Origin of the sequence: Burkholderia sp. Ac-20344, assembly GCF_017104975.1 — a bacterium.
GTDB lineage: Bacteria > Pseudomonadota > Gammaproteobacteria > Burkholderiales > Burkholderiaceae > Burkholderia.
The window spans coordinates 1-56632 of sequence record NZ_JAAGPP010000026.1; the positions used below are offsets into that span (position 1 = coordinate 1).

The following is a 56632-nucleotide window of genomic DNA, read 5'->3' on the forward strand; positions in this document are numbered from 1 at the left end:
ACTGGTGTTAGATTGTATGTGACGGTGGTCTTGTGTTTTCTTTTTTTTAATGATCCGGCCACCACCGGACTCTACACCATTGTTGACACTCTTTCCTACCCGACGCTCTTCCGATCTGCCGGGCGGCAGCCGTGACGGCGGCCCGCGTCGCGACGGCCAACGCAGCGGTGGCCCGCGTCGCGGCAACTCCGCGTCGTAAGCACGCACGGGCGGCCATCGGCCGCCCCACGGAGGGCAGACCCGCGGATGACCGCCCTGCCCATCCAGCCAACCGGCGCATATGCGCCGGTTTTTTTTCGCCCCGCCCCACATTTCACGATGCGGAAAATTTTTTTGTGTCGTAAAAAATCATGCTGCGTGGCACAACCGCAGCGATTGCGGGATGGAAAAAGGCATTTCTTATCTCGAAATTACAGTTCCAAGATATTGATTAAAAACAACTAAAAATTTACCCCACCGCTCAACAAGCCCCCTGTCCCGCTCCGGTCGATTTGCCTAGACTCTTATACAAGACCTCGCGAACCGGAACGCATCGCTCCCGGCTTCGAGAACAGCCTCGCCACCGTCAGATTCAACCCATCAGGCATCGCACCGCATCAAGGAGCTCATCATGTCTCGTCAGCAACAGGCACAGGAACTGCAAAAGCAATGGGAAACCGATCCGCGCTGGAAGGGTATCAAGCGCAGCTACTCGGCTGAAGACGTGGTCCGCCTGCGTGGCTCGATCCCGATCGAGCATACGCTGGCCAAGCGCGGCGCGGAAAAGCTGTGGAGCCTCATCAACCACGAGCCGTTCGTCAACGCCCTCGGCGCACTGACCGGCAACCAGGCGATGCAGCAGGTGAAGGCAGGCCTGAAGGCCATCTACCTGTCCGGCTGGCAAGTGGCCGGCGACGCGAACGTCGCGGGCGAAATGTACCCGGACCAGTCGCTGTACCCGGCAAACTCGGTGCCGCTCGTCGTGAAGCGCATCAACAACACGCTGACGCGCGCCGACCAGATCCAGTGGTCGGAAGGCAAGAACCCGGGCGACGAAGGCTATGTCGACTTCTTCGCACCGATCGTCGCTGACGCGGAAGCCGGTTTCGGCGGCGTGCTGAACGCGTTCGAGCTGATGAAGGCGATGATCGAAGCCGGCGCCTCGGGCGTCCACTTCGAAGACCAGCTCGCGTCGGTGAAGAAGTGCGGCCACATGGGCGGCAAGGTGCTGGTGCCGACGCGTGAAGCCGTCGCGAAACTGTCGGCTGCGCGTCTCGCGGCGGACGTGATGGGCACGCCGACCGTGCTGGTCGCCCGCACCGACGCGGAAGCGGCCGACCTGATCACGTCCGACGTCGACGACAACGACAAGCCGTTCCTGATGGGCGAGCGCACGGTGGAAGGCTTCTTCCGCACGAAGCCGGGCATCGAGCAGGCGATCTCGCGCGGTCTCGCGTACGCGCCGTACGCCGACCTGGTCTGGTGCGAGACGGGCAAGCCGGATCTCGAGTACGCGAAGAAGTTCGCGGAAGCGATTCACAAGCAGTTCCCGGGCAAGATGCTGTCGTACAACTGCTCGCCGTCGTTCAACTGGAAGAAGAACCTCGACGACGCGACGATCGCGAAGTTCCAGAAGGAACTCGGCGCGATGGGCTACAAGTTCCAGTTCATCACGCTGGCCGGCTTCCATGCGCTCAACTACTCGATGTTCAACCTCGCGCACGGCTATGCCCGCACGCAGATGAGCGCGTTCGTCGAACTGCAGCAAGCCGAGTTCGCGGCAGCGGACAAGGGCTTCACGGCCGTCAAGCACCAGCGCGAAGTCGGTACCGGCTACTTCGACGCAGTGACGCAGACGGTCGAGCGCGAAGCGTCGACGACCGCGCTGCACGGCTCGACCGAAGACGAGCAGTTCTTCGACGGCAAGAAGGTCGCATAACGCGCGACACGCGTCATGCCGATGCCCGCCCCGTCTCGCGACGGCGCGGCATCGGCCACCGAACAACAATCAGGGAGGAGACGGCAGGCGCGCGATACCGATCGCGCGACCCGCCGCGCGGCCTGCGGGCCGCCAGCAACGACGCGCGCCGGCTCCGTCCGGCGCGCCCTTTTTCCAGGGCGCCGCCCTACCGATAAACGATCACCGGAATTTTCGTATGGGTCAGCACGCGCTGCGTCTCGCTGCCGATCAGCAAGCTGCCGAGCCCGCGGCGTCCGTGGGACGCCATGAAGATCACGTCGCAGCCGCCGCGTTCGGCCGCCTCGATGATGCCGAGATACGGCGACGGATGCACGCTCGTCCAGGTGTCGCAATCGACGCCGGCCGCCTTCGCGGCCGATTCGACCTCGTCGAGGTGCGCGCGCGCCTCGCGCTCGCTGCGCGCCCGGAAATCGGCGGGCGGCTCGATGATCACTTCGGAAAACGGCGAGTACGGATACTGCGGCAGGCACGCATAGGCCGTGACGCGCGCACCGACCGCCCGAGCCAGGTCGATCGCGCCGTCGATTGCCTTCTGCGACAGTTCGGAACCGTCGGTTGGAACGAGGATGTGCCGGAACATCGCGCCCTCCTTCGTCAATCGCACTCCGCACGCCGCGATCCCATCCGAGCCGGCCGCGACGTGTCGGACATGCCTCCTTCGAGTGTAGTGCGCGAAACCGCCCAACCGGCGCCGGCAGCGGGTTCGCCCTCATATCGGAAACACGCGGGCATGCACGGCCTACTCTCCCCAATATCCGGGCCGCTCGTAGGTGTGCTTCAGGTAATCGAGAAACAGCCGCACGCGCAGCGGCAGGTGCCGGCGTTGCGGAAACACCGCGTGGATGCCGATCGGCGGGGCGGCGAACGCGTCGAGCACGCTGACGAGCCGGCCGGCCGCGATGTCCTCGCCGACCTCCCACCACGAGCGCCACGCCAGGCCGTGGCCGGCGAGGCACCACTCGTGCAGCACCGCACCATCCGAGCATTCCATCGTGCCGTTCACGCGGATCGACACGACCTTGTCGTTCTCCTGGAACGACCAGCCGCGTTGCTGGTTCGCGTTTGCCGCGAGCGCGAGGCAGTTGTGCCGCGCCAGCTCCGCGAGCGTGGCCGGCGTGCCGCGCCGTACGAGATACGCGGGAGCAGCGACGCACACGCGGCGATTCTCGCCGAGCTTCAGCGACACGAGCGACGAGTCGGGCAGCTCGCCGAGCCGCACCGCGCAATCGAATCCCTCGTTGACGAGGTCGACCATCCGGTCGGACAGGTCGAGCGTGACCGATACATCCGGATGCCCGACGCTGAATTCGGGCACGAGCGGCGCGACGTGCCGCCGGCCGAAGCCGGCCGGCGCGGAAATGCGCAGATGGCCGCTCGCCTTCACGCCGCCGGCGGACACGCTCGCCTCCGCGTTCTGCATGTCGTTGATGACGCGCTGGCAATCCTCGAGGAACGCCGAACCCTCGAATGTCAGCGTGAGCTTGCGCGTCGTGCGCACCAGCAGCTTCACGCCGAGCCGCTCCTCAAGCGCGTCGAGGCGGCGGCCGATGATCGCCGGTGCGACGCCTTCCGCGTGCGCGGCCGCCGACAGGCTGCCCTTCGCCGCGACCGCAACGAACGTTTCGATCTGCTTGAACCGGTCCATGACTCGCGGGGGCGGTACTGCCGCCCTTCAAATAGCTTAAACCGCTCAAGATTAGGTATATGAAAGTAAAAGATCAAGTGATGATTAGCGTCTTTTTTAGCGCATACGATCACGAATAGAATTTACCCGACCTCTGAAACTGGAGCGCAAGGCTATGTCGGCCACAACGACACTCTCCTCTCCCGACGCAATCCTCTTCGACGCATTCGGCACGTTGTTCGACGTGCGTGCGGTCCTGGCCGCGGCAGAGCAGATGTTTCCCGGTCACGGGGAACGGTTGTCGCAGCTGTGGCGACGCAAGCAAATCGAATACTCGCAGTTGCGCACGCTCGCCGATCCGGCCGGCGCCCGCTATCGCCCGTTCCGGGACATCACGCTCGATGCACTGCGGTTCGCCGCGCGCCGGCTCGGGCTCGCGCTGAACAGCGCGGCCGAGAAGCGGTTGATGGACGAATACGCGTGCCTGTCGACCTATCCCGATACGGTGCCCGCGCTGCGCAAGCTGCGCGCGCGCGACCCGCGCCCGCCGCTCGCGATCCTGTCGAACGGCACGCCGCAGATGCTCGACATTGCAATCAAGAGCGCCGGCATGTCCGGGCTGTTCGATCGCGTGCTGTCGGCCGACACCGTGCGCGCGTACAAGCCGAGCCCGGCCGCCTATGCGCTCGGCACCGACGCGTTCGGACCGAACCGGCGCGGCATCGTGTTCGTGTCGTCGAACGCATGGGACGTCGCCGGCGCCGTCTGGTTCGGCTACACGACGTTCTGGCTCAACCGCACGGGTGCGCCCGCCGAGGAACTCGGCGCGCCGCCCGACGGCACGGGCACCGGCATGGCCGACCTGCTCGCATTCCTCGCCACCCCGGCTCCGTCCGGCAGACCCGCGAACCGCACGCGCCCCGGCCCGGGTGCATGACGTTCGCAGCGCTGCCGCCTTCCCCATTCACCGAAACCGCAACTGACCGACCAAGGAGATGAGACTCATGAGCACCCCGATCACGCTGCCGCAAGGCATGGCGATCACCGGCGAAATCAAGCCGGGTTACGAAGCAATCCTGACGCCCGAAGCGCTCGCACTCGTCGCGGCGCTGCACCGCACGTTCGAGCCGCGCCGCCAGGCGCTGCTGCAGGCGCGCGTCGAGCGCACGAAACGCCTCGATGCGGGCGAGCGCCCCGACTTCCTGGTCGAGACGAAGGCGATCCGCGAAGGCGATTGGAAGGTTGCGCCGCTGCCGGCCGACCTGCAATGCCGCCGCGTCGAGATCACGGGCCCCGTCGAGCGCAAGATGATCATCAACGCGCTGAACTCGGGTGCCGATTCGTACATGACGGACTTCGAGGATTCGAACGCGCCGAGCTGGACGAACCAGATCGACGGCCAGATCAACCTGAAGGACGCGGTGCGCCGCACGATCTCGCTCGAGCAGAACGGCAAGTCGTACCAGCTGAACGACAAGGTCGCGACGCTGATCGTGCGTCCGCGCGGCTGGCACCTCGACGAAAAGCACGTGACGGTCGACGGCCAGCGCGTGTCCGGCGGCATCTTCGATTTCGCGCTGTTCCTGTTCCATAACGCGAAGGAACTGCTCGCGCGCGGCTCGGGCCCGTACTTCTACCTGCCGAAGATGGAAAGCCATCTCGAGGCGCGCCTGTGGAACGACATCTTCGTCGCCGCGCAGGAAGGCGTCGGCGTGCCGCGCGGCACGATCCGCGCGACGGTGCTGATCGAGACGATCCTCGCCGCGTTCGAGATGGACGAGATCCTGTACGAACTGCGCGAACACAGCTCGGGCCTGAACGCCGGCCGCTGGGACTACATCTTCTCGGCCATCAAGAAGTTCAAGAACGACCGCGACTTCTGCCTCGCCGAGCGTTCGAAGATCACGATGACGGTGCCGTTCATGCGCGCGTACGCGCTGCTGCTGCTGAAGACCTGCCACAAGCGCAACGCGCCGGCGATCGGCGGGATGAGCGCGCTGATCCCGATCAAGAACGATCCGGAGGCGAACGACAAGGCAATGGGCGGCGTGCGCTCGGACAAGCAGCGCGACGCGACCGACGGCTACGACGGCGGCTGGGTGGCCCACCCGGGCCTCGTGCCGATCGCGATGGAAGAGTTCGTCAAGGTGCTCGGCGACCAGCCGAACCAGATCGCGAAGCAGCGCGACGACGTGCAGGTCGAAGGCAGGAACCTGCTCGACTTCCAGCCCGAAGCGCCGATCACCGAAGCCGGCCTGCGCAACAACATCAACGTCGGCATCCACTACCTCGGCGCATGGCTCGACGGCAACGGCTGCGTGCCGATCCACAACCTGATGGAAGATGCGGCCACGGCCGAGATCTCCCGTTCGCAGGTGTGGCAATGGATCCGCTCGCCGAAAGGCGTGCTCGACGACGGCCGCAAGGTCACGGCCGAACTCGTGCGCGAATTCGCGAAGGCCGAGCTCGACAACGTGAAGCGGTCGGTCGGCGGCAACACGCAGCCGTACGAGCGCGCCGCGGCGATCTTCGAGCAGATGTCGACGTCGGAAGGCTTCACCGAGTTCCTGACGCTGCCGCTGTACGAGGAAATCTGACGACGCTGCCCGCCTCGGTCGGGGCCGGTCCTGCGTCGGCGCCGGTCGCATGCGATGACGGCATCAAAAAAGCGCCCCTCGGGGCGCTTTTTCTGTTGCGGCAGGACCGGCCGCCGCGCAACCGGTCAGACGGCTTCCCGCTCGCGCCGGTGCTGAACCCAGTCTCCCGACGCAATGCGCGGACGCCCGGCTGTCGCGTGTGCGGCGACCGGATAGTAAAGGCAGGCGTACTGCCGGCCGCCGAGCTCGACGGTCACGTCCTCCGGCTTGAACAGCGCGTCGACGCCAGGATACACGCGCTCGATCTCGTCGAGCACCGGAACGAGCCGGTCGTCGACCTCGTACACGTCGCCCCAGACCAGCGACTTGCCGGCCGCTCCGGCGATCATCCCCGGATACGGGCCGAAATCGTACAGTTCGCCCGGCAGCGCGGCGGCGCCGAGCAGCGTCGGCGCGGCAATCCCGTGCCTGGCGGCTGCATGGCCGATGTCGTTGGCCTCCCCGTTTCTCAAGGTGCCGTAGACGAATACGTAACGCATCGTGGTTCTCCTCTTTGATTCGTGTGTTGCCGTGCTCGCGTGCGATTCGTGCGAAATCGCCCGCGCATCGATAGACCACGATACCGGTCCGATGGTTCGAACCCGCACGCGCGCCCGGCCCCGGGCAGTCCCGAAATCGCCGGGGGCCCCACACAAAGTTCATTTGAACGCGGCATGATCGTCCGACAAACCGTCGCATGCGCTTTTGCGGCGCCTTCTACAATAACGGCATCGCCGCCGCGCTGCCCGAATCGTCCATGAATCCGCCCGTCCAAGCCGACGTATCGAACCCGTACGTCATCGACATTCCGCCCGAATTCGCACCGACCGCCGTCCATCCGATGCGCGTGCGCGCACGGCGGGTCGACGCCGGACACCGCATCCCGTTGCATACGCATGCGTGGGCGCAGCTCGCGTACGCGTCGCGCGGCGTGCTGCGCGTCGCGACGACCGGCACGACATGGATGGTGCCGCCATCCCGCGCGATCTGGGTACCGCCGCGTGTGACGCACGAGGTCGTGATCGTCGAAGAGGCGTATTTGCGCACGCTGTATATCGACGAGTCGATCGTGCCGGACGGGCTCGATGCGTGCCGCGTCGTCGAAGTGACGGGGCTCCTGCGCGAACTGATCGTCGCACTCGACGCACGCGACCTGAGCACCGCGCGCGAGCGCCTGCTGTGCGGGCTCGTGCTCGACGAGCTGAGCCGCGCCGAACCGCTGCCGCTCGCGGTGCCGATGCCCGACGAAAAACGGCTGCGCATGCTGTGCGAATCGGTACTCGCGCACCCGGCGCATGCGGAGTCGCTTGAACATTGGGCAAGCGAGGTCGGCGCGAGCACGCGCACGATTTCGCGGCTCTTCAAGCAGGAACTGGGCGTGAGCTTTTCGCAGTGGCGTCAGCAGGCACTGCTGGCACGGGCCATTCCGCTGCTGAACCAGGGGCGCCCGCTGTCGCACATCGCGCGCGAACTCGGCTACCAGAGCCAGAGCGCCTTTTCGGCGATGTTCCGCCGTGCATTCGGCGAAAGCCCGCGCGCATTCATGCTGCGCGGCTACGAGCACCGCGGCCTGGAAGGCAGCCTCGCGGACGACGAAACGCCGAACGACGACGCGATCGGCGCCGTCCGCTGAGCGCCTCGCTCCAGGGCGTCAGATCTTCAGACTGGCCGCACCATGTGGCGGATCGAGCCAAGTTGCGCGAGCCGCGACCCGGCAACCTGATAGCCCATGCGCAAGTAGAGACGCGCGGCAGGATTGTCGACGAACACGCGCAGTTGCAGTTCGTGCAGCCCGCGCGCACGCGCCCAGCGATGCGACATGTCGAGCATGTAGGTGCCGGCGCCCTGCCCGCGATGGCCGGCTGCAATCTGCACATCGCGGATGTGCAGCGAGTCGCCCTCCTCGGTCACGCGCAGTACGCCGATGCGCTCACCGTCAGCCTCAAGGATGAAGTTCTCGGATTCGCGCCAGCTCGCATAAAACAGGTCGCTGCGCCACACGAGCCCGTGGCGCTTGTAATAGCCGCCCATGTTTCCGTGCGTCAGCGCTTCGGCAAACGGAAAATCGCCGGCCTCCGCAGGCCGGAGCTGATACAGAAGTCGCAGGTCGGTCGGATCGAGCATCGCGCAGGGGTCAAGAACGCATCCCGCCACGATAGCGCAGTCGCGTAGGGATGCAATCGCGAATTTCTCGTAGCGGCCCGACGCCGGATGACCGGAGGTTACGCCGCTGGCGGGCGCAACCGGAAACGCAAATGAAAAAGCCCGCACAAGGCGGGCTTCTTCATTTTCTGGCGGAGCGGACGGGACTCGAACCCGCGACCCCCGGCGTGACAGGCCGGTATTCTAACCGACTGAACTACCGCTCCAGTCTTGCTGCTTGCCTGGCAGGCGTCGGTTGCTTCCTGCCGGCGCGTCGTTTGTTCGAACGACGCCGAAATCTGGCGTCCCCTAGGGGATTCGAACCCCTGTACTCACCGTGAAAGGGTGATGTCCTAGGCCTCTAGACGAAGGGGACAACGTACTGCTTACATCCTTAATGCAAAAGCCCGTTCAAAAAACGTTCTTTGAACGGGCTTCGTTCTGGCGGAGCGGACGGGGCTCGAACCCGCGACCCCCGGCGTGACAGGCCGGTATTCTAACCAACTGAACTACCGCTCCAGCTTTCCTACCCTCACCTGCAGGACATCGTCACGTTCCTGCAAGTGCTGCGGCACTTCTACGAAACGCCGCTGAATCTGGCGTCCCCTAGGGGATTCGAACCCCTGTACTCACCGTGAAAGGGTGATGTCCTAGGCCTCTAGACGAAGGGGACAACGTACTGCTTACATCTTTAATACAAAAGCCCGCTCAAAAACGTCTTGAACGGGCTTCGTTCTGGCGGAGCGGACGGGACTCGAACCCGCGACCCCCGGCGTGACAGGCCGGTATTCTAACCGACTGAACTACCGCTCCAGCTTTCCTACCCTCACCCGCAGGACGTCGGTTACGTTCCTGCAAGCGTTGCGACACTTCTATGAAACGCCGCTGAATCTGGCGTCCCCTAGGGGATTCGAACCCCTGTACTCACCGTGAAAGGGTGATGTCCTAGGCCTCTAGACGAAGGGGACAAAATCTTTTCAGATCTGTCTGACTTTCGCTATTCACTTTTCAATCAACAGCGAAGGCCGAAATTCTAACTGCTTTGAATCATTCTGTGAAGCATTTATTACTACCACCGCTGCTTCGCAAATCAATCCAGCTTGTTCTGATGGTGGAGGTAAGCGGGATCGAACCGCTGACCTCTTGCATGCCATGCAAGCGCTCTCCCAGCTGAGCTATACCCCCTTGCAGAACAGAAATGAGATTATATGGAGCTACTTTGAACTTGTAAATACCCTTTTTGCGATTCGAGCGAAATTTTTTGCGAAGCTGCCGCGATGTCACGCACGGGCAGCTTCACACGCACCCGAACCTCAGACCAGCGCGGCCTCGATGCGCGACACCACGACATCGCGACCGAACAGCACGAGCACCGCATCGATCGACGGCGTGTGCGTCGTACCCGCCACCAGCAGACGCACCGGCATCGCGAGTTGCGGCATCTTCAGCTTGTGCGTGCCAAGCGTTGCCTTCAGCGCGGCGGACACGGCTTCCTTCGTCCAGTCGGCCGCCTTCAATGCAGCGACGAGATCGGCCAGCGCCGGGCGCACCGCATCGGTCACGTGCTGCGCAAGCGCATCGGCTTCCGGTGCCGGCACACGGTAGAACATCGTGGCACCTTCCGCGATCTCCTTGACCGTCGTCGCGCGATCCTTCATCAGCCCGACCACCGCTTCGAGCGCAGGGCCCGTCGCGATCGCCGCATCGTCGATGCCGAGTGCGGAGAGGAACGGCTTGGCCAGCTCGGCGAGGCGCGCGTTGTCAGCTTCCTTGATGTAATGCGCGTTCAGCCAGCTCAGCTTGCCGTGGTCGTACTGCGCCGGCGACTTGCCGAGATGTTCGAGATCGAACCATTCGACGAACTGCTCGCGCGAGAAGATCTCGGCGTCGCCGTGCGACCAGCCGAGGCGCGCAAGATAGTTGACGACGGCTTCAGGCAGGAAGCCGGCGTCGCGATACGCCATCACGCTCATCGCGCCATGCCGCTTGCTCATCTTCTCGCCCTGCTCGTTCAGCACGGTCGGCAGGTGCGCATAGACGGGCGGCTCGCCGCCGAGCGCATTCAGGATGTTGATCTGGCGCGGCGTGTTGTTCACGTGGTCGTCGCCACGGATCACGTGCGTGATGCCCATGTCCATGTCGTCCACCACCACGCAGAAGTTGTAGATCGGCGTGCCGTCCGGGCGCGCGATCACGAGGTCGTCGAGTTCCTCGTTCGAGATCTCGACACGCCCCTTCACGGCGTCGTCCCACACGACCGTGCCCGTCAGCGGATTGCGGAAGCGCAGCACCGGCTTCACGCCAGCCGGCGGCTCCGGCAGCACCTTGCCGGGCTCCGGACGCCACGTGCCGTCGTAGCGCGGCTTCAGGCCGGCCTCGCGCTGGCGTTCGCGCAGCGCATCGAGCTCCTCGGCCGACATGTAGCACGGGTACGCCAGCCCCTTCTCCAGCATCTGCGCGAGCACCTCGCGATAGCGGTCCATCCGCTGCATCTGGTAGATCGGGCCTTCGTCGAAATCCAGGCCGAGCCATTGCATCCCTTCGAGGATCGCGTCGACCGCTTCCTGTGACGAGCGCTCGACGTCGGTATCCTCGATGCGCAGCACGAACATGCCCTTCATCTTGCGGGCGAACGCCCACGGATAGAGCGCGGAGCGGATGTTGCCGAGGTGGATGAAGCCGGTGGGACTCGGCGCGAAGCGGGTACGGACAGGACGGGTCATAAACGGTAACTCGAACGCCTGGGGCGCATGAATGATTCGACGCGGGATCGACGGCGGTAGCCCGGACAGCAACGGGGCCGGCGACGCCCGGAACGGGAAAGAAGCCGGAATTATACTCGCGCCGGACATCGCGCCAAGCGCGCCGCTTGCTTTATGATGTGCGCGCCGCGGCCGCCAGCCGGCGCGGCACCGGCCGCACGGAACCTGCTGCGCGGCCGCTCGGAACCTATCGCCGCCGCGGGCCGTGTAACCCGCCGCCAAGCCGCCGGAGAACCATTCGATGTCGTCCCCTCGCCTGTCGCGCCGCCACTTCACGATCGCCGCCGCGTCCGCCAGCCTCGCCGCCTGCACGTCGTTCGGCGACAAATCCCGCCCCGGCAACACACAGTCGCAAGAAAAGCCCGTGAAGATCGGCATCGCGCTCGGTGGCGGCGCCGCGCGCGGCTTCTCGCACATCGGCGTGCTGAAGGCGCTCGAGGCGCGTGGCATCCCGGTCGAAATCGTCGCAGGCACGAGCGCGGGCTCGGTGGTCGGCGCACTCTATGCATCGGGCATGAGCGCGCTGCAGATCAACAAGATCGCGCTCGACATGGACCAGGCAGCGATCAGCGACTGGGCGCTGCCGTTCCGCTCACGCGGGCTGCTGCAAGGCGTGGCACTGCAGAACTTCCTGAACAAGACGCTCAACAACCGGCCGATCGAGAAGATGGCGAAGCCGCTCGGCATCGTCGCGACCGATCTGCAGAGCGGCCAGCCGATCCTGTTCCAGCAGGGCAACACGGGGCTCGCGGTGCGCGCGTCGTGCAGCGTGCCGTCGGTGTTCGAACCGGTGAAGATCGGCAACCGCGAATATGTCGACGGCGGCCTCGTGAGCCCCGTGCCAGCATCGTACGCGCGCAAGATGGGCGCGAGCTTCGTGATCGCGGTCGACATCTCGGCCCGGCCGGACGGCGCGGCAACCAACAACCCGATCGAGATGCTGCTGCAGACCTTCACGATCATGGGCCAGACGATCAAGACCTACGAGCTCGACAAGTACGCGGACGTCGTGATCCGCCCAAACCTCGCGGCCATGGGCGGCAGCGATTTCAACCAGCGCAACGCGGCGATCCTCGCGGGCGAGGAAGCCGTCGCGCGCATCATGCCGGAACTGCAGCGCAAGCTCACGGCGGCGCGCGGCGTAGCTGCCGCGTAAGCACGCGATGCGCAGGCCGGTGCGCGCCGCCGGCCTGCCAACGGCGGAACGGCTTTCAGCTCACCGTTTGCACCGCCCCAAAACAAAAAACCCTGCCGCCTTTCGGTGACAGGGTTTTTTCGATCCGGCCGGACTGGCCGTCGAACGTCAGTTGTTGCCGCTCGCCGAATCGTCGCCGATCGTCGCGCGCACGCGCTGACGCAGGTCTTCCGGCTTCATCGGGAACTCCGATTCAAGCCGGCGCGCGCCGGTGAAACGCTTTTCCCAGTAGCCGCTATCGAGATCGTCGACGCGGATGGTGCTGCCGGTCGACGGCGAGTGCACGAACTTGTTGTCGCCGATATAGATGCCGACGTGCGAGAACGTGCGGCGCATCGTGTTGAAGAACACGAGGTCACCCGGCTTGAGGTTGCTCATGCTGACCTTCTCGCCGACGCGGCTCATCTCTTCCGCACGGCGCGGCAGCGACATGCCGAGCGTGTCCTGGAACACATAGCGCACGAAGCCGCTGCAATCGAGGCCCGAATCCGGCGAGTTGCCGCCCCAGCGATAGCGCACGCCGATCATGTTCAGCGCGCCGACGACCACGTCGCCTGCCTTGCCGGCCATGCCGGCGAGGAACGACTTCGCGCCACCGCTCGACGGCTGCGCGCTGGCCTGCTGGAGGGAAGAATTCGACGCGTTCTGCGTCGAATTCGTGACATTTTGGTTAAAACTGCTGACTTCGTCGGCGAACGCGCCGGGAGCTGCTGCAAACAGGGCGCCGATGAATAGCCCGGCGATGGTGCGCGCGCATGCCTGGGTCAGGGATCGATGCTGCATTGGTCGATGGAATTTGCTTAAAAATCAGCTGATTGGCGGAAAATTTCGGTCGATACTAGCCAGCGCGTAATCGTTTGTCAAAACAAATTAATAAATACAATCGAGATGATCAGACCATTGGCGGCCTATCACGCTTTCCAGACCGCTTTCAACAGCTTTTGTGTGTAAGGATGTGACGGTCGGGTGAAGATATCGGCCACCTCTCCCGACTCGACGACGGCCCCGTCCTGCATCACCGCGACGCGGTGCGCCATCGCCCCGATCACCTCCAGGTCGTGGCTGATGAATACATAGCCGAGGTTGTATTTCTGTTGCAAATTCGCGAGCAGTTTCAGCACCTGCTGCTGGATCGACACGTCGAGCGCGGAGGTCGGCTCGTCGAGGATCAGGATGCGCGGCTCCAGCACCAGCGCGCGCGCGATGGCGATCCGCTGGCGCTGCCCGCCCGAGAATTCATGCGGATAACGGTGCAGCACCGTGCGGTCGAGGCCGACTTCGCGCAGTACCGCGAGCGACTTCGCGCGGCGCGCATCGGGCGTCATGTCCGGGCGATGCAGCTCGAGCCCCTCGCCGACGATCCGCTCGATCGTGTGACGCGGCGAAAGCGAACTGAACGGATCCTGAAAGACCACCTGCATGTTCGAGCGCAGCGCGGTCTGCTCACGGCCGCGATAGGTCGACAGCGCGCGCCCCTGGAATTCGATCGTGCCGCCGGCCGTCTTCTGCAGCCCGAGCAGCGCCATCGCGAGCGTCGACTTCCCGGATCCCGATTCGCCGACGATGCCGAGCGTCTCGCCCTGCCGCACCGACACCGATACGTCCGCGACGGCCGTCACGGGCACCGAGCCGAACCAGCCCGCGATGCCCGGCCGCTTGCGCGCGAACTGCACGCTCACGTGGTGCGCATCGAGCACGACGGGCGCGATCGGCATCACCGGCGCAACCGCGCGTTGCGGCCGGCTGTTCAGCAGCCGCTGCGTATACGGATGCTCGGGTTCCGCGAAGATCCGCTCGACGGGCCCGCTCTCGACGAGCCGGCCGTGCTCCATCACCGCGACGCGATCCGCGAAGTGCCGCACGAGATTCAGGTCGTGCGTGATCAGCAGGATCGCCATCCCGCGCTTTTTCGCTTCCTCGCGCTGCAGTTCCAGCAGCAGGTCGACGATCTGCGCGCGGATCGTCACGTCGAGCGCGGTGGTCGGCTCGTCGGCCAGCAACAGGCGCGGCCGGCAGGCGAGCGCCATCGCGATCATCGCGCGCTGGCGCTGGCCGCCCGACAACTGGTGCGGATAGCTGTCGACCCGCTTCTCCGGCTCCGCGATGCCCGTGCGCGCGAGCAGCGCGATCGCACGCTTGCGCGCCTCGACAGCCGATACACCGTCGTGCAGCACGATCGTCTCGCCGATCTGCACGCCGATCGTATACAGCGGGTTGAGCGCGGTCATCGGCTCCTGGAAGATCATCGCGATGTCCGAGCCGCGCAGCCCGCGCATTTCGCGCTCGCTTTTGGCCGCTAGGTCCTGCCCCGCGAAGCGGATCGCACCACTGACTTCGGCGTCGCGCAGCAGCCGCAGGATCGACAGCGCGGTCACGCTCTTGCCCGACCCCGACTCGCCGACCAGCGCAACGCGCTCACCACGGCCGATCGCGAGCGTCACGTCGTCCACCGCGACCGTGTCGCCGAAGCGCACATGCAGATGCTCGAGCGCCAGCAGGGGTTCATGCTGCGTCGATACGACCGGTTCGCTCATCGCTGACCTCCCGCCGCGCGCACCGAATCGGCGATCCGCGTGTCCAGTGCGTTGCGCAGCGCATCGCCCATGAAGGTCAGCAGCAGCAACGTCGCGACCAGCACGCCGAACGTCGACAGCGAGATCCACCAGGCGTCGAGGTTGCCCTTGCCCTGCGCGAGCAGCTCCCCGAGGCTCGGGGTCGGCGGCGGCACGCCGAGCCCGAGGAAATCGAGGCTCGTGAGCGCGAGGATCGAGCCGCTCATCCGGAACGGCAGGAACGTGATCACCGGCGTGAGACTGTTCGGCAGCACGTGACGCCAGATGATCTGCCAGTTCGTGAGCCCCATCGCGCGCGCCGCGCGCACATAGTCCTGCGTGCGGTTGCGCAGGAATTCCGCGCGCACGTAGTCGGCGAGCCCGATCCAGCCGAACAGCGAGAGCAGCACGATCAGCAGCAGGAAGCTCGGCTCGAAGATCGACGCGAAGATGATCAGCAGGTACAGCTCGGGCAGCGAACTCCAGATCTCGATCAGCCGCTGCCCGACGATGTCGATGCGCCCGCCGAAGAAGCCCTGCACGGCGCCCGCGGCGATCCCGAGCAGCGTGCCGATCACGGTCAGGATCAGCCCGAACTCGACCGACACGCGGAACCCGTACACAAGCCGCGCGAGCAGATCGCGCCCCTGCGCGTCGGTGCCGAGCCAGTTCTCGCGCGACGGCGGCGCCGGGTTCGGCACGTTCGAGAAGTAGTTCAGCGTGTCGTAGTAGTAACGGTTCGGCGGGTAGACGACGAAGTTGCCGGGCGCCTCGAGCCGCTTGCGCACGTACGGATCGAGATAGTCGGCCGGCGTCGGGAAATCGCCGCCGAAGGTCGTCTCCGGGTACGCATGGAACATGGGGAAATAGGTCTGGCCGTCATAGCGCACGACGAGCGGCTTGTCGTTCGACCACAGCGGCGCCGCCACGCTCGCGGCGAACGCGACGACGAAGATCACGAAGCTCCAGTAGCCGAGGCGCTGCTGCCTGAAACGCTGCCACACGCGACGCGCGGGCGACGGCGACACGCGGGCGCGCGCCGCGTCGATGCGGGACGACACGACTGCCCGGTTCATCGCACACCTCGCCCGGTGACGCCGGGCATGCAGACGGACGGTTTCATGTCAGCGCTCCAGGGTATCGAATTGAATGCGCGGATCGACCCACACATAACAGAGATCGGAGATCAGCTTGGTCGCGAGCCCGATCAGCGTGAACAGGTACAGCGTGCCGAGCACGACCGGATAGTCGCGTCGCACGACCGATTCGTACGACAGCAGCCCGAGGCCGTCGAGCGAGAACAGCGTCTCGATCAGCAGGCTGCCCGTGAAGAACGCGCCGATGAACGCAGCCGGGAAGCCGACGATCAGCGGCAGCATCGCGTTGCGGAACACGTGCTTCCACAGCACGCTGCGCTCGGAGAGCCCCTTCGCGCGCGCGGTCAGCACGTATTGCCGGCGGATCTGGTCGAGGAACGCATTCTTCGTGAGCATCGTGACGACCGCGAAGCTGCCGACGACCGACGCCGTGATCGGCAGCGCGATATGCCACAGGTAGTCGAGCACCTTGCCGACGAGCGACAGCTGCGCGAAGTTGTCCGACGTGAGCCCGCGCAGCGGGAACAGCTGCCAGAACGAGCCGCCGCCGAACAGCACGAGCAGCAGCACGCCGAGCACGAAGCCCGGAATCGCATAGCCGACAAGCACGACGAGGCTCGTCGCGACGTCGAACGGCGAACCGTTGCGCACGGCCTTCGCGATGCCGAGCGGCACCGATATGAGGTACGTGAGGAAGAACGTCCACAGCCCGATGCTGATCGACACGGGCAGCTTCTGCGCGACCAGCGACCACACGCTCTGGTGGCGGAAGTAGCTGTCGCCGAGATCGAAGCGCGCGAAGCGCTTGAGCATCAGCCAGTAGCGTTCGAGCGGGGGTTTGTCGAAACCGTACAGCGCCTTCAGTTGCGCGAGCTGCTGCGCGTCGACGCCGGTGTGCGCACGCATCCCGAACGGCACCGCGCCCTGCTCCGTCGCGCCCTTGCGCAATTCCTGCACGGCCTGCTCGACCGGGCCGCCCGGCACGAACTGGATCACCGCGAACGTGAGGGTCAGCACGCCGATGAGCGTCGGGATCATCAGCAGCAGGCGTTTGAGGATGTAGCTCCACATAGGGCGTCGACTCGCGATCGGTAGGCGGGGTTGGGCGTAGGGGCGGCGTGGCTCAGTGATCGGGCTTCGCCCACCAGGTCGACACGACCCAGCCCTCGGCCGAATAGTACAGCGGCAGCGTCTGCGGATAGGCAAGCGTGCGCTTGTACGCGATCCGGTGCGTCGTGCTGTACCACTGCGGGACCGCGTAGTAGCCGTGCATCAGCACGCGGTCAAGCGCGTGCGTCGCGTCGAGCAGGTCTTCGCGGGTCTGCGCGGTGCCGAGTGCGTGCAGCAGCGCGTCGACGGCCGGCGACTTGAGCCCGATGAAGTTGTCGGAGCCCGGCTCATCGGCGAATTTGCTGCCGTAACGCGAGAACTGCTCGGCGCCCGGCACCTGCACGCCCGGCAAGCGGATCGTCGTCATGTCGTAGTCGAACGCGTCGAGGCGCTTTTGCAGCAGCGCGTAATCAGCCGTGCGAAAACGTGCGTCGATGCCGAGCTTCGCCAGATTGCGCTGGTACGCCGTCACGATCCCTTCCATCGCCGCGCCCGAATCGTCGAGGATCTCGAACGTGAACGGCTCGCCCTTCGCGTTGCGCAGCGCGCCATCGCGATAGGTCCAGCCGGCCTGCGCGAGCAACGCGCGCGCCTTCAGCAGGTTCGCGCGCAGCGAGCCCGGCGGGTTCGTGTCCGGCTGCGTGACCATCGGGCCGAACACGGCCGGGTCGAGCTGCGCGCGCAGCGGCTCCAGCAGCTTCAGCTCACCGGGGCCGGGCGTGCCGGTCGCCTGCAGGTCGGTGTCGGCGAAGTAGCTGTTCAGACGCGTGTAGGCGCTATAGAACAACTGGCGGTTCAGCCATTCGAAGTCGAACGCGAGGTCGAGCGCCTGACGCACGCGCACGTCGCGAAACAGCGGCCGGCGCAGGTTCATGAAGAAGCCCTGCATGCCCGCGCCGTTATGCTGGCGGAATTCGCGCTTGACGAGCTCGCCGCTGTCGAAACGCTTGCCGACGTCGCGCCGCGTCCAGTTGCGCGCGATGTACTCGACGAGCACATCGTATTCGCCGGCCTTGAACGCCTCGAGCCGCGCGACGCCGTCGCCATACAGCTTGTAGACGATTCGCTCGAAGTTGTGGGTGCCGACCCGCACCGGCAGGTCGGCACCCCAGTACGCCGGGTTGCGCCGGTAAGTGATCGTCCGGCCGTTGTCGTAGTGCTCGATCAGGTACGGGCCGCTGCCGATCGGCTGCTCGAACGCAAACTGGTCGAACGGGATGCGCGAACCGTCCGCACGCAATCCCCACTTGCGCGAGAACACCGGCATGCCGCCGGCGATCAGCGGCAGTTCGCGGTTCGCGCTGCGGAACTCGAAGCGCACGGTGGCCAGATCGACGACCACGGCCTTCGCAATCTCCGCGAAATACGCGCCGAACTGCGGAGCAGCCTGCTTGCTCTTCAGCGTGTCGAACGAGAACTTGACGTCGTCGGCCGTGACGCGATCGCCGTTCGAGAAGCGCGCGCGCGGATTCAGGTGAAACGTGACCGAGCGGCGATCCGGCGCGATGTCGATGTCGTCGGCGAGCAGCCCGTACGCGGACGCCGGTTCGTCCGAGCTGCCGGTCGCGAGGCTCTCGAACAGCATGTCGATGCCCGGCGCGGAATTGCCGCGCATCGTGAACGGGTTGAACTTGTCGAACGACGTCAGCCGGTTCGGGTTCGCGAGCACGAGCGTGCCGCCCTTCGGCGCGTCGGGGTTGACGTAGTCGAAATGCTTGAAGCCGGGCGGATATTTCGGCTCGCCGTACTGCGCAATGGCGTAGGCCGCGTGCGCGGCGGTCGCGGCCAGCGCCGCCTGCAGCGCGAACACCGCGGCCGTGCGGCCGGCTGCCCGTACGGCTCGGCGGACCCGCGCGGCCGCGGCCCGGGGCAAACCCTTCGTCATAGAGGCCCTGTCGATCGAATAAGGGTAGTAACGAGTGACGATTCTACCCATTCAAGCCTGCAAGCCAAAAGAAAACCGCCACGCGGGCGGTTTCTTCACAAGCGGATCGCGGGCGCGCACCAGGCGGGCGCGCCCTGCCGATCAGCGCCAGCCGTTGTGGCGGCCATTGTCCCAGTGGCCACGATCGCCGCGCCAGCCGCGGCCGTGATGGCGGTACCACTCGTCACGGCCCCAGTAGCGACGGCCGTCCCAGTAGCGGTCACCATGCCAGCCGATCACGATGGCCGGCGCCGGGGCGTAGACGGGTGCCGGCGCATAGACCGGCGCAGGCTGATAGACGACCGGCGGCGGCGGCGCATACACGGGCGCGGGCGCGACGTAGACCGGCGCCGGAACGCCGACATTGATCCCGACATTGACGCCCGCCATTGCTGCGCCCGACACGAGCAAGGCCGTCATACCGGTCAGGAGCGAGGCAACACGCAAGGTCTTCATGGATTCCTCTTCTGGTTGTGTCATGTGTGATTCGACTATAACGGCAAGCGCAGTCTCCGCATATTTCAAGTTTGTAAGAACTGATGCGCTGCATCGCAGCGGGAAGCCCGCGCTAACGTCTTGTAACAATCGATGCCCACCCCGCCGGTCGCGCCCCTTTCCTAAAACATCTTTCGTCCTGCCCCGCGCCCCGCGTCAAGCGGCGCTCCGCGCCGGCCGAGACCTCGCCGATGCTGAAACCCGTCCGACTCGCGCTCGCGCGCCCCTGCACGTTCATCGTCCTCGCGCTGCTGATCCTGATCGCGGGGCCGCTCGCGGCACTGCGCGCGCCGACAGACATCTATCACGACGTGGTCACCGCTCAGACGACCGAACGCGATCCGCAGATCGCGTCGCTCGACGTCGACGCACGACGCCTGCAGGCATCCGTCGGGCTCGTGCGCGCGCTCGGCGGCTGGCACGACGCGCGTTCGTGAACGTTTCGTCATCGGCGCGCCGGACGCCCGCATGACCACACCCGATAACGTGTTTCGGGCAGCATCGCACCCGCGACACCGGTCGCCGACCTTCGACAAGAATCACGCCATGACGACATTGCTGCTCGCCACCGCCCTCCCCGCCCTCTGTGTCGCGCTGCCCGGCCGGGCCAGCACAACGCAGCACGACGCCGCGACTGCGCAGCGGACGTTCACCACGACCGCGCCCGCGCCGTTGTCGTCACAACAGGCATGGAATGCGCAGCCGGCAACGCTGCTGACACGCGCGCAGGTATTTCGCCAGCAAGTCCGTGCCGAACGTGACGGCCAGCTCGCGCAGCTCAACCGCGAACGCTATTCGCACTGACCGCACGCAACCGAACATCCCGCGCGACGCGCGGCATGCGTACCATCCGCAAACGCGACGCGATTCCGCATCGTCACCCGTTCGCGTCGAACCTGAACCCGAATCGCGCGACCGTCTCGATGCGCGCGGAAAACGCGTGTGCAGCCAGCTTGCGCCGCAACCGCGCGACCAGCGCATTGACCGTCTCAGGTTCGACGTCGGCATCGCCCCATGCATAGCGCAGCACGGCATCGCGCCCGACCGGTCGCCCCGATTCGCGCAGCAGGCATTCGACGAGACGAAACTCCCGTGTGCTGAGCGCCAGCCTCCGGCCACGCTCCTCGAGTGCGCGCGTGGCCGTGTCGAGCCGGACCGACTCGCGCATCGCGATGGCGCCCGTGCGGCACCACAGCGCGCGCAACCGCTCGTGCAGTTCCAAGAACGAACATGGATGGGCAAGACACACGTCGCAACCGGCCTGCAGCATCTGTGCGCGCTGCGCGGGTGTCGCACCGGCAACGATCGCGGCAATTGTCGCACCGCCGGCCGATGCGGCGAATTGCGGCAGCGCATCGAGGATCACCGGGCCGGCAGCCGGGTCCGGCGCAACGATCACGATCGCATCGAACCGCTCCTGGGCCGCCACGAAGCAGCCGTCGCGCCATCCGTCGACACGCTCGACGCCATGCGTGCACTCGCGAAATGCCTTGTCGAGCCGGGCCGCCTCCGGGCTCGGCGGGGAAATCAGCAGAATGCGCATCGACCGTTCTCCGACGCCGTCATGCGAGCGAGCGCGGCCAGCACTCGACCGTGATCGCCGTACCGGCCAGTGGCGCATCGCCGATCCGCAGCGTGAAGCCGTGCACGCGCATCACCGCCGAGACGATGCTCAGCCCAAGCCCCGAGCCGCTCACATGGCGCGTACGCTCGCCACGATAGAAGCGCTCGAGCACCGCGTCGCGTTCGCCGGGCGGGATGCCGGGCCCGGTGTCTTCGAACCGCACGAGCGGCCCGCTCGGTGTCGCATGGAGCGCGACGCGCACGCGGCCGCCCGGCGGCGTGAACTTGATTGCGTTGTCCGCGAGATTGCTGAACGCCTCGAACAGCAACGCGCGATCGCCATGAATGCGGTCGACCGGTGTCGCGTCGAGTTCGAACGACACGTCGACGGCTTCAGCCAGCGGTTCGTAGAGCTCGCAAACGTCGCGCAGCAATCCCGCGACGTCGACCGCGGCAAAGCCGCCGCGCCGGCTCAGCGTGCCGATCGCCGAGATGCGCAGCATCGCGCGAAAGCGCTCGAGCAGCCGGTCGGTCTCGTCGCGCGCCGACGCGAGCAGGGCCGACGCCGCGGGATCGTCCGCGCAAAACGGTTGCTCCGCGAGCCGGGCGAGTATCGTGTGCACGCGTGCGAGCGGCGTGCGCAGATCGTGCGCGATACCGTCGCAGGTATGCCGCACCTCGCCCATCAGCCGCTCGACTTCGTCGAGCATGTGGTTCACGAGATGCGCGAGCAGGTCGAGTTCGTCGTAGCGTCCAACCGGCAGCCGCTTGCCGAGATCGCCCTCGGCAATCTGCCGCGTGACGCGCCGGATCGCAGCGACACGGCGCATCTGCCGCATGCCGAGCATGCTGCCCCCCGCGATGCCGGCAATCAGGATCATCACGCCGCCGATCACGAGCCCGCGGATCGCGACATCGCGGATCTGGATGAAATGGGACAGGTCGCGCGCGACGACCAACGTCATCCCGTTGTCTCGGTGCACGGCCATCGCCTGCGTGATCGGCGCAGGCTGGCCGTCGAGCGGCACAAGCGTGCGATTCAGCGTGCGTCCGTGGCGATCCGTTCGCAGCGCGGGCGGCGGCGTTGCAATGTCGCCAGCCACGCGGCGCCCGTTCGCGTCGAACAGCCCGTAGAAATTCGTATGCATGTGCTCGTGCTCGAGCCGCCGGTGGATCGCGAGCGGCAGTTCGGCATCGGGAATCGAATCGAAATAGATCAGTTGCCACGCGAGCACCTCGTCGGTGTCGCGTGTCATCGTGTGCGTCGCGGCCACGCTGATCACGCCCGCGAGCAGCAGCAGCGAAACCGCGAAGATCGCCGCATACGCGCACAGCCAGCGAAACGTCGTCGTGTGCCAGCGGCGCGTGAAGTTTGCCGCCCGAGATGCATCCATGCCTGCCTCCATCACGCGAGCATGTAGCCCGAGCCGCGCACCGTCTGGATCATCGGGGGCACGCCGGGCGGATCGATCTTCTTGCGCAGCCGGCCCATATGGACATCGATCAGGTTGGTGCCGGGATCGAAGTGATAGCCCCACACGGTTTCAAACAGCATCGTGCGCGTGATCGTCTGGCCCGCATTGCGCATCATGAATTCGAGCACGCGGAACTCGGTCGGCAACAGCGGAATCTCGTCGCCGCCGCGGCGTGCGCAGCGCGAAATGAGATCGAGCTCGAGCGCACCGACCTTCAACAGCGTCTGCTGCGACACGCCCGACGCCTGCCGGCGACGCAGCAGCACCTCGATGCGGGCGCTCAGCTCGCCGGAATCGAACGGCTTCGTCAGGTAATCGTCGCCGCCCGCGCGCAGCCCGCGGATGCGCTCGTCGACATCGCCAAGTGCGCTCAGCATCAGCACCGGTGTATCGATGCCGACCGTACGCATCGCGGTCAGGATTGCGAGACCGTCCGCGCCCGGCAGCATCCGGTCGAGCGTGATCGCGTCGTACGATGCGCTCATCGCGCGCAGCATGCCTTCGCGGCCGTTGTCGATCCAGTCGACCTCGAACCCGCGCGCGGTCAGTTCGCCGACGATTTCGTTCGCGGTCACCGCATCGTCCTCGACCGTCAGTACTCGCATGGTTACCCTCGCAATGAACGTCATGACGGGCGCACGCGATGCGCCCGCGACTATCGTAGACGCCCCGATCGCCGTCGGGCGTTACATGAAAAATGCTTCATCCGTGCGTCGCCCGCCCCGTCGCGCGCGCCGCCTATGCTGACGTCATGCGGCATCGGGCCGCGCAACCAGGAGCTACCGGATGAAACTGTCGACTACTGTCGCCTGCATGCTGCTCGCATGCGCCAGCACCGCCGCGTTCGCGGCACCTCACCTGACACCGCAGGAATGCAACGCGTATCCGTTCGCCCATACCGGCCATGACGTCACGCATGCCGACCTCGTACGCGAGCTGGCCGAACTCGAACAGGTCGGCTACGAACCCGCGCGCGCGAGCCCCTACTACCCCGACGATCTCGACGCTGCGAAACATCGGCTCGCCGCCGAATATCGTGCGGACTGCACGCATGCGCTGACGGCCGATGCGGGCACACGACCCTGATCGCGCTGACCGGCGCAACGCGGCCGGGAAAAACAAAAGGCGGCACTCGCGTGCCGCCTTCTTGGCATGAAAGCGCAGGGATACCGACCGATGCGCCGCGATGCCGCTCAGCGCGACATCATGTTCATGCTGACGTTGTGCATCACCCACAGCGTACCGACGATCAGGATCGCCGCGGTCAGCACCGTGTAGCTGAACGCCATCACGTTCCAGCGCTGGCCCGACGAACCGTTCATGTGCAGGAAGTACACGAGGTGCACGACGATCTGCACGAACGCGAGCGCGGCAAGCGCGATCAGCGACGCGTGCGGCGACAGCACGCCGCCCATCACGAGGCCGAACGACGCGGCCGTGAGCAGCACCGACAGGATGAAACCGGCGACGTAGCCGCCGACACTGCCGTGCCCTTCTTCGAGTTGAGACGAATGCGAATGGGCCATTTAGATCACGCTCGCGAGATAGACAAAGGAAAACACGCAGATCCACACGATGTCGAGGAAGTGCCAGAAGAGGCTCAGGCACGTCAGGCGTCGCAGGTCGCGATCGGTCAGGTCGCCGCCGCGGAACACGATCTGCCCGGCGAGCACGATCATCCACAGCAGGCCGGCCGTCACGTGCAGCCCGTGCGTGCCGACCAGCGTGAAGAACGCCGACAGGAACGCGCTACGCTGCGGGCCCGCGCCTTCCGCGATCAGGTGCGAGAACTCGCGCAGTTCCATCACGAGAAACGCCGCGCCGAGCACGAACGTCACGGCGAGCCACGCGAGCAGCGCGCCGCGCCGCTGCTTGTAGGCGGCGAGCATCGCGAAACCGTACGTGATGCTCGACAGCAACAGCGCGGCGGTTTCCACCGCGACGCCCGGGATGTCGAACAGGTCTTTCGCGGTCGGCCCGCCCGCATACTGCTGGCCGAGTACCGCGAACGTCGCGAACAGCGCTGCGAAGATCACACAGTCGGTCATCAGGTACAGCCAGAACCCGAACACCGAATGCGACGGCGGATGGTCGTCGTGCTCGAGCAGGGTTGCGCTCAAGGTTTTCTGCAACATCAGTTGGCCTCCAGTTCCACGTCGTCGACGCGCGCGCCCACGCGCTTCGTCGGCTGCTTGTCTTCGATTTTCCGCACCGTCGACGCGGGGATGTAATAGCCGTCGTTATCGCGCGAGCTGTAGATCACGAGCGTCGCGACGATCCCGACGAGCCCGCCGATCGCCATCCACCAGATGTGCCACACGAGCGCGAAGCCGAGCACCAGGCTGAAAATCGCCACCACGAGGCCCGCGCAGGTATTCGACGGCATGTGGATGTCGCGAATCGCTGCCGGGTTCGGCCGGCCTTCGCCGCGTGCCTTCATGTCCGCATACGCGTCGAGCGTGCGCACCTGCGGGGTCACCGCGAAGTTGTAGTCGGCCGGCGGCGACGAGGTCGCCCATTCCAGCGTGCGGCCGCCCCACGGATCGCCCGTCGTGTCGCGGTACTCGGGCAGGTTGCGGTTGCGGATGCTGACCACCAGTTGCAGCAGCTGGCATGCAATGCCGATCGCGATCAGCACGGCGCCGAACGCGGCAACCAGCAGCCACGGATGCCAGGCCGGGTTGTCGTAGTGGTTGATCCGGCGCGTCATGCCCATGAAGCCGAGCACGTAGAGCGGCACGAACGCAACGTAGAAACCGACCTGCCAGAACCAGAACGCCGCCTTGCCGAGCTTCTCGTTCAGCTTGAAGCCGAACGCCTTCGGGAACCAGTAGTTGAAGCCCGCGAGATAGCCGAACAGCACGCCGCCGATGATCACGTTGTGGAAGTGCGCGATCAGGAACAGGCTGTTGTGCAGCACGAAGTCCGCGCCCGGGATCGCCATCATTACGCCGGTCATGCCGCCGAGCGTGAACGTGACCATGAAGCCGATCGTCCACAGCACGGGCGTCGTGAATTCGATCCGGCCGCGGTACATCGTGAACAGCCAGTTGAACACCTTCACGCCGGTCGGGATCGCGATGATCATCGTCATGATGCCGAAGAACGCGTTCACGTTCGCACCCGAGCCCATCGTGAAGAAGTGGTGCAGCCACACGAGGAACGACAGCACCATGATCGCGCAGGTCGCATACACCATCGTCTTGTAGCCGAACAGCGGCTTCTTCGCGAACGTCGCGATGACTTCCGAGAAGATGCCGAACGCCGGCAGGATCAGGATGTACACCTCCGGGTGGCCCCACGCCCAGATCAGGTTCAGGTACAGCATCGCGTTGCCGCCGGCTTCGTTCGTGAAGAAGTGCATGCCGAGGTAACGGTCGAGGCCGAGCAGCGCGAGCGTCGCGGTCAGGATCGGGAACGACGCCATGATCAGCACGTTCGTGCAGAGCGCGGTCCACGTGAACACCGGCATCTTCATCAACGTCATGCCCGGCGCACGCATCTTGATGATCGTCACGAAGAAGTTCACGCCGGTCAGCAGCGTGCCGACGCCCGAGATCTGCAGCGCCCACAGGTAGTAGTCGACCCCCACCCCCGGACTGAACTGCAGTTCCGACAGCGGCGGATACGCGAGCCAGCCCGTCTGCGCGAATTCGCCGATCACGAGCGAGACGTTGATCAGGATCGCGCTGACGGCTGTCATCCAGAACGAGAGCGAGTTGATGAACGGAAATGCGACGTCGCGCGCGCCGATCTGCAGCGGCACGATCAGGTTCATCAGGCCGACCATGAACACCATCGCCATGAAGAAGATCATGATCACGCCGTGTGCCGTGAAGATCTGGTCATAGTGGTGCGGCGGCAGGTAGCCGGGCGCGTTGTACGCGAGCGCGAGCTGCATACGCATCATGATCGCGTCCGCGAAGCCGCGCAGCAGCATGATCAGCGCGACGATGATGTACATCACGCCGAGTTTCTTGTGGTCGACCGTGGTCAGCCATTCCGTCCACAGCCACTTCCACCGGCCGGTGATCGTCAGCGCGGCGAGAATGCCCAGCACGACCAGCCCCATGAAGGCGCCGGCCACCATGATGATGGGCTGATCGAACGGGATCGCCGAGAGTGTGAGTTTGCCGAACATGCGTTACCCCTTCGTGCCGCAGGCGGCGTCCTTCAGGTCGAGGACGTGGCCATCGTTGTATTTCGCGATGATGTTGTGGAAGAGCCGCGGATCGACCGACGAGAAGTAGCGCACGGGCGCCTTCTCGCTCGGCTGCGCGACGGTGCCGTACACGGTCGCGTCGAGCCGGTCCGGCGACGCCTTCACCTTCTGCACCCACGCATCGAACTGTTCGCGCGGCTCGGCGAGCGTGCGGAACTTCATGTCTGAGAAGCCGCGGCCGCTGAAGTTGGCGGACGTGCCCGCGTAATTGCCGGGCTCGTCGGCGATCAGGTGCAGGCGCGTCTGCATGCCGGCCATCGCATAGACCTGGCCGCCGAGTTGCGGGATGAAGAACGAGTTCATCACCGAATCCGACGTGATGCGGAAGTTCACCGGCGTGCCGACGGGAATCGCGAGCTGGTTCACCGACGCGATGCCGAGTTCCGGATAGATGAACAGCCACTTCCAGTCGAGTGCGACGACCTCGACGTCGATCGGCTTCACCGACGACTCGAGCGGCTTGTACGGGTCGAGCTCGTGCGTGGTCTTCCACGTGAGCACGGCGAGGAACAGGATGATCAGCGTCGGCACCGTCCAGATCACGACCTCGATCGCGGTCGAGTGCGACCAGTTCGGTGCGTAGGTGGCGTTGCGGTTCGACGCGCGGTAACGCCACGCGAACCACAGCGTAAGCAGGATCACCGGCACGACGACGATCAGCATCGCCCAGGTGGACGTCGCGATCAGCGCCTTTTCGGCAGCGCCCACGCTTCCTTTCGGATTTAGTATATCTAAATTACAGCCTGACAGGCTCAAAGCCGCGCCGATCGACATCAGCGCCGCCCCGCCTCTTGAAGCTTTTCTTTTCATCACACAGCCCGAGGGTCATTGAATCCGTTTGCGTATGCCCGATGCGCATTCGATCCACGAAAGTGGCCGAATCATACGTCGCGCAAGTGGATGAAAAACCAGCTAATGCGGAAAATCATCATTGCAGAATCTGCAGTGAGACACATTGTCGCGGGGCAATTTCACGCAGCCGGAAGCCGGCCCGGCACTGCCAGCGCCGGACCGCTATCGTTGTGTGTGCAACTATTGCGCCGTCGTGCGATGCGCCCTGCTTGCACGACCGGCCTCGATCAGCCGCGCGTCGACGCCATGTACGACTGTTGCGGCTGCGCAGGGCCGTCCCCGGTCGGCAGCTTCGAATGGCTCGCGTCTTCGATCAGCCTTCCGACGGTCGGATCGATCGCGTCGGTGAACGGCTTCGGATCGATGCCGACCGCCAGCACGACCAGTGCGAGCGACGCGAACATCACGATCTCGCGACGGTTCAGGTCGGCGAGCTTCGCGATCCGCTGGCTCGCGACCTTGCCGAACACGACGCGCTTGAGCATCCACAGCGTGTACGACGCGCTGAGGATCAGCGTCAGCGCCGCGATGGCGCCGATCCAGAAGTTGAAGCGGATCGCACCCATGATGACCATGAACTCGCCGACGAACCCCGACGTACCCGGCAGGCCGACGTTGGCCATCGCGAACAGCACCGTGAAGGTCGCAAAACGCGGCATCACGCCCGCGACGCCGCCGTATGCGGCGATCTCGCGCTGCTTCGTGCGATCGACGAGCACGTTCACGCACAACAGCATCGCGCCCGCGACGAAGCCATACGACACGAGCTGCACGATCGCGCCTTCGACGCCGATCCGGTTGAACAGGAACAGCCCGAGCGTGACGATCCCCATGTGCGCGACCGTCGAATACGCGAGCAGCTTGCCGAGATCGGTCTGCGCGAGCGCGATCAGGCTCGCATAGACGATCGCGAACAGCGACAGCGCGATCACGGCCGGCGCGAAGAAATGGCTCGCATCGGGCGTGACCGGCAGCGCGAAGCGCAGGAACCCGTAGCCGCCGAGCTTGAGCATCGCGAGCATCAGCGCGGCGCCGGTCGGGCCGTCGGTGTAGACGTCGCTCAGCCACGTGTGGACCGGCCACATCGGCACCTTGACCGCGAATGCGGCGAAGAAGCCGAGGAACACCAGCAACTGCGGGGCGAAGCCGAGCTGCAGCGTGCGCCATACGGCCATGTCGAACGTATGCGACTGCGCGTACAGGTACAGCATCGCCATCAGCAGCAACAGCGAGCCCGCGAACGAGATGAAGAAGAACTTCACGGCCGCGTACACGCGACGCTCGCGCCCCCACGTGCCGATCAGCAGGTACAGCGGAATCAGCGTCGCCTCGAAGAAGATGAAGAACAGCAGCCCGTCCTGTGCGACGAACACGCCGACCATCAGCCCCGACAGGATCAGGAACGACGCGTAGTACTGCGCGACGCGCACCGTGACCGACTCCCACGACGCCACCACCACCACGAGCGTCGTGAACGCGGTCAGCACGACGAGCCATAGCGACGCGCCGTCGATGCCGACCCGCCAGCCGGAATTGAATGCCGCCAGCCAGTTGCGGCTTTCGACGAACTGCATCGCAGCCGAGTGCGCATCGAAGCCGGCGACCAGCGGAACGACAGCCGCAAGCCCCACCAGCGCGCCGGCAAGCGCGATCAGCCGCGTTCGACGTGGATGGTGGTCGGAACCGGCGCGAAGCAGCCCCGCGCCGAACAGGATCGGAGCCCAGATGGCCAGGCTCAGGAAGGGGAAATCATGCATGTCAACGAGGCCTTGATGAAGTCGCGCGCTGCATCGGGGACAGGCGAGACGAAAGGAACGAAATCAAATCGACAGATAGATTTCGTGAATCGCCAGTGTTGGCAAAATGTAAAGCGGCATCACCGGAAAACTTGACGCCGCTCAAACGCGATCGGGTTAACCAGCATAAGGCGATTGTTTATTTTCTGCAGCGCAGCAGAGTATTGATTTTAAGTGTCAGCCTATGCCATTGATTTTTATGAGTAATTTTTTGTATTGCTTGATGAGGTCGATTGTGAAAATCAACGCAGTGCCGCATTTTTGACGTCGACGCACTATTCCGGAGGGTCGGAACATGTCGATTGACGCGCGTCAGGACGGCAAACGTGGAACGCTCGATCCTTACAATCAAACTTTCATTTTTATTTCACTTCGCCTTGCTCGATGCAGGTCGAGCGCATGGTCGCCCTACCCGCGCCTTATGTTTCCGACCGCGATCGCCGATGACTCAGGCAACCTCATAGGCGCATCGTCATCGCGCGATGGTGGTCGTGTCGCGCGGGAAAATGGACGAAGCAGATGTCACGCATGGCACGGACCGGCGACGACGCGAGCGTCATCGCGTCGACGATGTGGCGCGCATCGATCATGCCGCTTGCGGCGGGCAGCGCCGACTTCGATGCGGGCGTCACGACGATCGCATTGCAGCCATGCTGCGACATCCCGCAGCGCGTGCAGGTCGCTCGACAGAGAACGGGTCGAGCGCGAGCAGCAATGCTGCCCTGCTCCATCGTGACGAGCTGCGTGATGATCGCGCGACAGTTGTGCAGGATTTGCTGGCGCTCGCCATCCACGTGCATGCCGTCGACCGTCGTTTGTCGATCACCGTGCAGACATGCGTAACGCGTGTGGGTGTCGACCAGTCCGTTGACTGGACGATAAGAGAGGATGGTCAGAACGGAATGCGGGCGGGCCAGGCGCATCACCTTGATGTCGCATATCGTTGCCGCTTGAGCCGGGCACCGATTGGATCACTGCCGACCCCGCCCGAATCCGCAGACGGGATCCAGCCGCATCGCGTGTCGGGCCGGAAAAAGAAAAAGCCCCGCAAGTCCGAGAACTTACGGGGCTTTGTCACCGCTTTTGGCGGAGACGGAGGGATTCGAACCCTCGATCCAGGTTTTGGCCCAGATGCTCCCTTAGCAGGGGAGTGCCTTCGACCTCTCGGCCACGTCTCCCAAACTTTCGCTCGCACCAGGGAGGCAGTGCGACGAGAACGAAATAATATAGGGTTTCGAACCGTGCGTCAATTTCCGTGATGCATTTTCTTCAATGCATCACGGAAAATTCACGATGCCTGGTCGAGTTCGAATGCCTTGTGCAGCGCGCGGACGGCCAGCTCCATGTATTTCTCGTCGATCAGCACCGAAATCTTGATTTCGGACGTCGAGATCATCTGGATGTTGATGCCCTCTTCCGACAGCGTGCGGAACATCTTGCTCGCGACGCCCACGTGCGAACGCATGCCGACGCCGACGACCGACACCTTCGACACCTTCGGGTCGCCCTGCACCTGCTCGGCGTTCACATGGCCCTTCACCTGGTTGGTGAGGATGTCCATCGCCTTCTGGTAGTCGCCACGGCCGACCGTGAACGTGAAGTCGGTTTTGCCCTGAACGCTCTGGTTCTGGATGATCATGTCGACGTCGACGTTCGCATCCGCGACCGGGCCGAGGATCTGATACGCGATGCCAGGCTTGTCGGGCACGCCCATCACAGCAATGCGTGCTTCGTCGCGCTGGAACGCGATGCCGGAAATGACTGCCTTTTCCATGGTCTCGTCTTCTTCAAAAGTAATCAGGGTGCCCGAGCGCATTTCTTCGTCGAGCGCAATCAGCGGATCGGTCAGGCTCGACAGCACGCGCGTCTTCACCTGGTATTTGCCGGCGAATTCGACCGAGCGGATCTGCAGGACCTTCGAGCCGAGGCTGGCCATTTCCAGCATTTCCTCGAACGTCACGCGATCGAGGCGCCGCGCCTCTTCGACGACGCGCGGATCGGTCGTGTAGACGCCGTCGACGTCCGTATAAATCAGGCACTCTTCGGCATCCAGCGCAGCCGCGACCGCCACCGCCGACGTATCCGAGCCGCCACGGCCCAGCGTCGTGATGTGACCGTCCGGATCGACGCCCTGGAAGCCCGTGATGATCACCACCTTGCCTGCATTCAGATCGGCCTTCACGCGCTCGTCGTCGATCGAGTGAATGCGCGCTTTCGTGAACGCGCTGTCGGTCTTGATCGGCACTTGCCAGCCCGCGTAGCTCACGGCCTCGACGCCGATTTCCTGCAGCGCGATCGACAGCAGGCCGACGCTGACCTGCTCGCCGGTCGACGCGATCATGTCGAGCTCGCGCGGGCTCGGCTGGCTCGAAATCTCTTTCGCGAGACCGAGCAGACGGTTGGTTTCGCCGGACATCGCCGAAGGCACGACCACCAACTGGTGCCCGGCCTTATGCCATTTTGCGACGCGTTTCGCGACGTTCTTGATGCGCTCGACCGAGCCCATCGAAGTGCCGCCGTATTTGTGTACGATGAGTGCCATTGTCGTTCTGAACTGGAGGAGAAACCGCACGGGCGCGCTGGGCAGGCCGCGTAGCCGTTCGGTCACGCGGCTTGTGGCTGTGGACGGACGACGAGAGGGACGGCTGGGACGCAACACGCAAGCGTGACGGATTTTGCCCGGAAGGCCGATCAGGCCGCGCAAACCGGGTACGTCACGCGGAAAACCTGCACAAATCGCTCAAAAATCGAGCCGAGCAAACGACCGAGCGTACCCGATAGAGGCCCGCTTGACAAGCCGCTCGCCGTGTTCGGGGCCGTTCCGGCGCTGTTTACCAAATGGTGAAAATGCGCGCGCCATCGCACCGCCGGCGGCCTGCCGCCGTCATGCGATCAGCAGGTCTGGACGCCACTCGATCCGGCGCCACGCGCCGTCACCGGACAAGCCGGCGTCGCAGTTCACGCCAAGGCGCGGCACGTAGATCAGCAAGTCGCCGGCGAACAGCAGCGGCACGTCGCGCTGCCAGGCGGGCACGCCGCGCTCCTGGAACAGGTTCTTCAGCGTGCGGCCAGGGCCGCCCGGCGACGTACGCATCCGCTCGCCGCCCGCACGGGCGCGCGCCGCCAGCCACACGCCGCGCAGCAGCGCCTCCGGCACCGCGTCGGCACTTCCCGCGTCGGCCGGCGCGAACACGAACGTGCCGCGCCAACCCGGCAGGTGCCAGACTTCCTGCCCGTCCCACGCGAGCACCGATTCCGGATGCGGCGTCCCGGTGCCGTCATCGGCCGGTTCGCTGCTGTCGCCCGCTTCCCAGTAGACGACATCGCGATAGAGCCGCAGGCATTGCCCCGCATGATCGACGCGCAACGCATGGGCGACATTTGTGGCACGCAGCTGCCGCATCATGTTGGCGAGCCGGGCAGCCGACGCACCCGGCAAACCGAGCCGGCGCATCCAGAAGCGCAGCAGGTTCGCGCCGCGCGTGTCGTCGAACGCGACCAGCGCATCGCGCGACAACGCATGCCCGTCATCGCGCGCAGCAGCAGCGAAGTCGAGTTCGGCCAGGTCGTCGAGGAGTCGCTGTGCAGCAGCCGCATGCTGGGCCGCGCGACCGAGCGCGTCGCGAAAGCCCGGAAAATGCACGGCCAGCGCCGGCAGCACGTCGATGCGCAGCGCATTGCGCGCGTAGCGCGTGTCGCTGTTCGATTCGTCGTCGATCCATGCCAGGTCGTGCTGAGCCGCATAGCGCTCGAGTTGCGCACGCAACAGTCGCAGCAGCGGGCGTACGCGTTCGACGCTCACGCCGTCGGGGCGGTAACGCGGTGCCATCGCGGCAAGCCCCGCGATCCCCGCGCCACGCAACAACTGCAGCAACACGGTCTCGGCCTGGTCGTCCGCATGCTGCGCGAGCCACAGCGCGGCCGCGCCGTGGCGTTCGCACATCGCGTCGAGCGCTGCATAGCGCCGCTCGCGCGCCGTCGCTTCGACACCGAGCCCGCTGTCGCGCGGCACGTCGACGCGCATCGACTCGAACGCCACGCCGAGCCGAGCCGCTTCCGCTTCGGCATGTGCGACCCACGCGTCGGCGTTCGCACTCAGCCCGTGATGCACGTGCAGCGCGATGCAGCGCGACGCACCCGCGACACGCACGGCCGCGTCGAGCAGCACCGTCGAGTCGAGGCCGCCGCTGTATGCGACCGCGATGCGTGCATCGGGCGGCAGGCCGAAAAGCGCAACGCCGACCGCGTCGAGAACGACGCGGTCGGCGGAGAATTCGGTTGGCGGGATCACGGGAGGAACACGCGCGCAGCGGCGCGCGAATGGAAGACACAGCCGGTCATGCGCCCGGCGTGGTTTCCTTGAACTTGCCGTAGGCCATCAGGCGCTCGAAGCGGCGCTCGCGCAGCGCATCGATGCTCATGCCCTGGAACTGGCGCAGCGAATCGGCCAGCGCACGGCGCAGCAGCGCAGCCATGCCCTTCGGATCGCGATGCGCGCCGCCGAGCGGCTCGTTGATAATCTTGTCGATCAGGCCAAGCGCCTTCAGGCGGTGCGCAGTCAGGCCCAGCGCTTCCGCTGCTTCGGGCGCCTTCGCGGCGCTCTTCCACAGGATCGACGCGCAGCCTTCCGGCGAGATCACCGAGTAGGTCGAGAATTGCAGCATCATCACGGTGTCGGCCACCGCGATCGCGAGCGCGCCGCCCGAACCGCCCTCGCCGATCACCGTCGTGATGATCGGCGTCTTCAGTTCGGCCATCACGTACAGGTTGCGGCCGATCGCCTCCGACTGGCCGCGCTCTTCCGCGCCGATGCCCGGATACGCGCCCGGCGTATCGACGAACGTGAAGATCGGCAGCCCGAACTTCTCGGCAAGACGCATCAGGCGTTCGGCCTTGCGATAGCCTTCCGGACGCGGCATCCCGAAGTTGCGCGCGGCGCGCTCCTTGGTATCACGGCCCTTCTGGTGACCGATCACCATGCACGGATGGCCGCCGAAGCGCGCGAGGCCGCCGACGATCGACAGATCGTCCGCAAAGGCGCGGTCGCCATGCAGCTCGTGAAAATCGGTAAACAGTTCCGCAACGTAATCGAGCGTGTACGGACGCTGCGGATGCCGCGCGATCTGCGAAACCTGCCACGGCGACAGGTTCGCGTAGAGGTCTTTCGTCAGTTGCTGGCTCTTCTTCGACAGCCGCTCGATTTCTTCCGAAATGTCGACAGCCGAGTCGTCCTGCACGAATCGCAGCTCTTCGATCTTGGCCTCGAGTTCGGCGATCGGCTGTTCGAAATCCAGAAACGTGGTCTTCATGTGTTCGAATCCTTGGGTCTTGCGGCAGCGCGTATTCTACCCGCGCGGGCGACGCTCAAAACCGACTCTCAACTATTGATGTTTAAAACCCGATAGCCGCCGCTCAGGCGTCGGCGTCGGGCGCATCGAGGCTGCGCCACATGTACCAGGTCGCGACGGTGCGCCACGGTTCCCAGTTGGCCGCGACCTCGCGCGCCTCGCTGCGCGTGACGGGTTCCCCGCTGAAGTAATTGACGCTGATCGCGCGGATCAGGCCCGGGTCGTCGAGCGGCAGGACATCCGGCCGCGACAGGTTGAAGATCAGGAACATCTCGGCCGTCCAGCGGCTGATGCCGCGGATCTGCGTGAGTTCCGCGATCACGTCCTCGTCGTCCATCGACGTCCATTTGTCGACGTGCAGCGCGCCCGACACGAAATGCTGCGCGAGATCGAGGATGTATTCCGTCTTGCGCTTCGACAGCCCGCACGCGATCAGCTTGTCCGCGCCGAGCCGGATCACCGGCTGCGGTGCGAGTTTCGGACAGGCATCCCCGATGCGCGCCCACAGCGACTGCGCGGACGGCACCGAAATCTGCTGGCCGACAACCGAGCGCGCGAGCGTGACGAACGGGTCGCCGCGCTTCACGAGATGCGCGGGACCGAACTTTGGAATCAGTTTCTTCAGGATCCGGTCGCGCTTGACGAGGTCGGCGCATGCCTTGTCCCAGTATGCAGGACGCACGACGACCTCCTCGCCGTCCGCTTCGGACGCTCGGATCTTGCGGGCCGCGTCGGCGGCCGGCAGCGCGGCCGCCGGCTGCGCATGACCGTTGAGCGCGCCGTTCGGCACGGCGCGCGTCGCGTCCGTCTTCGCCGGCACGCGCTTGGCTGCCGGACGCGCGGCGACCGGGGTCGCGCGCCTGACCGGCGCTTTTCTGGCCGTTGCCATCTTGCCTCCTACCTGACGGATCGGTCAGTGGAACGCACGGCGCTCATACGCGACGCCATTCGGTCGATCCGCCCGGTTTGTCTTCAAGTGCGACACCGATCTCGAGCAGTTCCGCCCGGATCCGGTCCGCTTCGGCATAGTCCTTCGCTTGCTTCGCCGCGACACGCGCGGCGATCTTCGCTTCGATCTCGTCGGCGGCAAGCCCGCCCGCCTGCGCGGCGCCGGACGCCTGCTGCAGGAACGCGCGCGGTTCGCGGCCCAGCAGGCCGAGCAGGCCCGCCAGCTGTCTCAGTTGCCGCGCGAGCGACGCGTCGCCCGTGCGGTTCACCTCACCCGCCAGCTCGAACAGCGTCGCCACCGCGACCGGCGTGTTGAAGTCGTCGTTCATCGCGGCCGCGAAACGCTGCGCATGCGGCTCGTCCCAGTCGAGCGCGAGCGTGTCGGCCTCGACATCCTTCAGCGCGGTGTAGAGACGCGTGAGCGACGCACGCGCATCGTCGAGATGCACGTCGCTGTAATTGAGCGGCGACCGGTAGTGCGTGCGCACGATGAAGAAGCGCATGACTTCCGCGTCGTAGCGCTCGAGCACTTCGCGGATCGTGAAGAAGTTGCCGAGCGATTTCGACATCTTCTCGTTGTCGACCTGCACGAAGCCGTTGTGCAGCCAGTAATTGACGAACGTCTGGCCGGTCGCGCCTTCGCTCTGCGCGATTTCGTTCTCGTGGTGCGGGAATTGCAGGTCCTGCCCGCCGCCATGGATGTCGAAATGCTCGCCGAGCAGCGTGCAGCCCATCGCCGAGCACTCGATGTGCCAGCCCGGGCGCCCCATCCCGTACTTCGACGCCCACGACGCGCCCTCCGGATCCTCCGGCTTCGCGCGCTTCCACAGCACGAAATCGAGCGGATCTTCCTTCGCGTCGTTCGCGGCGACGCGCTCGCCCGCGCGCAGATCGTCAAGCGACTTGCCCGACAGCTTTCCGTAGTTCGCGAACTTGCGCACCGAGTAATTGACGTCGCCGTCGGTCGCCTGGTACGCGTAGCCGTTCGTCTCGAGCGCCTCGATCATGCCGAGCATCTGCGGAATGAATTGCGTCGCGCGCGGCTCGATGTCGGGCCGCTGGATGCCGAGCGCGCTTTCGTCGTCGTGCATCGCACCGATGAACCGGTCGGTCAGCGACTTGATCGTCTCGCCATTCTCGACCGCACGGCGGATGATCTTGTCGTCGATGTCGGTGATGTTGCGCACATACGTGACCCGGTAACCGATCGCACGCAACCAGCGCTGGACGAGGTCGAACACGACCAGCATGCGCGCGTGGCCCACGTGACAATAGTCGTATACGGTGATTCCGCATACGTACATCCGCACTTCGCCGGTCTGGCGCGGCACGAAGACTTGCTTGTCACGCGCGAGCGTGTTGTAGATGCGCAGTGATTCCATAGAGATGAACCGTGAGCCGAAGGAAACCGCCCTGGCGAAGCTCGCCCAGCATGCGAAACGGACGGACCATCTGCTGCGGCACCAGGCCGAGCGTCCTCGATATCACATGGGGCGGTCAGGCTGCAAGCACAGCGGTGACGGCCACGAGAGGCTAAGAAAGACTGTCTGCCGCTCGCCGGAACGCGCAGACGTTTTGTTAGAATGGCTCGGAGTATAACATTCCGATTTACGCCTATGAAACCTCATCGCGGCCGCGCGCAGAGCGCTGCGACCCTCGTTGCGACCACCGTCATGGGCGTCGCGCTGACGCTTTTCGCGGTCCCCGCGGCGCATGCGCAGAAGGCCCCGGCCACCGCCGACGGCACGCCCGAAATCGACGCGTCGATCGCCGGCAAGCAGTGGAAGCAGGCGCTCGCGCAGCTCGACGCGCGCATCGCGTCGAACCCGCGCGACGTGCAGGCGCAGTTCAAGCGCGGCACCGTGCTGGCCCGCCTGAACCGCGATGACGACGCGATCCAGCAGTTCGTCGCGATCACGCAGGCCTACCCCGAGCTGCCCGAGCCGTACAACAACCTTGCGGCGCTATACGCGAAGCATGGCCGTTACGACGAAGCGCGCACCGCGCTCGTCACGGCGACGCAATCGAACCCGAGCTACTCGCTCGCGTACGAAAACCTCGGCGATCTTTACCTGCGCCTCGCGGCCGAGTCGTACAAGCGTGCGCAATCGCTCGGCCGCACGAGCGGCGCGACCGCGCAGCGCCTCGCCGATCTCCAGAAGATCGTGTCGCCGCCGAAGGCTGCGCCGAACGCCCGCGCGGTCGCACCGGCCACGCGCGACTATACCGACCGCGCAGCCGCGAACGTGAGCACCACCACGCTGCCGATGTCGCCGACGTTCCAGTTCAGCGGTCCGTCGGGCGCACTGGCGGCGCCGTACGTCGCGCCGTCGCAATAAGCGGCGCGGCCTTCTTTCCCTCCCAACCTGAGGATCGCAATGAAACGTCTGTTGCTGGCGCTTGGCGGCGCCGCCCTTCTCGCGACCGCGACCGCACCTGCGTTCGCACAATCGGCTACCGCGCACCCCGTCGTGCAGCTGAAGACCTCGCAGGGCGACATCCGCGTCGAGCTCTACCCGGAGAAGGCGCCGAAGTCCGTCGCCAACTTCCTCGATTACGTGAAGGCCGGCCAGTACAACGGCACGATCTTCCATCGCGTGATCAAGGGCTTCATGATCCAGGGCGGCGGCTACAAGACCAACTTCGAGGAGAAGCCGACCCGCGCGCCGATCCCGCTGGAAAGCCGCAATGGTCTGAAGAACCTGACGGGCACGATCGCGATGGCACGCACGAGCGATCCGAACTCGGCCACCGCGCAGTTCTTCATCAACACGGTCGACAACAACGGCCTCGACTACCCGAACCCGGACGGCAACGGCTATGCGGTGTTCGGCAAGGTCGTGTCGGGTCTCGACGTCGTGAAGAAGATCGAAGGCGTGGCGACGACCTCGCGCGGCCCGATGCAGGACGTGCCCGCGCAACCGATCGTGATCGAATCGGCCAGCATCGTCTCGAAGTAAGAACCTGCCGGCACGTCCGGCGCCACACGCGGCCGCGTCGCACGACCGGCCGCGTGCCATTTAAACCGCCTCACCGAAGGAATTCATCATGGTTGAACTGCATACGAACCACGGCGTGATCAAGCTCGAGCTCGACGCCGCGAAGGCACCGAAGACGGTCGAGAACTTCCTGAACTACGTGAAGAAGGGCCACTACGACGGCACCGTGTTCCATCGCGTGATCAACGGCTTCATGATCCAGGGCGGCGGCTTCGAGCCGGGCCTGAAGCAGAAGCCGACCGATGCGCCGATCGACAACGAGGCGAACAACGGCCTGAAGAACGACAATTACACGGTCGCGATGGCGCGCACGAACGATCCGCACTCGGCAACCGCCCAGTTCTTCATCAACGTGAACGACAACGACTTCCTGAACCACTCGTCGCCGACGCCGCAAGGCTGGGGCTACGCCGTGTTCGGCAAGGTCGTCGAAGGCCAGGACGTGGTCGACAAGATCAAGGGCGTCAAGACGGGCAACGCTGGCTTCCACCAGGACGTGCCGACTGACGACGTCGTGATCGAGAAGGCCGTCGTGGTCTGACGCGCAGTTACGGAGGCACTTCGATGTTGCAGGAGAGTCCGCCGCGAAGCGTCTCCGCGGGCGTGCCGGGCGAGCGCGAATACGCGCAAGCCGCACGCCCGTTCCTGTTTCTCTCCGATCTGCACCTGAGCGAAGCGATTCCGAAGACGGTCGCCGCGTTCGAGCATTTCGTGAAATACACCGCCGACAGCGCCGACTCGGTGTTCATCCTCGGCGACCTGTTCGAATACTGGATCGGCGACGACATCCTCGACGACGATCCGTTCGCGGCACGCATGGCCGCGCTGATGCACACGTTCTCGGAGCGCGGCATTGCGCTCTACGTGATGCACGGCAACCGCGATTTCCTGCTCGGCCGGCGCTTCATGAAGGCAGCCGGCGCGATGCTGCTGCCCGATCCTTCGCTGATCATGGCGTTCGGCCAGCGCATCGTGCTCGCGCACGGCGACGCGCAATGCACGGCCGACCGCGGCTACCAGCTGTTCCGCCGCTTCGCACGCAACCGCGTCGCACAATGGCTGTTTCTCGCCTGGCCGTTCCGCTGGCGCCGCGCGCTCGCGCAGCGCATGCGTTCGAACAGCGAAGCGGGCCGGATACGCCCTGCTTCGGCGATTTACGATGTCACGCGTGAAGGGGTGGCCGCGCTGTTCCGGAAAAGCCGCGCGAGCGTGATCATTCACGGCCACACGCACCGCCCCGCCAGCCACGCCGAGCCGGGCGGCATCCGCTGGGTGTTGCCCGACTGGGATCTCGACCACGGCAAGCCGCGCGGCGGCTACCTGCGCGTCGATGCGGAAGGCATCCACGCGATGCCGCTCGACTGACGCCAGCACTGCCGTCGCGCCGACCGGCAGCGGCGGGCATCCATCGCATTACGCCTGGCGTTCAACCGACTTGCCTTCCAGCACGGCCGACAGCCGGCGCAGATCGAGGCGCGCCGCGTCGGCGCCCTGCAGCGTTTCCAGATGCGTGCCGAGCCGTTCGAGCGCCGCGACGATCTCGTCGACGCGACGGCTTTCCTTCGCCGCGTGATCGATCAGCCCGTGAATCGCGAGCGACATCGGATCGTCGGCATTCGGCGTGATCCCGTACGCGCAGAACGCCGCGCGTTCGGGCTGCGGCTTCGGCTGTGCCGGCATCACGATGCGCGCCGGATTGCCGACCGCCGTGCCGCCCGCCGGCACCGGTTTCACGACGACCGCATTCGAACCGATCTTCGCACCCGCACCGACCGTGAAACCGCCGAGCACCTTCGCGCCCGCGCCGACGATCACGCCGGCCTCGAGCGTCGGGTGGCGCTTGGCGCCGCGCGTGAGCGACGTGCCGCCCAGCGTGACGCCCTGATAGATCGTGCAGTCGTCGCCGACGATCGCCGTCTCGCCGATCACGACACCCATCCCGTGATCGATGAACACGCGCCGGCCGATCGTCGCGCCGGGGTGGATTTCGATCCCCGTCAGGAACCGGCCGGCCTGCGACGCGAAACGCGCGAGCCAGTAGCGCTTCGCGCGCCAGCATGCGTGCGCGAAACGATGCAACACGAGCGCATGCAGCCCCGGATAACAGGTCAGCACTTCCCATGCACTGCGAGCGGCGGGATCCCGCTCGCGAATCGTTGCAACGTCTTCGCGCAGTCTCGTGAACATGATGTGGTCTGGGAAAAGGCCGGCGCGCATCGCCGGCAATGACCGGCCGTTATCGCGCCGGGTAATTTACTTATGACGTCCGGCGATTGTAGGGCGAGTCGTGCACGGCCGCACGCGCTCGCACGTTCACCCCGTCGCCGGCGCGGGTATTCGGGCGGAACGCTTGCTGCGGCAGAGTTTGCCGGGTGGTCGACCGGGTGGAGCAGTCCGGCCCGGCGCTTCCCGCAGCCGACGCAACCCCTGCCTGCCCGGGAGGCGGCCTCCATGCGCCGAGACGAGACATCCGGCAGCCGGTGCGCCGGCTGCTTACGCGTCGCCGCCGGGCTTGCCCGATTTCAGCAGGATGTGCTTCGCGACACCGCGCAGGATGTTGACCTCCTCGCGCTCGAGGCCCGTGCGCGCGAACAGGCGCCGCAGCCGCGGCATCAGCTTCTTCGGGTTGCGCGGATCGAGGAAATCGAGTGCGATCAGCGCGTTCTCGAGGTGCACGTACATCCGCTCGATCTCGTCGCTCTGTGCAAGCGTGCCGGCTTCGCCCGACGGTTGCGCCGACGGCTCGCTCGCCTGCTCGAGAAACGCGACGCGCAACTCGTACGCGAGCACCTGCACGGCCTGCGCGAGATTCAGCGAACTGTAGGCCGGGTTTGCCGGGATGTGCGCCAGCGCGCTGCACTGCTCGACGTGCTCGTTCGCGAGGCCCGTGCGCTCGTTGCCGAACACGAGCGCGATGTCGCCCGCGCCGACCTGCGCGCACGCCTGCGTGGCGGCCGCACGCGGCGCGAGACGCGGCGGCCCGTATTCGCGCGTGCGCGCAGTCAGCGCGATCGACCAGTGAACGCCGGACAGCGCGTCGCCAAGCGTCGGCACGACATGCGCGGACGCGAGGACGTCGTCCGCGCCGCTGGCCATCGCGATCGCCTCGGGATCGCTCTGGACGTGCGGTACGCGCGGCGCGACCAGCACGAGACGCGAGAAACCCATCGTCTTCAGCGCGCGGGCGGCCGCCCCGACATTGCCGGGATGGCTTGGCTCGACGAGCACGAAACGGGTGGACGTGAAGCCGCCGGACGGCTGCTGGGACGATGCCGCGCCCGGCTCGGACGGCGCGGCGGTGATCTGCGGGGTTTCCACTACGATACGACTCGGTTCATCAGAATGGCAGTATGGTATCGCCATCGCCGCGGCAAACCCACTCGTCCGGACGGATAGTGGGGGTTTCCCCGTATTCCGGTCGCCTGAAACCGCCAAAAATCGGGTAAAATCATGCCTTTACGCGTCGCACTCCGTGCGGCGCGGGTCGTACCCCGTTCTTTGTCAATTTGCGTCTCACCTCGCCTGCCACGCTTGCGCCGTGCCGGGCGGTTGTTCCACTTCGTGGCGGCCCGTGCCGCCGGCTACAGGATCCAGGCTCATGCATCCCATGCTCAACATTGCTGTCAAGGCTGCGCGCCGCGCCGGACAGATCATTAATCGCGCGTCCCTCGATCTCGACCTGATCGAGATCCGCAAGAAGCAGCAGAATGACTTCGTCACCGAAGTGGACAAGGCCGCCGAAGACGCGATCATCGAGACGCTGAAGACCGCCTACCCCGACCACGCGATCCTCGCGGAAGAATCGGGCGAATCGGAGAACGAATCCGAATTCAAGTGGATCATCGATCCGCTCGACGGCACGACCAACTTCATCCACGGCTTCCCGTACTACTGCGTGTCGATCGCGCTCGAGCACAAGGGCGTCGTCACGCAGGCTGTCGTCTACGATCCGAACAAGAACGACCTGTTCACGGCCACCCGCGGCCGCGGCGCGTACCTGAACGACCGCCGCATCCGCGTCGGCCGCCGCGACCGCCTGTCGGACGCACTGGTCGGCACGGGCTTCCCGTTCCGCGAAAAGGACGGCCTCGATGCCTACGCGCGCCTCTTCACCGAAATGACGCAAGCCTGCACGGGCCTGCGCCGTCCGGGCGCGGCGGCACTCGATCTCGCGAACGTCGCGGCCGGCCGCCTCGACGCGTTCTTCGAGCAAGGCATCAACGTGTGGGACATGGCCGCAGGCAGCCTGCTGATCACCGAAGCCGGCGGCCTCGTCGGCAACTACACGGGCGACGCCGATTTCCTGCATCGCCATGAAATCGTCGCTGCGAACCCGAAGATCTACGCGCAGATGATCCCGATCCTGAAGGGCTACACCCGCGTGCATCCGGCGACGGAGTAAGCCCCAGCCGCGCCTGCATGGCGCGGCTTTCGCGCACACCGCTCGCGAGCATCGTCATGACGGCGCGCCGTTCGCCTCCCGGTCCCCGGGAGGCGGGACAATCTTCCCGCACCAGGGTCGCGTCGTGCGCCTATCCTGAAGTTGCTTGAGTTGTTCGGGCCGGTCGGCGTACTGCCGCTTGCACCGCCTGTCCCGCAATGACAATGAATGGTTTGCGTCCGGCATCCTCGCACGGCGGACAACACCGCCGGCCTGCCGGCCCCCGCCCGTATCAACACCGCCACGACGCCGTGGCAATCGCATCCGAGTCCCCATGTTACGGCTAAGCGAAATTAAACTCCCCCTCGACCACCCCGAAAGCGCGCTCGAGGCCGCGATTCGCGCGCGCCTCGCGGAGCTGGGCGTGGATGCAGACGGGCTCCTCCGTTACACCGTGTTCCGCCGTGCGCACGATGCGCGCAAGCGCGCCGACATCAAGCTCACGTATATCGTCGATGTCGAAGTCACGGACGAAGCGGCCGCGATCGAGCGCCTCGCCGGCAAGCCGCATTGCGGCGTGACGCCCGACATGGCGTACCACTTCGTCACGAAGGCGCCCGAGCACGGCAATTTCCTGCGCCCGGTCGTGATCGGCATGGGACCGTGCGGCCTGTTCGCGGGGCTGATCCTCGCGCAGATGGGTTTCCGCCCCATCATCCTCGAGCGCGGCAAGGCCGTGCGCGAGCGCACCAAGGACACCTTCGGCCTGTGGCGGAAAAGCGTGCTCAACCCCGAGTCCAACGTGCAGTTCGGCGAAGGCGGAGCCGGGACGTTTTCCGACGGCAAGCTGTACAGCCAGATCAAGGATCCCAACCATTACGGCCGCAAGGTGCTGGACGAATTCGTCAAGGCAGGCGCACCGGAAGACATCCTGTACCTGAGCCGGCCGCACATCGGCACGTTCCGCCTCGTCAGCATGGTGGAAAAGATGCGTGCGTCGATCCATGAACTGGGCGGTGAAGTGCGTTTCGAAACGCGGGTCGACGACATCGAGATCGATCAGGGCAAGGTGCGCTCGCTGAAGCTCTCGAACGGGGAAACGCTGCGGTGCGACCATGTGGTGCTGGCCGTGGGTCACAGCGCGCGCGACACCTTCCAGATGCTGCACGATCGCGGCGTCTATATCGAAGCCAAACCGTTCTCGCTGGGCTTTCGCATCGAACATCCGCAGGGGCTGATCGATCGCAGCCGCTTCGGCAAGTTCGCAGGCCACAAGCAGCTCGGTGCGGCCGATTACAAGGTGGTCCACCACTGCAGCAATGGCCGGGCCGTCTACAGCTTCTGCATGTGCCCCGGCGGCACGGTGGTCGCGGCAACCTCCGAGCCGGGTCGCGTGGTCACCAACGGCATGAGCCAGTATTCGCGGGCCGAGCGCAACGCGAATGCGGGCATCGTCGTCGGCATCACGCCGGACGACTATCCCGGCGGCCCGCTGGCGGGCATCGCGTTCCAGCGCAAATGGGAAGAGCGCGCGTTCGAACTCGGCGGCGGCGACTACCGCGCACCGGGCCAACTGGTCGGCGATTTCATCGCAGGTCGGCCGTCGACGTCGCTGGGCTCCGTGGAGCCGTCGTACAAGCCGGGCGTGAACCCGACCGATCTGAGCACCGCGCTGCCGGACTACGTGATCGAAGCGATCCGTGAAGCCCTGCCCCAGATCGACAAGAAGATCGCCGGCTTCGCGATGCACGATGCGGTGCTCACCGGTGTCGAGACCCGCACTTCGTCACCGATCCGGATTCGACGCAAGGACGACTTCCAGAGCATGAACGTCGACGGCCTGTATCCGGCGGGTGAAGGTGCGGGGTATGCGGGTGGCATCTATTCTGCAGCCATCGACGGGATCGAAGTCGCGCAGGCGGTGGCGCTCAACCTGATGTCGGCGCACGCAGCCTGACATACCACGCACGCTCGGCGCGCAAAGGTCCGCGCGCCGAGCGAAACCGATTCCCGCATGTCCGCATGTCAGCCCGCAAGCAAGGTCGACCGATCGTACCGGGCCGACAATCGCCGATCGGATCTCCGCGAACCGGCCGAACGGCCAACTTCGCGCGTGCACATCGAAGCCACTGGTAAACTCGGGCAACCAAAGCAACAACTTCATGCCTGACTTATGACCACGCTGTCGCCCGACGCCTTCGCCGGCCACACTCCAATGATGCAGCAGTACCTGCGCATCAAGGCCGACCATCCCGACACGCTTGTCTTCTACCGGATGGGCGACTTCTACGAGCTGTTCTTCGAAGACGCGGAGAAAGCCGCACGCCTGCTCGACCTGACCCTCACGCAACGCGGCGCCTCGGCCGGCACGCCGATCAAGATGGCCGGCGTACCGCATCACGCAGTCGAGCAGTATCTCGCCAAGCTCGTGAAGATGGGCGAATCGGTCGCGATCTGCGAGCAGATCGGCGATCCAGCCACGTCGAAGGGCCCCGTCGAGCGCAAGGTCGTGCGCGTCGTCACGCCCGGCACGCTGACCGATGCCGCACTGCTGTCCGACAAGAACGACGTCTATCTGCTCGCGATGTGCACGGGCCACAACAAGCGTGGCGTGGCGGTAAACATCGGCCTTGCATGGCTGAACCTTGCGAGCGGCGCGCTGCGGCTCGCCGAAATCGAACCCGACCAGCTCGCTGCCGCGCTCGAGCGCATCCGGCCGGCCGAGATCCTGACGCCGGACGGCGCGACCGACGCCGTGCCCGCAGGCGCGGGCGCAAGCAAGCGCGTGCCGGCATGGCACTTCGACATCGCGTCGGGCACGCAGCGCCTGTGCGACCAGCTCGATGTCGCAAGCCTCGACGGCTTCGGCGCGCATTCGCTGACGAGCGCGTGCGGCGCAGCCGGTGCGTTGCTGCTCTATGCAGCAGCCACGCAGGGCCAGCAGCTCCGGCACGTGCGCAGCCTGAAGGTCGAGAACGAAACCGAGTACATCGGGCTCGATCCGGCCACGCGCCGCAACCTCGAACTGACCGAGACGTTGCGCGGCACCGAGTCGCCGACCCTCTATTCGCTGCTCGACACCTGCTGCACGACGATGGGCAGCCGCCTGCTGCGTCACTGGCTGCACCATCCGCCGCGCGCGTCGGTCGCCGCGCAGTCGCGCCAGCAAGCGATCGGTGCGCTGCTCGATGCACCGGCCAACGCAAGCCTCGATGCGCTGCGCAGCGCGCTGCGCCAGATCGCCGACGTCGAACGGATCACCGGGCGTCTCGCCCTGCTGTCTGCTCGCCCGCGCGACCTGTCGAGCCTGCGCGACACGTTCGCCGCCCTGCCGGCCCTGCGCGAGCGCATCAGCGCGATCGTCGCGAATGCCGACGCACTCACCCGCGTCGACGCAGCACTCGCACCGCCCGCCGAATGCCTCGACCTGCTGACGAGCGCGATTGCGCCCGAACCGGCCGCGATGGTGCGCGACGGCGGTGTGATCGCGCGCGGCTATGACGCCGAGCTCGACGAGTTGCGCGACATCTCGGAAAACTGCGGGCAGTTCCTGATCGATCTCGAAGCGCGCGAGCGCACGCGCACCGGCATCGCGAACCTGCGCGTCGAATACAACAAGGTGCACGGCTTCTACATCGAGGTCACGCGCGGCCAGACCGACAAGGTGCCCGACGACTACCGCCGGCGCCAGACACTGAAGAATGCCGAGCGCTACATCACGCCCGAACTGAAGACCTTCGAGGACAAGGCACTGTCCGCGCAGGAACGCGCACTGGCGCGCGAGCGCGCGCTGTACGACGCGGTGCTGCAGGCGCTGCTGCCGTTCATCCCCGAGTGCCAGCGCGTCGCATCGGCACTCGCCGAACTCGACCTGCTCGCCGCATTCGCCGAACGCGCCCGCGCGCTCGACTGGGTCGCGCCGACCTTCACCGACGAGATCGGCATCGAAATCGAACAGGGCCGCCACCCGGTCGTCGAAGCGCAGGTCGAACAGTTCATCGCGAACGACTGCCGCTTCGGCACCGAGCGCAAGCTGCTGCTGATCACCGGCCCGAATATGGGTGGTAAGTCGACGTTCATGCGGCAGACCGCATTGATCGCGCTGATGGCTTACGTGGGCAGCTACGTGCCGGCGAAGTCGGCATGCTTCGGCCCGATCGACCGGATCTTCACGCGCATCGGCGCGGCGGACGATCTCGCGGGCGGCCGCTCGACCTTCATGGTCGAGATGACCGAAGCCGCGGCAATCCTCAACGACGCGACACCGCAAAGCCTCGTGCTGATGGACGAGATCGGCCGCGGCACGTCGACGTTCGACGGCCTCGCGCTCGCGTGGGCCATCGCGCGCCACCTGCTGGCGCACAACGCGTGCTACACGCTGTTCGCGACGCACTACTTCGAGCTGACGCAACTGCCGGCCGAATTCCCGCAAGCGGCCAACGTCCACCTGTCGGCCGTCGAGCACGGCCACGGCATCGTGTTCCTGCACGCGGTCAACGAAGGCCCGGCCAACCAGAGCTACGGCCTGCAGGTCGCGCAGCTCGCGGGCGTTCCGGCGCCCGTGATCCGCGCCGCGCGCAAGCACCTCGCGTATCTCGAACAGCAGTCGGCGTCGCAGCACACGCCGCAACTCGACCTGTTCAGCGCGCCGCCGGTGGCCGCCGACGATCTCGAATGCGCGGACGCGCCGGCGCTGCCCGACACCCCGCATCCGGCGCTCGAGAAACTGCGCGACATCGATCCCGACGATCTCAAGCCGCGCGAGGCGCTCGACCTGCTGTACGAACTGCGCACGCTGGTCCGGTCGCACGATGCCGACGGGCACGCGTAAGCGCATCCCGCGCGGCCTGCCGGCTCGCACCGCCGCGGCGCTCGTCGCGGCCGTGCTCGCGCTCGCGCAGGCCGCCGCGCTGGCCGCGCCGCCGAAGCGCGGCACCGCGCCCTACTCGTTCGCGGTCGTGTCGGGTGTGATCAACGCCCCTGCGGACGAACCCGCCGCCCAGCGTTTGCTCGATGCGATCGCGCGCGAGCGCAACCTCGCGTTCGTCGTCTATGCAGGCGATCTCAAGGGTTCGAAGGAAGCGTGCCGCGATGCACTGTATTCGCAGCGCGGCGCGATCCTGGATGCGGCACGGGTACCGCTCGTGTTCATTCCCGGCCACGACGACTGGGCAACGTGCAACACCGCGGCCGGCGGCGGCTACGATCCGGTCGAGCGGCTCGACTTCCTGCGGCAGACGCTGCTCGCCGATTCGGCACTGCCCGACCCCGGTGCACTGCAGATCACGCGGGAAAGCGAAGTCGCACGGTTCCGGCCGTATCGGGAAAACGCACGCTGGATGCGCGACGACATCGTCTACGTCGCGCTCAACGCGCCAGCGCCGAACAACCACTACCTGACAGCCGGCGGCCGCAACGGCGAATTCGAGGATCGCATCATCGCGAATGGTTTCTGGATCGACCACGCGGCCGAATACGCGAAGCGGCGCGAGGCCCGCGCGATGGTGGTGATGTTCGAAGGCGATCCGCAGTTCGAACGCTATGAACGCGCGGAACGCTTCGCATGGCTGCGTTTCAACCGGCCACGCGTGCGCGACGGCTTCCGTGAGTTGAAACGAACGCTGGTAAAGGCGGCGGCGACGTTCCGCGGCCCGATACTCGTGATGCACGCGAGCGGCGAACCGCTTGCGAACGGCTTCCTGATCGACCGTCCGCTACACGCTGACAACGGTGAACTGGTAGGCAACGTGACGCGCGTCGCGATCGGACCGCGCCATCCGACGAATCAGTGGATCAAGGTGAATGTGTCGCCGGCACGGCAGACGATCTTCAACGTGAGTCTGCAGGAAGTGCCGAAGAACCTGCCCATCCCGCCCGCGCTGCCGCTCGTGCCGCGTGACGACGTCCCGCTGCCGCAGATGCCGGAAATCCCTGCGTTGCCGGCGCTGCCCGACTCGTCGTCGGTCGCGCCGCCACTGCAGGGCGACGGCGCCGCACCGGGCGGCGCGTCGGGGCCGGTGCCCGGCCTGCCTGCGAGCTCAGTGCAGGGTGCGCCCTGACGGCGCTTCGCCGTCCTCATCTTCGTCTTCGTCGACGATCTCGAGCCCTTCCGCACCATGCGCGTGCTCGTGCTCGATCTCGTCTTCGGTTGCTTCGCGAACGTCCTTCACGGTGAGCTCGAAACGCAGCGCCATGCCCGCCAGCGGGTGATTGCCGTCCAGCACGACCTTGTCTTCGGCGACGTCGGTGACCGTGTAGATCAGCGAATCGACTTCCTCGTCGCCGTCTTCCGGCGTGCCTTCGAACTGCATGCCCACTTCGAGCGGCTCGGGAAAACGATCGCGCGGCTCGATCTTCACGAGTTCGGGATCGTAGTCGCCGAACGCGTCCTGCGGCTCGAGCTGAATCTGCGCCTGGTAACCCTGCTCATGGCCATCGAGCTGTTCCTCGATCTTGGGGAACGTGCCATCATAGCCGCCGTGCAGATAGACCATCGGCTCGTCGCTTTCCTCGATCAGATTGCCCTGTGCATCCGACAGCTTGTAAGTGACCGACACGACGGTGTTTTTTGCGATTTTCATCCAATTCTCCCAAATACAAGTCTCATTATACGATGCGCAACCGGTCTCAAGCCGAACCGCGGGATGCCGCTGCTGCCCCGCTCGGCGCGCCGCCCTCCGATCTTCCCACACCGCTGCTCGGCGGTCTTACGCCGGCGCAATTCATGCGCGGCTACTGGCAGAAGAAGCCGCTCCTGATCCGCCAGGCGATCCCCGGCATCGCGTCGCCGGTCTCGCGCGACGCGCTGTTCGAACTCGCAGCGGACTATGACGCGGAATCGCGACTGATCACCCATTTTCGTAACAAGTGGCAACTGGCGCACGGCCCGTTCGAGCCCGGTTCCCTGCCCGTCGTCACGCGCAAGGCCTGGACCCTGCTCGTGCAAGGGCTCGACCTGCACGTCGATGCGGCGCGCGCGCTGCTCGACCGCTTCCGCTTCATCCCCGACGCGCGCCTGGACGACCTGATGATCTCGTATGCGACGGACGGCGGCGGCGTCGGCCCGCACTTCGATTCGTATGACGTCTTCCTGCTGCAGGTCGAAGGCCGGCGCCGCTGGCGCGTCGGTGCGCAGAAGGACCTGTCGCTGCAACCGGACGTGCCGCTGAAGATCCTCGAGAACTTCGAGCCGAGCGACGAATGGGTGCTGGAGCCCGGCGACATGCTCTACCTGCCGCCGCACATTGCGCACGACGGCGTTGCAGAAGGCGAATGCATGACCTGCTCGATCGGCTTCCGGGCCCCGTCCGCCGGCGAACTGGGCGCCCAGTTCCTGTACTATCTCGCGGAGCGCGGCGGCCTGCACGACAGGGGCGGTGACGACCTCTACCGCGATCCGAAGCAGCCGGCCGTCGACACACCCGCGCAACTGCCTCCGGCGCTGGTCGAGCGCGTTGCCGAGATCGTCGACGCGATCCGCTGGCGCAAGCGCGACGTCGCCGAGTTCCTCGGCTGCTACCTGAGCGAGCCCAAGCCGAACGTCGTTTTCGACCCGCCCGCGCGCCCGCTGTCCGAGGCCGCGTTCGTCACGCAAGCGTCACGCCGCGGCGTTTGTCTCGACAGAAGGGCTGCATTGATGTATAACGCGCGCTCGTACTTCATTAATGGCGAGGAAGGACCGCTCGAGCAGGCCAGCGAATGGCTGCCCGAACTGGCCAATCAACGCCAGATGGAGGCGAAACGGTTTGTAACACTATCCCGGGGTCCTTCAATGACAGCCTTGTTGCACGAGTGGTATCGTGCGGGCTGGATACGGGTCGGAAACCGGAATTAGTGTGAGTCGCCCCGTATGCCCGTACGGATCAAATTCTGTATGGGAAAGACAACGTATTGACCCCGCATTTGTCGACGGTCGATAGGAAAGTGCATATAATTTCCGCCCAAGCCGTAGGGAAGATTCACGCTCTAGAAGTGCGTCTCCACCAGCGGCCCAGGTCGGTGTTGGAGCACATTACCGGTATTGTTTCGCGCTGTTGCTTACCTTTAACCATAAAAGGACGTGATCATGAAGAAATCCCTCCTCGTAGCTTCCCTGTTGGCTGCTGTTGCACTGGCTGCTTGCAACAAGAGCGCTGATCAAGCTGCTTCGTCGGCTGCAAGCGACGCAGCTGCTGCTGCTTCGACGGCTGCTTCGGCAGTTGCTGGTGCTGCGAGCGACGCTTCGGCTGCTGCTTCGTCGGCAACGGCTGCTGCGAGCGACGCTGCGGCTGCAGTGGCGTCGGCTGCTTCGGCAGCGACGGCTGCTCCGGCTTCGGGCGCAAGCCAGTAAGCCTCAGCGTCAGCTGAAAAAAACCGGCCCGAGGGCCGGTTTTTTTACGTCTGTCGTTTCAGCGCCTGCCACCGGGCTAGTCGCACCGTGCCGCCGCGGCGGCCCTGCCCCGCTCATCCGAGCGCCAGCCAGTCGAAGCCCGCGTCCTGCGTGGCCACGACCACGTCCTCCCCACTCGTCCCCAGTACGCCGCCAAACGCCTGGCGGACCAGTTCCGGCAGGTTGTTCTGCTGGCTCAGGTGCGCTGCGACCAGGTGCTGGAGGCGGCTGCGTTCGAGCGACGCGAGGATGTCCGCCGCCGCGTCGTTGCTCAGGTGGCCGTGGTTGCCGCCGATGCGCGCTTTCAGCGACTGCGGATAGCGGCTCGCGGCCAGCATTGCGGTGTCGTGGTTGGATTCGAGCACCAGCGCGTCACAGCCGCTCAGGACGGTCGTGATGTGCGGCGTGGCCATGCCGACGTCCGTCAGCACGCCGAGCCGGCTGGCGCCGTCCATAAAGACGAACTGGAGCGGTTCGCGCGCATCGTGAGGGACCGTATAGGGCATCACCGCCAGATCGCGTATCGCGGCCGTCTCGTCGCCCCACAGCACGTGGAGATCGACATCGGCCTCGTCCGCGCCGACCGCGCGCGCGGTGCCCCAGCTCATGTAGAGCGGCAGCGATGCGCGGCGAGCGAGCGTCAGCGCACTGCCGACGTGGTCGCTGTGTTCGTGGGTAATGAGGATCGCATCGAGATCGCCGATGCAGAGATTCAGTCGGCCGAGCCGGCGCTCGACCTCCTTGGCGGAAAAGCCGCAGTCGAGCAGCACGCGGGTGGTCGTCGTGCCGCTCGAGGCCTCGACGACCAGCGCGTTGCCTTCGCTGCCGCTTCCGAGGCTGGCGAAACGCACGCGCTCAGTTCAGCTGCGCGTGGAGCAGCGAAATGATCCGCTGCGCGTCCGACGAGTTGTCGACCTGGCCGTTCGCGCCAACCACCGCGACCTGCGTGCCGCCGTTGCCCTGCGCGCGCACGTTGACGAGGTATTCCTTGCCCGGCTTCGCGGCCGACGGGCCGCCGTAGAACAGCTTGCCGAACAGGCCGTCGCGCTTGAGCTCTTCCATCGTGTTCGCGTAGCGCACGGTGTACACGCCCTTCTCGCGATCGCGATTGTCGACCGTGAAGTTGGTGCGGTCGAGCGCCAGGCCCACGCGCAGCCATGCGCGGTCGAACGACTCGGCCAGCTGCAGTGTCGCCCCGCCGCTGCTCGTGTCGCTGACCTGCGCCGGTGCCGTCGCGGGACGCGCATCGGTCAGCAGCTGTTTCGCCTGCGCATCGGTCAGGCCGAACTTCTGCATCAGCTTCGACAGGAATACCGCTTCGAGCACCGGGTTACGCGGACGCTCTTCCCAGCGCGATGACGTGCCGCCCTGCGGGCCGACCATCATTTCTTCCATCGCGCTGTGCGTGATCGAGATGTCGGTGTTGCCGTCCGACGTGCGGTTCACGAGCGTACGGAAGCGATCGCGCGTGCCGGACGAGTACGCGAAATCGATGACCTTGCCGATCGTGCGGCGGAACCAGTCGTCGGGAATGTTCGCGCGGTTTTCGGCCCAGTCGGTGGCCATGATGCCCGTCGACGGCGCATCGGTCTTCAGCGAGAAGCCGTTCTCCTGCCAGAACTCCTTCAGGATCGGCCACAGCTGCTCGGGCGTCCGGCCATCGACGACGAGCCAGCGGCGGTCGCCGTCGCGCTCGATGTGCATGCCGAGCGGATCCTGCGCGCTCGGGATGCCGTCGGTCGCGTTGCCGGCCTGCGTCGTGACCCGCGGCGGCAGCGTGCCGAGGCCGGCGTTGCTCGGCGGCGCGACGAACTGCTGCGTCGTCGGCACTGGCTTCAGGTCGCTCGGCACCGCGAGCGGCGGCGCCGAACCGGTGTTCTTGTAGTTGACCCGGTCGGGGGCCAGATATTCGTTCAGCGTATCGCAGCCGGCGAGCGCGCCCAGCGCCAGCGCCACCACCGACATCTGGATGGCGCGAGAGGAAAAGGCGAAACGTTTCATGAAATCCTTCGTCTTGCTAGAACGCTCGTCAGGAGCGGCGCCGGACGGAGCCGGCCGGTGCGGGTTATCAGGGTTCGAGCCGGCGGCCGCAGGACGCGGCCGCCTCGGCATCAGGCGAGGACGCCGGCCTCGACGAGGGCCGAACGCACGGCTTCGTGGCAGCGCTCGTCGAGCGCGGTGAGCGGCAGCCGGATGCCGCCCTGCATCTTGCCCATCGCCTGCAGCGCCCACTTCACCGGAATCGGGTTCGCCTCGATGAACAGGTTCTTGTGCAGCGACAGCAGCTTCATGTGCAGCGCGCGAGCCGTCTGTACGTCGCCGGCCAGCGCCGCGCGGCACAGGTCGCTCATCGCGCGCGGTGCGACGTTCGCCGTCACCGAGATGTTGCCGTGGCCGCCGAGCAGCATCAGCGCGATCGCGGTCGGATCGTCGCCGCTGTAGATCGCGAAATGCTTCGGCGCGGCCTTGATCAGGTGAGCGGCGCGATCGATGTTGCCGGTCGCTTCCTTCACGCCGATGATGCCCGGGACGTCCGCGAGGCGCAGCATCGTCTCGTTCGCCATGTCCGCGACCGTGCGGCCCGGCACGTTGTACAGGATCACCGGCAGGTCGACCGCTTCGGCGATCGCCTTGAAGTGACGATACATGCCTTCCTGCGTCGGCTTGTTGTAGTACGGCACGACCTGCAGCGTCGCGTCCGCGCCGACGGCCTTCGCGTGCTTCGTCAGCTCGATCGCCTCGGCGGTCGAGTTGCCGCCCGCGCCGGCGATGATCGGGATGCGTTTCGCCGCATGCTCGACCGCCGTGCGGATCATCAGGATGTGCTCTTCGACGTTGAGCGTTGCCGACTCGCCGCTCGTACCGACCACGACGAGCGCATCGGTGCCTTCCGCGACATGCCAGTCGATCAGTTTGCGAAACGCCGGCAGGTCGAGACTGCCGTCTTCGAGCATCGGGGTGACGATCGCGGGGATGCTGCCGCGGATTTGAATGCCGTCTTGGGTGCCGTTAGCCATGAAACGCGATTGAGATTATGTACCGGTAAACGTTGAGATTGTAGCGGATTAGCCGGGCAGTTCGTAACGTGGAATTCCCGCCCCCGCCTTCGGGGTCGCGCCCTCGCACACTGCGCAGAGACGCTGGACGAACGCCTCGCGCGGCGCGGCGACGAACCCGTCCTCGTACGCGACCACCCGCAGGCGGCCGTGCACGGCGCCCAGCAGCTCGCCCGGGGCGAGCAGGAACGCGGGGTTGGACGGTTTCCCGACCGTTTCGTTTCCTTGCGCGAAGGTTTCGTAGATGAGCACGCCGCCCGGCGCCACCGCATCGAGCAGATGGGGCCAGAGCGGACGATGCAGGTAATTCGTGACGATCACCGCCGAAAACTGCTCGCCGGCCGGCAACGGCCACGGCGCGCCTTCGAGATTGGCGTCGCGGGCGTCGACGCCCGGAATCGCACGCAACGCGGCCAGTGCGTCCGGGTTGCGGTCGAGTGCGACGACCGGATGCCCGTGCGCCGCGAACCAGCGCGCATGGCGGCCACTGCCCGCGGCGACATCCAGCACCGCGCCGCCTGCCGGCACAAGCCGCGACCATTGCGCGACCCAGCGCGACGGCTCGGCCTGGACGACGTGACCGCCCGCGGCGGCGATGACGGATGCACTCATGCGGTCGATCAGTTGTACGACAGGCCCATCGCGTCGCGCACGTCGCGCATCGTTTCCGTCGCATACTTGCGCGCCTTGTCGCAACCGTCCGCGACGATCGCGCGCAGCAGCGACGGATCGTCCATGTACTTCTGCGCGCGCTCGAGCATCGGTTGTTGCTCGCGCAGGATGCCTTCGACGACCGGCTGCTTGCAGTCGAGGCAGCCGATACCCGCCGAGCGGCAGCCCTTCTGCACCCAGTCGTGCGTCGCTTCGTCCGTATAGACCTGGTGCAACTGCCACACCGGGCACTTGTCGGGATCGCCCGGATCGGTGCGGCGCACGCGCGCGGGATCGGTCGGCATCGTGCGGACCTTCTTCGTGATCGTCTCGGCGTCTTCACGCAGGCCGATCGTGTTGCCGTACGACTTGGACATCTTCTGCCCGTCGAGTCCCGGCATCCGCGATGCTTCGGTCAGGAGCGCCTGCGGCTCGACGAGGATGATCTTGCGCGCGCCTTCGAGATAGCCGAACAGGCGCTCGCGGTCGCTCATCGACAGGCTCTGCGACTCCTGCAGCATCGCGCGCGCCTGTTCGAGCGCCTCGTCGTCGCCCTCCTGCTGATAGGCGTTGCGCAGCTCGTGATAGAGCTTCGCGCGCTTGCCGCCGAGTTTCTTCGCGGCATCGAGCGCCTTCTCCTCGAAGCCCGGCTCGCGGCCGTACAGGTAGTTGAAGCGGCGCGCGATCTCGCGCGTCATCTCGACGTGCGGCACCTGGTCTTCACCGACCGGCACGAGCGAGCCGCGATACAGCAGAATGTCGGCCGCCATCAGCACCGGGTAGCCGAGGAAGCCGTAGGTCGACAGATCCTTGTCCTTCAGCTTCTCCATCTGCTCCTTGTAGGTCGGCACGCGTTCGAGCCAGCCGAGCGGCGTGCTCATGCCGAGCAGCAGCGCGAGTTCGGCATGCTCGGGCACCTTGCTCTGGATGAACAGCGTGGCCTGCGCCGGGTCGATGCCGGACGCGAGCCAGTCGATCAGCACGTCCCACACGTTCTTCTCGATGACCTCGGGAGTCTCGTAGTGCGTCGTCAGCGCATGCCAGTCGACGACGCAGAAGAAGCACGGGTACTCGGACTGCAGCTTCACCCAGTTTTTCAGCACGCCGTGGTAATGACCGAGGTGCAGCGACCCGGTGGGCCGCATGCCGGAGAAAATACGTTCAGGGAACATGATTGTCGTTAGAGGAGCGAGGCGAATGGGGACAGGATGGCGCTCAGGACGGCGTAGCCGACGTTGACGAGCGGGCGCAGCCAGAAGTTCGTCAGCACGCCCGTCGCGACCAGCACGAGGACGATGATGAAACCGTACGGCTCGATGCGCGACAGCGCGATCGATTGCTTCGTCGGCAGCAGCGCCGCCAGGATGCGGCCGCCGTCGAGCGGCGGCAGCGGAAACAGGTTCAGCACGCCGAGCACGAGGTTCGCGCTCACGCCGGCAAACGCCATCCGCGTGAAGAACGGCTCGTCGATGCCGA

The 56632-nt window shown here is 65.7% G+C and carries 51 protein-coding genes and 8 tRNA genes (1 of these 59 cut by a window edge); 17 read left to right on the forward strand and 42 right to left on the reverse strand.

Going from position 1 to position 56632, the window contains the following annotated elements; all coding sequences use genetic code 11:
- Positions 1-610: 610 nt before the first annotated feature.
- The gene (aceA, locus tag G3N64_RS11435; RefSeq protein ID WP_205784058.1) at positions 611-1918 is read left to right on the forward strand and encodes an isocitrate lyase; all 1308 of its coding nucleotides are present in this window, start codon (positions 611-613) and stop codon (positions 1916-1918) included.
- A gap of 187 nt (positions 1919-2105) precedes the next feature.
- Here aceA and G3N64_RS11440 read toward each other — a convergent pair whose 3' ends face one another.
- Complete coding sequence (locus G3N64_RS11440) at positions 2106-2540, reverse strand: universal stress protein (RefSeq protein WP_031399397.1); 435 nt, start codon at positions 2538-2540, stop codon at positions 2106-2108.
- Between the two features lie 159 nt (positions 2541-2699).
- Positions 2700-3605: a LysR family transcriptional regulator gene (locus G3N64_RS11445; protein WP_205784059.1), complete on the reverse strand. Its 906-nt coding sequence runs from the start codon at positions 3603-3605 to the stop codon at positions 2700-2702.
- A gap of 154 nt (positions 3606-3759) precedes the next feature.
- Here G3N64_RS11445 and G3N64_RS11450 point away from each other — a divergent pair, with 154 nt between their 5' ends.
- Both G3N64_RS11450 and aceB read left to right on the forward strand, forming a co-directional pair.
- On the forward strand, positions 3760-4521 hold the full coding sequence (locus G3N64_RS11450; RefSeq protein WP_205784060.1) for a haloacid dehalogenase type II: 762 nt from the start codon (positions 3760-3762) through the stop codon (positions 4519-4521).
- Positions 4522-4588: 67 nt separating this feature from the next.
- Entirely contained in the window at positions 4589-6181 is a 1593-nt protein-coding gene (gene aceB, locus G3N64_RS11455) for a malate synthase A (RefSeq protein ID WP_205784061.1), read from the forward strand.
- A 125-nt stretch (positions 6182-6306) separates the two neighbouring features.
- Here aceB and G3N64_RS11460 read toward each other — a convergent pair whose 3' ends face one another.
- The gene (locus G3N64_RS11460) at positions 6307-6720 is read right to left on the reverse strand and encodes a gamma-glutamylcyclotransferase family protein (RefSeq protein ID WP_205784062.1); all 414 of its coding nucleotides are present in this window, start codon (positions 6718-6720) and stop codon (positions 6307-6309) included.
- A gap of 257 nt (positions 6721-6977) precedes the next feature.
- On the opposite strand from G3N64_RS11460, the gene G3N64_RS11465 reads away from it, so the two are divergent.
- Positions 6978-7853, forward strand: a complete 876-nt coding sequence (locus tag G3N64_RS11465; RefSeq protein ID WP_205784063.1) for a helix-turn-helix transcriptional regulator — start codon at positions 6978-6980, stop codon at positions 7851-7853.
- 26 nt (positions 7854-7879) lie between these two features.
- On the opposite strand, the gene G3N64_RS11470 is transcribed toward G3N64_RS11465, so the two are convergent.
- The 9 genes from G3N64_RS11470 to gltX form a co-directional block, all read right to left on the reverse strand.
- The gene (locus tag G3N64_RS11470) at positions 7880-8344 is read right to left on the reverse strand and encodes a GNAT family N-acetyltransferase (RefSeq protein ID WP_027787064.1); all 465 of its coding nucleotides are present in this window, start codon (positions 8342-8344) and stop codon (positions 7880-7882) included.
- Between the two features lie 168 nt (positions 8345-8512).
- Positions 8513-8589 (reverse strand) — tRNA-Asp (locus G3N64_RS11475).
- Positions 8590-8662: 73 nt separating this feature from the next.
- Positions 8663-8738: transfer RNA gene (locus G3N64_RS11480), tRNA-Glu, on the reverse strand.
- A gap of 66 nt (positions 8739-8804) precedes the next feature.
- Positions 8805-8881: transfer RNA gene (locus G3N64_RS11485), tRNA-Asp, on the reverse strand.
- Positions 8882-8959: 78 nt separating this feature from the next.
- Positions 8960-9035 (reverse strand) — tRNA-Glu (locus tag G3N64_RS11490).
- Positions 9036-9098: 63 nt separating this feature from the next.
- Positions 9099-9175, reverse strand: a tRNA-Asp gene (locus G3N64_RS11495).
- 79 nt (positions 9176-9254) lie between these two features.
- Positions 9255-9330, reverse strand: a tRNA-Glu gene (locus G3N64_RS11500).
- A gap of 141 nt (positions 9331-9471) precedes the next feature.
- Positions 9472-9547: transfer RNA gene (locus G3N64_RS11505), tRNA-Ala, on the reverse strand.
- A gap of 128 nt (positions 9548-9675) precedes the next feature.
- Entirely contained in the window at positions 9676-11085 is a 1410-nt protein-coding gene (gltX, locus tag G3N64_RS11510; RefSeq protein ID WP_205784064.1) for a glutamate--tRNA ligase, read from the reverse strand.
- 280 nt (positions 11086-11365) lie between these two features.
- On the opposite strand from gltX, the gene G3N64_RS11515 reads away from it, so the two are divergent.
- On the forward strand, positions 11366-12280 hold the full coding sequence (locus G3N64_RS11515; protein ID WP_205784065.1) for a patatin-like phospholipase family protein: 915 nt from the start codon (positions 11366-11368) through the stop codon (positions 12278-12280).
- 147 nt (positions 12281-12427) lie between these two features.
- Here G3N64_RS11515 and G3N64_RS11520 read toward each other — a convergent pair whose 3' ends face one another.
- The 6 genes from G3N64_RS11520 to G3N64_RS11545 form a co-directional block, all read right to left on the reverse strand.
- Positions 12428-13102, reverse strand: coding sequence for a C40 family peptidase (locus G3N64_RS11520; RefSeq protein WP_205784066.1), 675 nt, complete (start codon positions 13100-13102; stop codon positions 12428-12430).
- Between the two features lie 128 nt (positions 13103-13230).
- Positions 13231-14853, reverse strand: coding sequence for a dipeptide ABC transporter ATP-binding protein (locus G3N64_RS11525; RefSeq protein ID WP_205784067.1), 1623 nt, complete (start codon positions 14851-14853; stop codon positions 13231-13233).
- Positions 14850-15947: an ABC transporter permease gene (locus G3N64_RS11530; RefSeq protein WP_205784068.1), complete on the reverse strand. Its 1098-nt coding sequence runs from the start codon at positions 15945-15947 to the stop codon at positions 14850-14852. The genes G3N64_RS11525 and G3N64_RS11530 overlap by 4 nt, the downstream gene beginning before the upstream one ends.
- 48 nt (positions 15948-15995) lie before the next feature.
- The gene (locus tag G3N64_RS11535) at positions 15996-17039 is read right to left on the reverse strand and encodes an ABC transporter permease subunit (protein WP_205784069.1); all 1044 of its coding nucleotides are present in this window, start codon (positions 17037-17039) and stop codon (positions 15996-15998) included.
- Positions 17040-17091: 52 nt separating this feature from the next.
- A complete protein-coding gene (locus tag G3N64_RS11540) occupies positions 17092-18963 on the reverse strand; it encodes an extracellular solute-binding protein (protein WP_205784070.1) in 1872 nt (623 codons plus the stop codon).
- 141 nt (positions 18964-19104) lie between these two features.
- Complete coding sequence (locus G3N64_RS11545) at positions 19105-19458, reverse strand: hypothetical protein (protein WP_205784071.1); 354 nt, start codon at positions 19456-19458, stop codon at positions 19105-19107.
- Positions 19459-19688: 230 nt separating this feature from the next.
- Here G3N64_RS11545 and G3N64_RS11550 point away from each other — a divergent pair, with 230 nt between their 5' ends.
- Entirely contained in the window at positions 19689-19934 is a 246-nt protein-coding gene (locus G3N64_RS11550; RefSeq protein WP_205784112.1) for a hypothetical protein, read from the forward strand.
- A 109-nt stretch (positions 19935-20043) separates the two neighbouring features.
- Positions 20044-20301 (forward strand): DUF4148 domain-containing protein, encoded by a 258-nt coding sequence (locus tag G3N64_RS11555; RefSeq protein WP_205784072.1) that lies wholly within the window; start codon positions 20044-20046, stop codon positions 20299-20301.
- A gap of 73 nt (positions 20302-20374) precedes the next feature.
- Here G3N64_RS11555 and G3N64_RS11560 read toward each other — a convergent pair whose 3' ends face one another.
- From G3N64_RS11560 to G3N64_RS11570, 3 genes are read right to left on the reverse strand one after another with little or no spacing between them, the layout of a single operon-like run.
- Positions 20375-21040, reverse strand: a complete 666-nt coding sequence (locus G3N64_RS11560) for a winged helix-turn-helix domain-containing protein (protein WP_205784073.1) — start codon at positions 21038-21040, stop codon at positions 20375-20377.
- A 19-nt stretch (positions 21041-21059) separates the two neighbouring features.
- Entirely contained in the window at positions 21060-22454 is a 1395-nt protein-coding gene (locus tag G3N64_RS11565) for a HAMP domain-containing sensor histidine kinase (protein ID WP_205784074.1), read from the reverse strand.
- An 11-nt stretch (positions 22455-22465) separates the two neighbouring features.
- Entirely contained in the window at positions 22466-23140 is a 675-nt protein-coding gene (locus G3N64_RS11570) for a response regulator transcription factor (protein ID WP_205784075.1), read from the reverse strand.
- 181 nt (positions 23141-23321) lie between these two features.
- Here G3N64_RS11570 and G3N64_RS11575 point away from each other — a divergent pair, with 181 nt between their 5' ends.
- Positions 23322-23621, forward strand: a complete 300-nt coding sequence (locus tag G3N64_RS11575) for a DUF4148 domain-containing protein (protein WP_205784076.1) — start codon at positions 23322-23324, stop codon at positions 23619-23621.
- Between the two features lie 107 nt (positions 23622-23728).
- Here G3N64_RS11575 and cyoD read toward each other — a convergent pair whose 3' ends face one another.
- The 12 genes from cyoD to cysS form a co-directional block, all read right to left on the reverse strand.
- Positions 23729-24061: a cytochrome o ubiquinol oxidase subunit IV gene (gene cyoD / locus G3N64_RS11580; RefSeq protein WP_006759069.1), complete on the reverse strand. Its 333-nt coding sequence runs from the start codon at positions 24059-24061 to the stop codon at positions 23729-23731.
- Positions 24062-24670, reverse strand: coding sequence for a cytochrome o ubiquinol oxidase subunit III (cyoC, locus tag G3N64_RS11585; protein WP_021162482.1), 609 nt, complete (start codon positions 24668-24670; stop codon positions 24062-24064).
- Positions 24670-26676 carry a cytochrome o ubiquinol oxidase subunit I gene (gene cyoB / locus G3N64_RS11590; RefSeq protein ID WP_205784077.1) on the reverse strand — a complete coding sequence of 669 codons (2007 nt, stop codon included), beginning with the start codon at positions 26674-26676 and terminating at the stop codon, positions 24670-24672. The genes cyoC and cyoB overlap by 1 nt, the downstream gene beginning before the upstream one ends.
- Positions 26677-26679: 3 nt before the next feature.
- Positions 26680-27567 (reverse strand): ubiquinol oxidase subunit II, encoded by an 888-nt coding sequence (gene cyoA / locus G3N64_RS11595; RefSeq protein ID WP_205784078.1) that lies wholly within the window; start codon positions 27565-27567, stop codon positions 26680-26682.
- A gap of 269 nt (positions 27568-27836) precedes the next feature.
- On the reverse strand, positions 27837-29366 hold the full coding sequence (locus tag G3N64_RS11600) for an NADH-quinone oxidoreductase subunit M (RefSeq protein WP_205784079.1): 1530 nt from the start codon (positions 29364-29366) through the stop codon (positions 27837-27839).
- A 497-nt stretch (positions 29367-29863) separates the two neighbouring features.
- On the reverse strand, positions 29864-30205 hold the full coding sequence (locus tag G3N64_RS11605; RefSeq protein ID WP_205784080.1) for a hypothetical protein: 342 nt from the start codon (positions 30203-30205) through the stop codon (positions 29864-29866).
- A gap of 284 nt (positions 30206-30489) precedes the next feature.
- Positions 30490-30583: transfer RNA gene (locus G3N64_RS11610), tRNA-Ser, on the reverse strand.
- Between the two features lie 110 nt (positions 30584-30693).
- Positions 30694-31947: an aspartate kinase gene (locus G3N64_RS11615; protein ID WP_205784081.1), complete on the reverse strand. Its 1254-nt coding sequence runs from the start codon at positions 31945-31947 to the stop codon at positions 30694-30696.
- 342 nt (positions 31948-32289) lie between these two features.
- Entirely contained in the window at positions 32290-33696 is a 1407-nt protein-coding gene (gene tilS / locus G3N64_RS11620; protein ID WP_205784082.1) for a tRNA lysidine(34) synthetase TilS, read from the reverse strand.
- A gap of 46 nt (positions 33697-33742) precedes the next feature.
- Positions 33743-34714, reverse strand: a complete 972-nt coding sequence (locus G3N64_RS11625; RefSeq protein WP_006478433.1) for an acetyl-CoA carboxylase carboxyltransferase subunit alpha — start codon at positions 34712-34714, stop codon at positions 33743-33745.
- A gap of 103 nt (positions 34715-34817) precedes the next feature.
- Entirely contained in the window at positions 34818-35642 is an 825-nt protein-coding gene (locus tag G3N64_RS11630) for a DNA-3-methyladenine glycosylase (RefSeq protein ID WP_205784083.1), read from the reverse strand.
- A 43-nt stretch (positions 35643-35685) separates the two neighbouring features.
- A complete protein-coding gene (gene cysS / locus G3N64_RS11635) occupies positions 35686-37083 on the reverse strand; it encodes a cysteine--tRNA ligase (RefSeq protein WP_205784084.1) in 1398 nt (465 codons plus the stop codon).
- 234 nt (positions 37084-37317) lie between these two features.
- On the opposite strand from cysS, the gene G3N64_RS11640 reads away from it, so the two are divergent.
- From G3N64_RS11640 to G3N64_RS11655, 4 genes are all read left to right on the forward strand, one after another.
- Positions 37318-38040 carry a tetratricopeptide repeat protein gene (locus tag G3N64_RS11640; protein ID WP_205784085.1) on the forward strand — a complete coding sequence of 241 codons (723 nt, stop codon included), beginning with the start codon at positions 37318-37320 and terminating at the stop codon, positions 38038-38040.
- 39 nt (positions 38041-38079) lie between these two features.
- Positions 38080-38661 carry a peptidylprolyl isomerase gene (locus G3N64_RS11645; RefSeq protein ID WP_205784086.1) on the forward strand — a complete coding sequence of 194 codons (582 nt, stop codon included), beginning with the start codon at positions 38080-38082 and terminating at the stop codon, positions 38659-38661.
- A gap of 88 nt (positions 38662-38749) precedes the next feature.
- On the forward strand, positions 38750-39241 hold the full coding sequence (locus tag G3N64_RS11650; RefSeq protein ID WP_006478428.1) for a peptidylprolyl isomerase: 492 nt from the start codon (positions 38750-38752) through the stop codon (positions 39239-39241).
- A gap of 23 nt (positions 39242-39264) precedes the next feature.
- Positions 39265-40065 (forward strand): UDP-2,3-diacylglucosamine diphosphatase, encoded by an 801-nt coding sequence (locus G3N64_RS11655; RefSeq protein WP_205784087.1) that lies wholly within the window; start codon positions 39265-39267, stop codon positions 40063-40065.
- 48 nt (positions 40066-40113) lie between these two features.
- On the opposite strand, the gene cysE is transcribed toward G3N64_RS11655, so the two are convergent.
- Together cysE and G3N64_RS11665 are read right to left on the reverse strand one after the other, a co-directional pair.
- Entirely contained in the window at positions 40114-40917 is an 804-nt protein-coding gene (cysE, locus tag G3N64_RS11660) for a serine O-acetyltransferase (RefSeq protein WP_205784088.1), read from the reverse strand.
- Positions 40918-41193: 276 nt separating this feature from the next.
- The gene (locus G3N64_RS11665) at positions 41194-42018 is read right to left on the reverse strand and encodes an RNA methyltransferase (RefSeq protein WP_205784089.1); all 825 of its coding nucleotides are present in this window, start codon (positions 42016-42018) and stop codon (positions 41194-41196) included.
- Between the two features lie 280 nt (positions 42019-42298).
- Between G3N64_RS11665 and G3N64_RS11670 the strand changes: the two genes are divergently transcribed.
- The 4 genes from G3N64_RS11670 (at position 42299) to G3N64_RS11685 (ending at position 49140) form a co-directional block, all read left to right on the forward strand.
- On the forward strand, positions 42299-43102 hold the full coding sequence (locus G3N64_RS11670; protein WP_205784090.1) for an inositol monophosphatase family protein: 804 nt from the start codon (positions 42299-42301) through the stop codon (positions 43100-43102).
- 313 nt (positions 43103-43415) lie between these two features.
- Positions 43416-45038 (forward strand): NAD(P)/FAD-dependent oxidoreductase, encoded by a 1623-nt coding sequence (locus tag G3N64_RS11675; protein WP_205784091.1) that lies wholly within the window; start codon positions 43416-43418, stop codon positions 45036-45038.
- A 216-nt stretch (positions 45039-45254) separates the two neighbouring features.
- The gene (gene mutS, locus G3N64_RS11680) at positions 45255-47912 is read left to right on the forward strand and encodes a DNA mismatch repair protein MutS (RefSeq protein ID WP_205784092.1); all 2658 of its coding nucleotides are present in this window, start codon (positions 45255-45257) and stop codon (positions 47910-47912) included.
- A complete protein-coding gene (locus G3N64_RS11685; RefSeq protein ID WP_205784093.1) occupies positions 47893-49140 on the forward strand; it encodes a hypothetical protein in 1248 nt (415 codons plus the stop codon). Before mutS ends, G3N64_RS11685 begins: the two co-directional genes overlap by 20 nt.
- Here G3N64_RS11685 and G3N64_RS11690 read toward each other — a convergent pair.
- Positions 49120-49662: a peptidylprolyl isomerase gene (locus G3N64_RS11690; protein ID WP_205784094.1), complete on the reverse strand. Its 543-nt coding sequence runs from the start codon at positions 49660-49662 to the stop codon at positions 49120-49122. The genes G3N64_RS11685 and G3N64_RS11690 overlap by 21 nt on opposite strands.
- Positions 49663-49694: 32 nt before the next feature.
- Between G3N64_RS11690 and G3N64_RS11695 the strand changes: the two genes are divergently transcribed.
- The gene (locus G3N64_RS11695) at positions 49695-50915 is read left to right on the forward strand and encodes a cupin domain-containing protein (protein WP_205784095.1); all 1221 of its coding nucleotides are present in this window, start codon (positions 49695-49697) and stop codon (positions 50913-50915) included.
- A gap of 608 nt (positions 50916-51523) precedes the next feature.
- Here the strand turns inward: G3N64_RS11695 and G3N64_RS11700 are convergent.
- The 6 genes from G3N64_RS11700 to G3N64_RS11725 all read right to left on the reverse strand — a co-directional run.
- A complete protein-coding gene (locus G3N64_RS11700) occupies positions 51524-52300 on the reverse strand; it encodes an MBL fold metallo-hydrolase (RefSeq protein ID WP_205784096.1) in 777 nt (258 codons plus the stop codon).
- Positions 52301-52304: 4 nt separating this feature from the next.
- The gene (gene bamC, locus G3N64_RS11705; protein ID WP_205784097.1) at positions 52305-53450 is read right to left on the reverse strand and encodes an outer membrane protein assembly factor BamC; all 1146 of its coding nucleotides are present in this window, start codon (positions 53448-53450) and stop codon (positions 52305-52307) included.
- A gap of 110 nt (positions 53451-53560) precedes the next feature.
- A complete protein-coding gene (gene dapA, locus G3N64_RS11710) occupies positions 53561-54466 on the reverse strand; it encodes a 4-hydroxy-tetrahydrodipicolinate synthase (protein WP_205784098.1) in 906 nt (301 codons plus the stop codon).
- 48 nt (positions 54467-54514) lie between these two features.
- Complete coding sequence (locus G3N64_RS11715) at positions 54515-55117, reverse strand: class I SAM-dependent methyltransferase (protein WP_205784099.1); 603 nt, start codon at positions 55115-55117, stop codon at positions 54515-54517.
- Positions 55118-55125: 8 nt separating this feature from the next.
- Positions 55126-56328 carry a tryptophan--tRNA ligase gene (locus tag G3N64_RS11720; protein WP_011352534.1) on the reverse strand — a complete coding sequence of 401 codons (1203 nt, stop codon included), beginning with the start codon at positions 56326-56328 and terminating at the stop codon, positions 55126-55128.
- An 8-nt stretch (positions 56329-56336) separates the two neighbouring features.
- On the reverse strand, positions 56337-56632 hold the end of the coding sequence (locus G3N64_RS11725; protein WP_039364721.1) for a site-2 protease family protein. Its footprint extends 367 nt past the window's final position; only the last 296 of its 663 coding nucleotides appear in the window; its start codon lies beyond the right edge, outside the window; the stop codon is at positions 56337-56339.

What these genes read in the sequence shown, in the direction of transcription:
- G3N64_RS11465 (WP_205784063.1), top strand. Translation starts at nt 6,978, where the DNA reads ATGAATCCGCCCGTCCAAGCCGACGTATCGAACCCGTACGTCATCGAC.
- G3N64_RS11460 (WP_205784062.1), bottom strand. Translation starts at nt 6,720, where the DNA reads ATGCGTTACGTATTCGTCTACGGCACCTTGAGAAACGGGGAGGCCAAC.
- G3N64_RS11545 (WP_205784071.1), bottom strand. Translation starts at nt 19,458, where the DNA reads ATGAAGACCTTGCGTGTTGCCTCGCTCCTGACCGGTATGACGGCCTTG.
- aceB (WP_205784061.1), top strand. Translation starts at nt 4,589, where the DNA reads ATGAGCACCCCGATCACGCTGCCGCAAGGCATGGCGATCACCGGCGAA.
- G3N64_RS11675 (WP_205784091.1), top strand. Translation starts at nt 43,416, where the DNA reads ATGTTACGGCTAAGCGAAATTAAACTCCCCCTCGACCACCCCGAAAGC.
- cyoC (WP_021162482.1), bottom strand. Translation starts at nt 24,670, where the DNA reads ATGTTGCAGAAAACCTTGAGCGCAACCCTGCTCGAGCACGACGACCAT.
- cyoA (WP_205784078.1), bottom strand. Translation starts at nt 27,567, where the DNA reads ATGAAAAGAAAAGCTTCAAGAGGCGGGGCGGCGCTGATGTCGATCGGC.
- G3N64_RS11575 (WP_205784076.1), top strand. Translation starts at nt 23,322, where the DNA reads ATGAAACTGTCGACTACTGTCGCCTGCATGCTGCTCGCATGCGCCAGC.
- G3N64_RS11560 (WP_205784073.1), bottom strand. Translation starts at nt 21,040, where the DNA reads ATGCGCATTCTGCTGATTTCCCCGCCGAGCCCGGAGGCGGCCCGGCTC.
- G3N64_RS11540 (WP_205784070.1), bottom strand. Translation starts at nt 18,963, where the DNA reads ATGACGAAGGGTTTGCCCCGGGCCGCGGCCGCGCGGGTCCGCCGAGCC.
- G3N64_RS11605 (WP_205784080.1), bottom strand. Translation starts at nt 30,205, where the DNA reads ATGCACGTGGATGGCGAGCGCCAGCAAATCCTGCACAACTGTCGCGCG.
- G3N64_RS11515 (WP_205784065.1), top strand. Translation starts at nt 11,366, where the DNA reads ATGTCGTCCCCTCGCCTGTCGCGCCGCCACTTCACGATCGCCGCCGCG.
- G3N64_RS11715 (WP_205784099.1), bottom strand. Translation starts at nt 55,117, where the DNA reads ATGAGTGCATCCGTCATCGCCGCCGCGGGCGGTCACGTCGTCCAGGCC.
- gltX (WP_205784064.1), bottom strand. Translation starts at nt 11,085, where the DNA reads ATGACCCGTCCTGTCCGTACCCGCTTCGCGCCGAGTCCCACCGGCTTC.
- G3N64_RS11445 (WP_205784059.1), bottom strand. Translation starts at nt 3,605, where the DNA reads ATGGACCGGTTCAAGCAGATCGAAACGTTCGTTGCGGTCGCGGCGAAG.
- G3N64_RS11655 (WP_205784087.1), top strand. Translation starts at nt 39,265, where the DNA reads ATGTTGCAGGAGAGTCCGCCGCGAAGCGTCTCCGCGGGCGTGCCGGGC.
- G3N64_RS11600 (WP_205784079.1), bottom strand. Translation starts at nt 29,366, where the DNA reads ATGCATGATTTCCCCTTCCTGAGCCTGGCCATCTGGGCTCCGATCCTG.
- G3N64_RS11695 (WP_205784095.1), top strand. Translation starts at nt 49,695, where the DNA reads ATGCGCAACCGGTCTCAAGCCGAACCGCGGGATGCCGCTGCTGCCCCG.
- cysE (WP_205784088.1), bottom strand. Translation starts at nt 40,917, where the DNA reads ATGCGCGCCGGCCTTTTCCCAGACCACATCATGTTCACGAGACTGCGC.
- G3N64_RS11535 (WP_205784069.1), bottom strand. Translation starts at nt 17,039, where the DNA reads ATGTGGAGCTACATCCTCAAACGCCTGCTGCTGATGATCCCGACGCTC.
- bamC (WP_205784097.1), bottom strand. Translation starts at nt 53,450, where the DNA reads ATGAAACGTTTCGCCTTTTCCTCTCGCGCCATCCAGATGTCGGTGGTG.
- G3N64_RS11440 (WP_031399397.1), bottom strand. Translation starts at nt 2,540, where the DNA reads ATGTTCCGGCACATCCTCGTTCCAACCGACGGTTCCGAACTGTCGCAG.
- G3N64_RS11670 (WP_205784090.1), top strand. Translation starts at nt 42,299, where the DNA reads ATGCATCCCATGCTCAACATTGCTGTCAAGGCTGCGCGCCGCGCCGGA.
- G3N64_RS11615 (WP_205784081.1), bottom strand. Translation starts at nt 31,947, where the DNA reads ATGGCACTCATCGTACACAAATACGGCGGCACTTCGATGGGCTCGGTC.
- dapA (WP_205784098.1), bottom strand. Translation starts at nt 54,466, where the DNA reads ATGGCTAACGGCACCCAAGACGGCATTCAAATCCGCGGCAGCATCCCC.
- cysS (WP_205784084.1), bottom strand. Translation starts at nt 37,083, where the DNA reads ATGGAATCACTGCGCATCTACAACACGCTCGCGCGTGACAAGCAAGTC.
- G3N64_RS11630 (WP_205784083.1), bottom strand. Translation starts at nt 35,642, where the DNA reads ATGGCAACGGCCAGAAAAGCGCCGGTCAGGCGCGCGACCCCGGTCGCC.
- G3N64_RS11555 (WP_205784072.1), top strand. Translation starts at nt 20,044, where the DNA reads ATGACGACATTGCTGCTCGCCACCGCCCTCCCCGCCCTCTGTGTCGCG.
- G3N64_RS11520 (WP_205784066.1), bottom strand. Translation starts at nt 13,102, where the DNA reads ATGCAGCATCGATCCCTGACCCAGGCATGCGCGCGCACCATCGCCGGG.
- G3N64_RS11640 (WP_205784085.1), top strand. Translation starts at nt 37,318, where the DNA reads ATGAAACCTCATCGCGGCCGCGCGCAGAGCGCTGCGACCCTCGTTGCG.
- G3N64_RS11720 (WP_011352534.1), bottom strand. Translation starts at nt 56,328, where the DNA reads ATGTTCCCTGAACGTATTTTCTCCGGCATGCGGCCCACCGGGTCGCTG.
- G3N64_RS11690 (WP_205784094.1), bottom strand. Translation starts at nt 49,662, where the DNA reads ATGAAAATCGCAAAAAACACCGTCGTGTCGGTCACTTACAAGCTGTCG.
- G3N64_RS11450 (WP_205784060.1), top strand. Translation starts at nt 3,760, where the DNA reads ATGTCGGCCACAACGACACTCTCCTCTCCCGACGCAATCCTCTTCGAC.
- G3N64_RS11685 (WP_205784093.1), top strand. Translation starts at nt 47,893, where the DNA reads ATGCCGACGGGCACGCGTAAGCGCATCCCGCGCGGCCTGCCGGCTCGC.
- cyoD (WP_006759069.1), bottom strand. Translation starts at nt 24,061, where the DNA reads ATGGCCCATTCGCATTCGTCTCAACTCGAAGAAGGGCACGGCAGTGTC.
- G3N64_RS11650 (WP_006478428.1), top strand. Translation starts at nt 38,750, where the DNA reads ATGGTTGAACTGCATACGAACCACGGCGTGATCAAGCTCGAGCTCGAC.
- cyoB (WP_205784077.1), bottom strand. Translation starts at nt 26,676, where the DNA reads ATGTTCGGCAAACTCACACTCTCGGCGATCCCGTTCGATCAGCCCATC.
- mutS (WP_205784092.1), top strand. Translation starts at nt 45,255, where the DNA reads ATGACCACGCTGTCGCCCGACGCCTTCGCCGGCCACACTCCAATGATG.
- G3N64_RS11565 (WP_205784074.1), bottom strand. Translation starts at nt 22,454, where the DNA reads ATGGATGCATCTCGGGCGGCAAACTTCACGCGCCGCTGGCACACGACG.
- G3N64_RS11550 (WP_205784112.1), top strand. Translation starts at nt 19,689, where the DNA reads ATGCTGAAACCCGTCCGACTCGCGCTCGCGCGCCCCTGCACGTTCATC.
- G3N64_RS11625 (WP_006478433.1), bottom strand. Translation starts at nt 34,714, where the DNA reads ATGAAGACCACGTTTCTGGATTTCGAACAGCCGATCGCCGAACTCGAG.
- G3N64_RS11525 (WP_205784067.1), bottom strand. Translation starts at nt 14,853, where the DNA reads ATGAGCGAACCGGTCGTATCGACGCAGCATGAACCCCTGCTGGCGCTC.
- G3N64_RS11570 (WP_205784075.1), bottom strand. Translation starts at nt 23,140, where the DNA reads ATGCGAGTACTGACGGTCGAGGACGATGCGGTGACCGCGAACGAAATC.
- G3N64_RS11645 (WP_205784086.1), top strand. Translation starts at nt 38,080, where the DNA reads ATGAAACGTCTGTTGCTGGCGCTTGGCGGCGCCGCCCTTCTCGCGACC.
- G3N64_RS11470 (WP_027787064.1), bottom strand. Translation starts at nt 8,344, where the DNA reads ATGCTCGATCCGACCGACCTGCGACTTCTGTATCAGCTCCGGCCTGCG.
- G3N64_RS11530 (WP_205784068.1), bottom strand. Translation starts at nt 15,947, where the DNA reads ATGAACCGGGCAGTCGTGTCGTCCCGCATCGACGCGGCGCGCGCCCGC.
- aceA (WP_205784058.1), top strand. Translation starts at nt 611, where the DNA reads ATGTCTCGTCAGCAACAGGCACAGGAACTGCAAAAGCAATGGGAAACC.